At 39.6% G+C, this 57,671-nt stretch carries 52 protein-coding genes, 1 pseudogene and 1 other annotated feature (1 of these 54 only partly in view); of the genes and pseudogenes, 35 read left to right on the plus strand and 18 right to left on the minus strand.

All coding sequences use genetic code 11. The annotated features are described in order from the left end of the window. Together ACTO1Y_RS00620 and dtd are read left to right on the plus strand one after the other, a co-directional pair. Positions 1-1,360, plus strand: partial view of a RelA/SpoT family protein gene (locus tag ACTO1Y_RS00620; protein WP_254726909.1) — the 3' portion only. The gene continues 857 nt to the left of window position 1, outside the view; 1,360 of the gene's 2,217 nt are visible here — the last part of the coding sequence; its start codon lies off the left edge, out of view; it ends in the stop codon at positions 1,358-1,360. 29 nt (positions 1,361-1,389) lie between these two features. Next, positions 1,390-1,833 (plus strand): D-aminoacyl-tRNA deacylase, encoded by a 444-nt coding sequence (gene dtd, locus ACTO1Y_RS00625; RefSeq protein WP_441347982.1) that lies wholly within the window; start codon positions 1,390-1,392, stop codon positions 1,831-1,833. 45 nt (positions 1,834-1,878) lie between these two features. Here dtd and ACTO1Y_RS00630 read toward each other — a convergent pair whose 3' ends face one another. From ACTO1Y_RS00630 to ACTO1Y_RS00650, 5 genes are all read right to left on the minus strand, one after another. Further along, complete coding sequence (locus ACTO1Y_RS00630) at positions 1,879-2,529, minus strand: metal-dependent transcriptional regulator (RefSeq protein WP_441347983.1); 651 nt, start codon at positions 2,527-2,529, stop codon at positions 1,879-1,881. Between the two features lie 76 nt (positions 2,530-2,605). Further along, positions 2,606-3,100 carry a thiol peroxidase gene (tpx, locus tag ACTO1Y_RS00635; protein WP_006149874.1) on the minus strand — a complete coding sequence of 165 codons (495 nt, stop codon included), beginning with the start codon at positions 3,098-3,100 and terminating at the stop codon, positions 2,606-2,608. A gap of 120 nt (positions 3,101-3,220) precedes the next feature. Next, positions 3,221-4,150 (minus strand): metal ABC transporter substrate-binding protein, encoded by a 930-nt coding sequence (locus ACTO1Y_RS00640; protein WP_006149938.1) that lies wholly within the window; start codon positions 4,148-4,150, stop codon positions 3,221-3,223. Positions 4,151-4,177: 27 nt separating this feature from the next. Then, positions 4,178-5,026 carry a metal ABC transporter permease gene (locus tag ACTO1Y_RS00645; protein WP_006149796.1) on the minus strand — a complete coding sequence of 283 codons (849 nt, stop codon included), beginning with the start codon at positions 5,024-5,026 and terminating at the stop codon, positions 4,178-4,180. After that, complete coding sequence (locus ACTO1Y_RS00650; RefSeq protein ID WP_441347984.1) at positions 5,023-5,745, minus strand: metal ABC transporter ATP-binding protein; 723 nt, start codon at positions 5,743-5,745, stop codon at positions 5,023-5,025. The genes ACTO1Y_RS00645 and ACTO1Y_RS00650 overlap by 4 nt, the downstream gene beginning before the upstream one ends. Before the next feature lie 178 nt (positions 5,746-5,923). Between ACTO1Y_RS00650 and ACTO1Y_RS00655 the strand changes: the two genes are divergently transcribed. After that, positions 5,924-7,816, plus strand: coding sequence for a M13 family metallopeptidase (locus tag ACTO1Y_RS00655; protein WP_441347985.1), 1,893 nt, complete (start codon positions 5,924-5,926; stop codon positions 7,814-7,816). 37 nt (positions 7,817-7,853) lie between these two features. Here ACTO1Y_RS00655 and ACTO1Y_RS00660 read toward each other — a convergent pair whose 3' ends face one another. Then, complete coding sequence (locus ACTO1Y_RS00660; RefSeq protein WP_441347986.1) at positions 7,854-8,483, minus strand: MBL fold metallo-hydrolase; 630 nt, start codon at positions 8,481-8,483, stop codon at positions 7,854-7,856. 110 nt (positions 8,484-8,593) lie between these two features. Continuing rightward, on the minus strand, positions 8,594-9,670 hold the full coding sequence (locus tag ACTO1Y_RS00665) for a DUF2974 domain-containing protein (RefSeq protein WP_441348055.1): 1,077 nt from the start codon (positions 9,668-9,670) through the stop codon (positions 8,594-8,596). 95 nt (positions 9,671-9,765) lie between these two features. On the opposite strand from ACTO1Y_RS00665, the gene ACTO1Y_RS00670 reads away from it, so the two are divergent. From ACTO1Y_RS00670 to ACTO1Y_RS00680, 3 genes are all read left to right on the plus strand, one after another. After that, positions 9,766-10,443: a response regulator transcription factor gene (locus ACTO1Y_RS00670; RefSeq protein ID WP_441347987.1), complete on the plus strand. Its 678-nt coding sequence runs from the start codon at positions 9,766-9,768 to the stop codon at positions 10,441-10,443. Beyond that, positions 10,436-11,410 carry a sensor histidine kinase gene (locus ACTO1Y_RS00675; RefSeq protein ID WP_441347988.1) on the plus strand — a complete coding sequence of 325 codons (975 nt, stop codon included), beginning with the start codon at positions 10,436-10,438 and terminating at the stop codon, positions 11,408-11,410. The genes ACTO1Y_RS00670 and ACTO1Y_RS00675 overlap by 8 nt, the downstream gene beginning before the upstream one ends. A gap of 310 nt (positions 11,411-11,720) precedes the next feature. Continuing rightward, positions 11,721-12,770, plus strand: a complete 1,050-nt coding sequence (locus ACTO1Y_RS00680; protein WP_441347989.1) for a DUF389 domain-containing protein — start codon at positions 11,721-11,723, stop codon at positions 12,768-12,770. Between the two features lie 211 nt (positions 12,771-12,981). Here ACTO1Y_RS00680 and thrS read toward each other — a convergent pair whose 3' ends face one another. The 4 genes and pseudogenes from thrS to ACTO1Y_RS00700 form a co-directional block, all read right to left on the minus strand. Beyond that, positions 12,982-14,925, minus strand: a complete 1,944-nt coding sequence (thrS, locus tag ACTO1Y_RS00685) for a threonine--tRNA ligase (protein WP_441347990.1) — start codon at positions 14,923-14,925, stop codon at positions 12,982-12,984. Between the two features lie 87 nt (positions 14,926-15,012). Next, positions 15,013-15,405, minus strand: a complete 393-nt coding sequence (locus ACTO1Y_RS00690) for a hypothetical protein (RefSeq protein WP_441347991.1) — start codon at positions 15,403-15,405, stop codon at positions 15,013-15,015. Between the two features lie 32 nt (positions 15,406-15,437). Continuing rightward, positions 15,438-15,568, minus strand: a pseudogene (locus ACTO1Y_RS00695) (AAA family ATPase); the annotation flags it as partial. A 121-nt stretch (positions 15,569-15,689) separates the two neighbouring features. Further along, the gene (locus tag ACTO1Y_RS00700; RefSeq protein ID WP_441347992.1) at positions 15,690-16,061 is read right to left on the minus strand and encodes a hypothetical protein; all 372 of its coding nucleotides are present in this window, start codon (positions 16,059-16,061) and stop codon (positions 15,690-15,692) included. A gap of 205 nt (positions 16,062-16,266) precedes the next feature. On the opposite strand from ACTO1Y_RS00700, the gene rpsO reads away from it, so the two are divergent. The 6 genes from rpsO (at position 16,267) to ACTO1Y_RS00730 (ending at position 21,968) form a co-directional block, all read left to right on the plus strand. Further along, entirely contained in the window at positions 16,267-16,536 is a 270-nt protein-coding gene (rpsO, locus tag ACTO1Y_RS00705; protein ID WP_001018251.1) for a 30S ribosomal protein S15, read from the plus strand. A gap of 429 nt (positions 16,537-16,965) precedes the next feature. Continuing rightward, the gene (locus tag ACTO1Y_RS00710) at positions 16,966-18,012 is read left to right on the plus strand and encodes a FecCD family ABC transporter permease (RefSeq protein ID WP_441347993.1); all 1,047 of its coding nucleotides are present in this window, start codon (positions 16,966-16,968) and stop codon (positions 18,010-18,012) included. A 1-nt stretch (position 18,013) separates the two neighbouring features. Continuing rightward, complete coding sequence (locus ACTO1Y_RS00715; RefSeq protein WP_441347994.1) at positions 18,014-18,769, plus strand: ABC transporter ATP-binding protein; 756 nt, start codon at positions 18,014-18,016, stop codon at positions 18,767-18,769. A gap of 18 nt (positions 18,770-18,787) precedes the next feature. Beyond that, positions 18,788-19,798 (plus strand): ABC transporter substrate-binding protein, encoded by a 1,011-nt coding sequence (locus ACTO1Y_RS00720; protein WP_441347995.1) that lies wholly within the window; start codon positions 18,788-18,790, stop codon positions 19,796-19,798. Next, positions 19,779-20,474 (plus strand): alpha/beta hydrolase-fold protein, encoded by a 696-nt coding sequence (locus ACTO1Y_RS00725; protein WP_441347996.1) that lies wholly within the window; start codon positions 19,779-19,781, stop codon positions 20,472-20,474. The genes ACTO1Y_RS00720 and ACTO1Y_RS00725 overlap by 20 nt, the downstream gene beginning before the upstream one ends. Before the next feature lie 150 nt (positions 20,475-20,624). Continuing rightward, positions 20,625-21,968: a DEAD/DEAH box helicase gene (locus ACTO1Y_RS00730; RefSeq protein ID WP_441347997.1), complete on the plus strand. Its 1,344-nt coding sequence runs from the start codon at positions 20,625-20,627 to the stop codon at positions 21,966-21,968. A 136-nt stretch (positions 21,969-22,104) separates the two neighbouring features. On the opposite strand, the gene guaA is transcribed toward ACTO1Y_RS00730, so the two are convergent. Next, entirely contained in the window at positions 22,105-23,667 is a 1,563-nt protein-coding gene (gene guaA, locus ACTO1Y_RS00735) for a glutamine-hydrolyzing GMP synthase (RefSeq protein ID WP_254726948.1), read from the minus strand. A gap of 140 nt (positions 23,668-23,807) precedes the next feature. Here guaA and ACTO1Y_RS00740 point away from each other — a divergent pair, with 140 nt between their 5' ends. Both ACTO1Y_RS00740 and metK read left to right on the plus strand, forming a co-directional pair. Further along, positions 23,808-24,506 (plus strand): GntR family transcriptional regulator, encoded by a 699-nt coding sequence (locus tag ACTO1Y_RS00740; protein ID WP_303943734.1) that lies wholly within the window; start codon positions 23,808-23,810, stop codon positions 24,504-24,506. 238 nt (positions 24,507-24,744) lie between these two features. After that, the gene (gene metK, locus ACTO1Y_RS00745; RefSeq protein ID WP_006149959.1) at positions 24,745-25,935 is read left to right on the plus strand and encodes a methionine adenosyltransferase; all 1,191 of its coding nucleotides are present in this window, start codon (positions 24,745-24,747) and stop codon (positions 25,933-25,935) included. A 45-nt stretch (positions 25,936-25,980) separates the two neighbouring features. On the opposite strand, the gene ACTO1Y_RS00750 is transcribed toward metK, so the two are convergent. From ACTO1Y_RS00750 to ACTO1Y_RS00770, 5 genes are all read right to left on the minus strand, one after another. After that, a complete protein-coding gene (locus tag ACTO1Y_RS00750; RefSeq protein ID WP_441347998.1) occupies positions 25,981-26,613 on the minus strand; it encodes a GNAT family N-acetyltransferase in 633 nt (210 codons plus the stop codon). Positions 26,614-26,801: 188 nt separating this feature from the next. After that, entirely contained in the window at positions 26,802-27,101 is a 300-nt protein-coding gene (locus ACTO1Y_RS00755; RefSeq protein WP_254726961.1) for a DUF1827 family protein, read from the minus strand. Between the two features lie 63 nt (positions 27,102-27,164). Beyond that, complete coding sequence (locus ACTO1Y_RS00760) at positions 27,165-27,614, minus strand: NUDIX hydrolase (RefSeq protein ID WP_254726964.1); 450 nt, start codon at positions 27,612-27,614, stop codon at positions 27,165-27,167. 89 nt (positions 27,615-27,703) lie between these two features. Then, positions 27,704-29,956 (minus strand): AAA family ATPase, encoded by a 2,253-nt coding sequence (locus tag ACTO1Y_RS00765; RefSeq protein ID WP_441347999.1) that lies wholly within the window; start codon positions 29,954-29,956, stop codon positions 27,704-27,706. 239 nt (positions 29,957-30,195) lie between these two features. Continuing rightward, complete coding sequence (locus ACTO1Y_RS00770) at positions 30,196-30,426, minus strand: DUF1797 family protein (protein WP_004253825.1); 231 nt, start codon at positions 30,424-30,426, stop codon at positions 30,196-30,198. 197 nt (positions 30,427-30,623) lie between these two features. On the opposite strand from ACTO1Y_RS00770, the gene ACTO1Y_RS00775 reads away from it, so the two are divergent. The 4 genes from ACTO1Y_RS00775 (at position 30,624) to ACTO1Y_RS00790 (ending at position 34,001) form a co-directional block, all read left to right on the plus strand. Continuing rightward, the gene (locus tag ACTO1Y_RS00775) at positions 30,624-31,307 is read left to right on the plus strand and encodes an amino acid ABC transporter permease (RefSeq protein ID WP_254726967.1); all 684 of its coding nucleotides are present in this window, start codon (positions 30,624-30,626) and stop codon (positions 31,305-31,307) included. Next, a complete protein-coding gene (locus tag ACTO1Y_RS00780; protein ID WP_441348000.1) occupies positions 31,307-32,041 on the plus strand; it encodes an amino acid ABC transporter ATP-binding protein in 735 nt (244 codons plus the stop codon). The genes ACTO1Y_RS00775 and ACTO1Y_RS00780 overlap by 1 nt, the downstream gene beginning before the upstream one ends. A gap of 137 nt (positions 32,042-32,178) precedes the next feature. Continuing rightward, positions 32,179-33,036 carry a bifunctional methylenetetrahydrofolate dehydrogenase/methenyltetrahydrofolate cyclohydrolase gene (locus ACTO1Y_RS00785; protein WP_441348001.1) on the plus strand — a complete coding sequence of 286 codons (858 nt, stop codon included), beginning with the start codon at positions 32,179-32,181 and terminating at the stop codon, positions 33,034-33,036. A gap of 116 nt (positions 33,037-33,152) precedes the next feature. Continuing rightward, on the plus strand, positions 33,153-34,001 hold the full coding sequence (locus tag ACTO1Y_RS00790) for an NAD(P)H-hydrate dehydratase (RefSeq protein ID WP_006149957.1): 849 nt from the start codon (positions 33,153-33,155) through the stop codon (positions 33,999-34,001). Positions 34,002-34,024: 23 nt separating this feature from the next. On the opposite strand, the gene ACTO1Y_RS00795 is transcribed toward ACTO1Y_RS00790, so the two are convergent. Further along, the gene (locus ACTO1Y_RS00795) at positions 34,025-34,210 is read right to left on the minus strand and encodes a hypothetical protein (protein ID WP_006145882.1); all 186 of its coding nucleotides are present in this window, start codon (positions 34,208-34,210) and stop codon (positions 34,025-34,027) included. 121 nt (positions 34,211-34,331) lie between these two features. Between ACTO1Y_RS00795 and ACTO1Y_RS00800 the strand changes: the two genes are divergently transcribed. From ACTO1Y_RS00800 to pyk, 17 genes are all read left to right on the plus strand, one after another. Continuing rightward, positions 34,332-36,782, plus strand: coding sequence for a bifunctional DnaQ family exonuclease/ATP-dependent helicase (locus ACTO1Y_RS00800; RefSeq protein WP_441348002.1), 2,451 nt, complete (start codon positions 34,332-34,334; stop codon positions 36,780-36,782). Positions 36,783-36,814: 32 nt separating this feature from the next. Beyond that, positions 36,815-38,038, plus strand: a complete 1,224-nt coding sequence (locus tag ACTO1Y_RS00805) for an FtsW/RodA/SpoVE family cell cycle protein (protein ID WP_006149934.1) — start codon at positions 36,815-36,817, stop codon at positions 38,036-38,038. 10 nt (positions 38,039-38,048) lie between these two features. After that, a complete protein-coding gene (locus tag ACTO1Y_RS00810) occupies positions 38,049-38,597 on the plus strand; it encodes a DJ-1 family glyoxalase III (RefSeq protein WP_006152534.1) in 549 nt (182 codons plus the stop codon). A gap of 109 nt (positions 38,598-38,706) precedes the next feature. Continuing rightward, positions 38,707-39,270 (plus strand): HAD family hydrolase, encoded by a 564-nt coding sequence (locus tag ACTO1Y_RS00815; RefSeq protein WP_441348003.1) that lies wholly within the window; start codon positions 38,707-38,709, stop codon positions 39,268-39,270. 14 nt (positions 39,271-39,284) lie between these two features. Continuing rightward, complete coding sequence (gene gyrB, locus ACTO1Y_RS00820) at positions 39,285-41,231, plus strand: DNA topoisomerase (ATP-hydrolyzing) subunit B (RefSeq protein WP_441348004.1); 1,947 nt, start codon at positions 39,285-39,287, stop codon at positions 41,229-41,231. 80 nt (positions 41,232-41,311) lie between these two features. Then, positions 41,312-43,039, plus strand: coding sequence for a septation ring formation regulator EzrA (ezrA, locus tag ACTO1Y_RS00825; protein WP_441348005.1), 1,728 nt, complete (start codon positions 41,312-41,314; stop codon positions 43,037-43,039). Positions 43,040-43,154: 115 nt separating this feature from the next. Then, complete coding sequence (pgdA, locus tag ACTO1Y_RS00830) at positions 43,155-44,549, plus strand: peptidoglycan-N-acetylglucosamine deacetylase PgdA (protein ID WP_441348006.1); 1,395 nt, start codon at positions 43,155-43,157, stop codon at positions 44,547-44,549. A gap of 107 nt (positions 44,550-44,656) precedes the next feature. Beyond that, positions 44,657-44,787: a sequence feature (ribosomal protein L20 leader region), on the plus strand. 15 nt (positions 44,788-44,802) lie between these two features. Then, positions 44,803-45,333 (plus strand): translation initiation factor IF-3, encoded by a 531-nt coding sequence (infC, locus tag ACTO1Y_RS00835; RefSeq protein WP_006149857.1) that lies wholly within the window; start codon positions 44,803-44,805, stop codon positions 45,331-45,333. A 33-nt stretch (positions 45,334-45,366) separates the two neighbouring features. Next, positions 45,367-45,567, plus strand: a complete 201-nt coding sequence (gene rpmI, locus ACTO1Y_RS00840; RefSeq protein WP_001125942.1) for a 50S ribosomal protein L35 — start codon at positions 45,367-45,369, stop codon at positions 45,565-45,567. Positions 45,568-45,616: 49 nt separating this feature from the next. After that, positions 45,617-45,976, plus strand: a complete 360-nt coding sequence (rplT, locus tag ACTO1Y_RS00845; RefSeq protein ID WP_000124834.1) for a 50S ribosomal protein L20 — start codon at positions 45,617-45,619, stop codon at positions 45,974-45,976. A gap of 157 nt (positions 45,977-46,133) precedes the next feature. Further along, a complete protein-coding gene (locus ACTO1Y_RS00850) occupies positions 46,134-47,798 on the plus strand; it encodes an Hsp70 family protein (RefSeq protein WP_441348007.1) in 1,665 nt (554 codons plus the stop codon). Between the two features lie 11 nt (positions 47,799-47,809). Then, entirely contained in the window at positions 47,810-50,341 is a 2,532-nt protein-coding gene (locus ACTO1Y_RS00855) for a J domain-containing protein (protein WP_441348008.1), read from the plus strand. A 97-nt stretch (positions 50,342-50,438) separates the two neighbouring features. After that, entirely contained in the window at positions 50,439-50,819 is a 381-nt protein-coding gene (gloA, locus tag ACTO1Y_RS00860) for a lactoylglutathione lyase (RefSeq protein WP_441348009.1), read from the plus strand. A 210-nt stretch (positions 50,820-51,029) separates the two neighbouring features. Continuing rightward, positions 51,030-51,464 carry a hypothetical protein gene (locus ACTO1Y_RS00865; RefSeq protein ID WP_441348010.1) on the plus strand — a complete coding sequence of 145 codons (435 nt, stop codon included), beginning with the start codon at positions 51,030-51,032 and terminating at the stop codon, positions 51,462-51,464. Between the two features lie 157 nt (positions 51,465-51,621). Next, complete coding sequence (locus tag ACTO1Y_RS00870) at positions 51,622-54,723, plus strand: DNA polymerase III subunit alpha (protein ID WP_441348011.1); 3,102 nt, start codon at positions 51,622-51,624, stop codon at positions 54,721-54,723. An 81-nt stretch (positions 54,724-54,804) separates the two neighbouring features. Then, the gene (pfkA, locus tag ACTO1Y_RS00875) at positions 54,805-55,812 is read left to right on the plus strand and encodes a 6-phosphofructokinase (protein ID WP_303943771.1); all 1,008 of its coding nucleotides are present in this window, start codon (positions 54,805-54,807) and stop codon (positions 55,810-55,812) included. A gap of 66 nt (positions 55,813-55,878) precedes the next feature. Beyond that, complete coding sequence (pyk, locus tag ACTO1Y_RS00880; RefSeq protein WP_006149824.1) at positions 55,879-57,384, plus strand: pyruvate kinase; 1,506 nt, start codon at positions 55,879-55,881, stop codon at positions 57,382-57,384. Positions 57,385-57,671: the final 287 nt, after the last annotated feature.

A 57,671-nucleotide genomic window follows, 5' to 3' on the forward strand; every position in this document is an offset into this window, starting at 1 on the left:
TGAGCTTTGGAAACCAATGCCAGGCCGTTTCAAAGACTATATTGCCAATCGTAAGGCCAATGGTTACCAATCAATCCATACGACTGTTTATGGACCAAAAGGGCCGATTGAGTTCCAGATTCGTACTAAGGAGATGCACGAGGTTGCTGAGTACGGGGTTGCGGCTCACTGGGCATACAAAAAAGGAATCAAGGGTCAAGTTAATAGCAAGGAATCTGCTATCGGGATGAACTGGATCAAGGAGATGATGGAACTCCAAGACCAGGCGGATGATGCCAAGGAATTTGTAGATACTGTCAAAGAAAACTATCTGGCTGAGGAGATTTATGTCTTTACTCCAGATGGAGCGGTTCGTTCTCTTCCAAAGGATTCTGGCCCGATTGACTTTGCCTATGAGATTCATACCAAGATTGGGGAAAAAGCAACAGGTGCCAAGGTTAATGGCCGCATGGTTCCGTTGACGACCAAGTTAAAAACGGGTGACCAGGTTGAAATCATCACCAATCCAAATTCATTTGGACCAAGCCGTGACTGGCTCAACATGGTTAAAACCAGCAAGGCCCGTAATAAAATTCGTCAGTTCTTTAAAAACCAAGATAAAGAATTGTCTATCAATAAAGGTCGTGAACTGCTGATTAGTCAGCTACAAGAAAACGGCTATGTGGCCAATAAATTTATGGACAAGCGCCACATGGATGAAGTCCTTCAAAAAACCAGCTACAAGACTGAAGAAGCTCTCTTTGCTGCGATTGGTTTTGGAGAAATTGGTGCTATCACTGTCTTTAACCGTTTGACGGAGAAAGAACGTCGTGAAGAAGAACGTGCCAAAGCCAAGGCAGAAGCAGAAGAACTGGTCAAGGGTGGCGAAGTCAAGGTTGAAAACAAGGAAACTCTGAAGGTTAAGCATGAAGGTGGCGTTGTCATCGAGGGTGCCTCTGGTCTCTTGGTACGGATTGCCAAATGTTGTAATCCTGTTCCAGGTGATGATATCGTTGGTTATATTACCAAAGGTCGTGGTGTTGCCATCCATCGTGTGGACTGTATGAACCTTCGTTCACAGGAAAACTACGAGCAACGTCTTCTTGATGTTGAGTGGGAGGACCAATTCTCAAGCAAGGAATATATGGCTCATATCGACATCTATGGACTCAACCGTTCTGGTCTTTTGAATGATATCTTGCAAGTCCTATCCAATACAACTAAGAATATCTCAACGGTTAACGCCCAGCCAACCAAGGATATGAAATTTGCTAATATCCATGTATCCTTTGGAATTTCAAATCTTTCAACGTTAACTACTGTAGTTGATAAGATTAAGAGTGTACCAGAAGTCTATTCAGTTAAACGAACAAATGGCTAAATTGGTTGAGATAGTCAGAAAGGATTTCTATGAGAATTATCGTTCAGCGTGTCAAGGAAGCTCAGGTCTCAATTGAAGGGCAGGTTCATGGTCAAATCAAGCAGGGGCTCTTGCTCTTAGTGGGTGTTGGACCTGAGGATCAGCAAGAAGATTTGGATTATGCAGTGAGAAAACTTGTCAATATGCGAATCTTTTCAGATGCTGAAGGCAAGATGAACCTATCTGTCAAGGATATCCAAGGCGAAATCCTCTCCATCTCACAGTTTACTCTATTTGCAGATACCAAAAAAGGAAATCGTCCAGCCTTTACAGGTGCAGCCAAACCGGATATGGCTCAGGCTCTTTATCAAGAATTTAACCAAAAGCTAGCCAAGGAAGTTCCTGTTAAGACAGGAGTTTTTGGAGCTGATATGCAGGTGGGACTGGTCAATGATGGCCCAGTCACCATTATCCTTGATACAAAAAATAGATAAGAAAAACCAAGCTCGTGTGCTTGGTTTTTTTGCTGATAAAGGATTTTAGTTTAGTTTTTCAACATAGAGTTGTTTGGCGATTTCTACACTGACTTGGAGTTCTTCATTTTTATGAATCAAAGTAAAGGTGTTAGAGAAGTCATCAAACTGTTGAACTTGAAGCTTGTCTCCGATATTGATGTCATGTTTTTCCAGATATTTGAGGAGGTCAAAGCTATCATGAACCCGAGTCAGAAGATAAGTTCCAGCTTCTTTAGTTTCCGCCAGAGGAAGGTTATTGATTTCCACTAAAAGCTCTCCCTTAGCTGGTATGGTTCCACCATGTGGACAGGTTTTTGGAAATCCTAGCATACTTTCTAATCTTTCCACAAAAAAGTCTGAAACGGTATGTTCTAATACTTCAGCTTCCTCATGAATCTGATCACTGGTATAGTCTAAATGATGTACCAGGAAAACCTCAATCAAGCGATGTTTACGATACAGCTCAGAGACCAGTTTTAAACCAATATCAGTGACTAAATAGCCTTTTTTCTTGTCTTTAAGAATGAGATTTTCAGCTTGCATGCGCTTGATCATCTCGGTTACAGCTGGAGGAGATACCTGCATTCGAGCAGCAATTTCCTTATTGGTAACCTTCGGAAATTCCATGCCAATCTCATAAATACATTTCAAATAGTCTTCTTTATTTGGTGTCATTCGCATTTCCTTGTCTATTATCTGTATCTAGTATACCAAAAAAAGCTAGATTTCTCTAGCTTATTGCCTTGTTACTTTAGTTAAGAGACTTAGCTGCTTCGATGGCTGCTTCAAAGTTTGGTTCGCTGTTGATATTATCCACGTACTCTACATAGCGTATGATATTGTCAGTATCGAGAACAAAAACCGCGCGTGCGAGCAGATGCCATTCATTGATTAAGAGGGCGTAATCTCGTCCAAAGGAGTGGTCGAAGTAGTCTGAAAGCATGATGGCATTCTCAATTCCCTCTGCCCCACACCAACGTTTTTGAGCGAATGGAAGATCCATAGAAACAGTGAGGACAACAGTGTTTTCTAAGCTGGCCAATTCTTGGTTAAATCGACGAGTCTGAAGTGAGCAGATGCCGGTGTCAATAGAAGGAATGACACTCAAAATCTTTTTCTTACCATCAAAGTCAGCCAGTGATTTTTTAGAAAGGTCAGTTGTTGTTAGAGAGAAGTCAAGAGCCTTGTCTCCTACTTGTAGTTGTTTTCCTGTAAAAGTTACAGGATTTCCAAGGAATGTAGTCATAAGCTACTCCAATCTTTTTTCTTTCATTTTACATTAAATGTTCAGACTCTTCCAATAATTTGACCGAAATTTAAATAGATAAAAAACGCCAATTCATGGTGACTGACGTTTTTAAAATAATTATTTAGACAAACCTTCAGCAATCTTGTCAAGGTTATATTTCATCATGTTGTAGTAGCTATCGCCTTCTTTACCTTCTTCAGCGATTGAGTCCGTAAAGATTTGAGCATAGATTGGGATGTTTGTGTCTTTAGAAACAGTCTTCATTGGACGATCATCGACACTGGATTCAACAAATAGTGATGGAACCTTCATTTGGCGAAGTTTTTCAACCAAGGTCTTGATTTGGTCAGGTGTTCCTTCTTCTTCAGTATTGATTTCCCAGATGTAAGCACTTGGGACACCGTAAGCTTTAGAGAAGTATTTGAAGCATCCTTCGCTGGTTACGATGAGTTTCTTGTCAGCATCAATAGCGTTAAATTTTTCTTTGGCTTCCTTGTCAAGCTTGTCTAGTTTTTCAGTGTATTCTTTAAGATTCTTTTCGTAGAATTCCTTGTTGTTAGGGTCTTTAGCGATGAGTTGCTTAGCAATATTTTGCGCATAGATGATCCCATTTTCAAGGTTGAGCCAAGCATGTGGGTCTTCTTTCCCTTTTTCATTTTGGCCTTCTAGGTAGATGACATCAACGCCTTCACTGACAGCAAAGTAGTCCTTGTTTTCAGTCTTCTTAGCATTCTCAACTAATTTTGTAAACCAGGCATTCCCACCTGTTTCAAGGTTGATGCCGTTGTAGAATATTAAGTCGGCTTGAGACGTTTTCTTGACGTCTTCAGGAAGAGGTTCGTACTCGTGTGGATCTTGTCCAACAGGCACGATACTATGAAGATCAATCTTATCTCCAGCGATATTTTTAGTGATATCAGCGATAATTGAGTTTGTAGCAACGACTTTTAATTTTTGTCCAGAAGCTGCATCTTTCTTTCCAGTAGAACATGCTACAAGAGCAATGACAGAAAGGCAAAGAACCAGCAATGCACCTAATTTTTTCATTAGATTCCTCCAGAGGGGATTCCCTCGTTATTGTTTGATTTTTTTATTTTTCAGCTTCAGATAGCGTTGTTTTGGTGCGATAAAGAAACTGATAAGAAAGAAACTGGCAGATGTCAGCACGATACTTGAACCTGCAGCCAAGTTAAAGCTATAACCGATAAAAAGTCCCAAGACAGAAGCTAGAGCTCCCAAGCCTGATGAAAGAAAAATCATGCTCTTAAGACTATTAGCGTAAAGATAAGCTGTCGAAGCTGGGGTAATCAGCATGGCTACGATAAGGATGGTTCCGACACTTTGCATAGCAGTCACTGACACCAGAGTCAAGAGTACCATGAGTAGATAGTGGTAGAAATTAACTGGCATGCCCATAGCCTTGGCTAGGAGTTCATCAAAGGATGTAATCAAGAGTTGTTTGAAGAAAATTCCGATAATCAATAGAATGAGAGCTCCCACACCGATGGTAATATACATGTCTAAGTCTTGCACAGCTAAGATATTCCCAAAGAGGATATGGAAGAGGTCAGTCGAGCTTTTAGCCACACTAATCAGGATGATACCCAGAGCCAAGAAGGAAGAAAATGTAATCCCTATGGCAGTGTCGCTCTTGATGATAGAATTCCCCTTGATGTAGGTGATGATGACAGAAGCAAGTAGTCCAAAGATAATAGCCCCGATAAAGAAGTCAATTCCTAAAATAAAAGAAAGAGCTACACCAGGTAAAACAGCGTGCGAGATGGCATCGCCCATGAGAGACATCCCACGTAGAATGATAAAGCAGCCAACAGCTCCGGCTACAACACCGATGACAACTGCTGTAATCAAGGCATTTTGTAGAAAGTGGAAATTCTGCAATCCATCTATAAATTCTCCAATCATAGGTCACCTCCATTGAAAAAGAGTCGGTCACCATAAGCTTGTTTGAGATTGGCTTTGGTAAATGTTTCCTTGGTAGGACCTAGGGCTATTAGCTCCTTGTTGAGAAGGAGTACCTGGTCAAAATAATGGGGAACCTTACCGAGATCGTGGTGGACGATAAGAACCGTCTTACCAGCCTTTTTAAGATCTCTCAGCGTGTTCATGATAATTTCTTCACTGACTGAGTCAATCCCAACAAAGGGCTCGTCTAAGAGAATATAGTCAGCCTCTTGAACTAGACAGCGGGCAATTAAAACACGCTGGAATTGTCCTCCAGATAGTTGACTAATCTGACGATCTGCATAGTCAGAAAGACCTACGATTTCGAGTGCTTCAGCTACCTTTTTCCAGTGGTTTGCTTTTAAAGTGTGAAAGAGTGGGATGGATGGGTAGAGTCCCAGAGAGACACATTCTTTTACCTTGATAGGAAAGTTGTAGTCGATATGAATTTTTTGCTCGACATAGGCAACTTTCTTAAGAGATTTGTTCATTTCTTTATCGTCGATAAAAGCATGTCCTTCATGTGGGATAATGCCCAGCATACTTTTTAATAAGGTTGATTTTCCAGCGCCGTTTGGACCAATAATCCCGGTAATCGTTGGTCCTTGGAGCACTAGTGAAATATCCTTTAGTGCCAAAGTTTCTTTGTAGGAGACACTGAGGTTTTCGATACGTATCATACAGTTGTATTCCTCCTTATTTTAATATACCTTAATTTTATTTTTAAGTCAAGTTAATTTTGGTAAAAATTAAAATATTAATAATGAAATCAAATAGGAGGAGAAGGCATTTTTAATTGCATTCCCCAGGGAATTTTGCTAAGCTAGGAATAAGTGAAATTAGGAAAGTGAGAACAAAATGACACGTTATCAAGATGATTTTTATGATGCTATAAATGGTGAATGGGAAAAGACTGCAGTCATTCCAGCTGACAAATCACGAACAGGTGGTTTTATCGACCTTGACGAAGAAATCGAAGACCTCATGCTAACGACAACTGACAAATGGTTGGTTGGAGAAGATGTTCCAGAAGATACCATCTTAGCAAACTTTGTCAAATACCATCGTATGGTCAGAGATTTCGATAAGCGAGAAGCTGATGGCATCAAGCCAGTCCTTCCTATGCTTAAGGAATACCAAGATTTGGAGAGCTTCGCAGACTTTACAAGCAAGCTAGCAGAGTTTGAGCTAGCAGGGAAACCAAACTTCCTTCCATTTGGAGTATCACCAGACTTTATGGATGCTAGAACCAATGTTCTCTGGGCTAGTGCTCCAGGAACAATCTTGCCTGACACAACCTACTATGCGGAAGACCATCCACAGCGCGAGGAATTATTGAACCTTTGGAAAGAAAGTACTGCGAATCTCCTCAAAGCCTATGACTTCTCAGATGAAGAAATCGAAGATCTTTTAGAGAAACGATTGGAGTTGGATCGCCGTATCGCAGCAGTCGTACTTTCAAACGAAGAGAGTTCAGAATATGCCAAACTCTACCATCCATACTCTTATGAAGATTTCAAGAAGTTTGCACCTGCTCTACCTCTCGATGACTTCTTCCAAACTGTGATTGGTCAAACTCCAGATAAGGTTATCGTAGATGAGGAACGTTTCTGGCAAGCAGCAGAGCAATTCTATAGTGAAGAAGCTTGGCCTTTGCTCAAGGCAAGCTTGATCTTGAGTGTGGTCAATCTTTCAACTAGCTATCTGACAGATGAGATTCGCATTTTGTCAGGTGCCTATGGCCGTGCTCTTTCAGGTGTTCCAGAAGCCCAAGATAAGCGCAAGGCTGCTTACCACTTGGCCCAAGGACCATTCAAACAAGCGCTCGGTCTTTGGTATGCACATGAAAAATTCTCTCCGGAAGCTAAGGCAGACGTTGAGAAAAAAGTGGCAACTATGATTGATGTTTATAAGGAACGCTTGGCTAAGAATGACTGGTTAACTCCTGAAACGCGAGAAAAAGCTATCGTCAAACTCAATGTTATCAAGCCTTATATTGGTTACCCAGAAGAGCTGCCAGCTCGCTACAAGGACAAGGTAGTGGATGAATCTGCTAGTCTCTTTGAGAATGCTCTTGCCTTTGCGCGTGTAGAAATCAAGCACAGCTGGAGCAAATGGAACCAGCCAGTTGACTACAAGGAGTGGGGAATGCCTGCTCATATGGTTAATGCCTACTACAATCCACAAAAGAATTTGATTGTCTTCCCGGCTGCTATCTTACAGGCACCTTTCTATGACTTGCATCAGTCATCTTCTGCCAACTATGGTGGTATCGGTGCGGTTATTGCCCATGAAATTTCTCACGCCTTTGATACTAATGGTGCTTCCTTTGATGAAAATGGTAGCCTCAAGGACTGGTGGACAGAAAGCGACTATGCAGCCTTTAAAGAAAAAACACAGAAGGTTATCGACCAGTTTGATGGTCAAGAATCTTACGGTGCAAAAATCAATGGGAAATTAACCGTGTCAGAAAACGTTGCCGACCTTGGAGGAATCGCTGCAGCGCTAGAAGCTGCTAAGAGAGAACCGGACTTTTCAGCGGAAGAATTCTTCAACAACTTTGCTCGTATCTGGCGTATGAAAGGTCGTCCAGAGTTGATGAAACTCATGGCTAGTGTTGATGTGCACGCGCCAGCTAAACTCCGTGTCAATGTCCAAGTGCCAAACTTTGATGACTTCTTTACAACCTATGATGTCAAAGAAGGCGACGGTATGTGGCGCTCACCAGAAGACCGCGTGATTATTTGGTAATCAAAAAACCAAGGATGGAGTCCTTGGTTTTTATGTTTTAGAAAAATGGGTTAAAGGTTTTTTCGTGCGCGATAGTCGTAGCCGGACCATGTCCTGGATAGACATCGTAGTTTGGAAGGGTGAAGAGCTGGGTTTGGATACTATGAAGGAGTTGTTCCATACTACCAGTTGGCAAGTCTGTTCGTCCAATAGTTTCACGGAAAAGAGCATCACCCGTTAAGACCAAGTGTCCATCTGGGAAAACCAATGAAACTCCACCGATAGAGTGACCTGGAGTTGGTAAGACTGTGAAGCGGAATTCTTCAATCTGGTATTCTTCATGAAAGACAAAGGTATGTTCAGCTGGTCTACATACGACATCTGCCATATCGTCATGACGAGGAAGGCCTGAGAGGTTGTCGACAGGTGTATAGAGCCAAGAAGCTTCACTCTCTGCCACATAGACTGGAGGATTTCCAAAAGTATCTCTGACCAAGTCCAGACTCATAATATGGTCGTAGTGGGTGTGGGTTAGAAGAATGGCACAGACTGGTTTGTTGATGGTCTCGATAGTCTTGCGAATAGCATCCCAGTTGCTACCAGGATCAACCACGATTAGGTGATTGTCTCCTTCGAGATAATAAGTGTTTTCATAGGCAACAGGGTTCACGGTTTTATGGATTTTCATAGGATTTCCTCTTTCAAAGAATTTACAATTTCTAGTATAACACAGAAGGACAAAATAAGGAATCGATCAACAAGAAAGTCCCTTCATAAAAGAAGGGACTTTTTAGTACATTAAAAATGATTTTTCCAGGCTTGGAAGCGGGCATCCAGTAGGAGTTGTGTCAGATTTTTTAAGATTTCAACTTGCTCAGGTTCTAGAGTTTGTGCCTGGGAAACTAGTTGTCGAACATGTTCGATCGCGTTTTTTGAAGATAGTTCATTAATGGAGCTAATTCCAGACTCTAGGATAGTTCCAAAGAAGAGATCAAAATAAAGTTCTAATTCCTCATCGGGAACACTATCCACCCATTCTTTAAGAGTGTCTTTGATTTGTAGACTTTCGCTATTGATTGCCTCTAGTTGGACAAAGTGGTGTCCTTCAGTTAACCAGCTAAAGGTACTGTGTTGAGCGATGCCACCGAGAGCCGTAGATTTAACAACTGTAGGAGTATCAGGAACTTCCAGCATCATGCCAATGACAGAACCTTGTGGGACGAAACGATGAATTTTTGGAATCACTTCCTGATAGCCTGTGGTTTCAGTCAGTTCAGCTTGGAGGCCAGGGGCATCATAGGTATAAACTGCGGATATTTTTTTTTGCAATTCAGGTTGGATTTGACTAGCAGCGTAGACGGCTAGATTCCCGCCTTTAGAATGTCCAGCAACCATCACTTTCTGTTTTGGATGTTGGGTAAAGAAATCTTCCAAATACTCAAGAGCATGCTTTTGGGCAGGGATTTCCTTCATGTAGGTCATGTGGAAATCTTCCTTCCAACCAATAATACTATCATCCGTTCCTCGAAAGACAATCAGATAAGTATCTAAGTTAAGACGATAGGTCATAGCAGCAAACTGTTTCTGTTGCTCGGTATCAATCTCGTTGACAAAGTTTGATAGCTTGCAATTTCTAAAACGTTTGTGTTGGGCAAGTTGGTCTAAAAGTTGCAGACGTTCTTTATTGGTCAGCATGGTACTTTCTCGCGGGACACGTGTTGCGACATCGCTTAAACGATTGACAGGTTGGTCCAAAAGGTTATCAAAAGGAAGATAAGTCAGCTCTGTTAAAGCTAATACATCTAGTTCATTTAAGGGGAGATCATAAAAAGAATCGTATTGAACATCAGTTAGGTAGTCAAAAATATTGGCCATGGGAATTCCTTTCTTAACTTTTATCATATCAGATTTGCATCAATTTCGCTAGTAGTCAGGAGAATTTTGCTATAATATAGAAAAAGGAGGAGCAGATGCATAAGATTTTACTAGTAGAAGATGATCCAGTAATCCGTCAACAAGTTGGGAAAATGCTCTCCGAATGGGGTTTTGAAGTAGTCATGGTAGAAGACTTTATGGAAGTTCTAACGCTATTTGTTCAATCTCAACCTCATCTGGTTCTTATGGATATTGGTCTTCCCTTGTTTAATGGCTATCATTGGTGCCAGGAAATCCGCAAGATTTCCAAAGCTCCTATTATGTTTCTGTCCTCCAGAGACCAGGCTATGGACATTGTGATGGCTATTAATATGGGAGCAGATGATTTTGTGACCAAGCCATTTGATCAGCAGGTCCTCTTAGCCAAGGTACAGGGATTATTGCGACGCTCTTATGAGTTTGGGCGGGATGAGAGTCTATTAGAATATGCAGGAGTAATCCTCAATACCAAGTCTATGGATTTGCATGTTGAGGGGCAGGCAATCACGCTGACAAAGAATGAATTTCAAATCCTGCGTGTCTTATTTGAACATGCAGGTAATATCGTGGCGCGTGATGACCTGATGCGAGAACTCTGGAATAGTGACTTTTTCATCGATGATAACACTCTTTCTGTTAATGTTGCGCGTTTGCGTAAGAAACTGGAAGAGCAAGGTTTGGTAGGATTTATTGAAACTAAGAAAGGAATAGGATACGGGTTAAAACATGCTTAATTGGAGACAATTTTTTCTAGCCTATCTTCGCTCACGGATTCGCCTTCTAGTCTTCATTTTTTTGATTAGCTGCCTTGCCCTCGCCTTTCACATTTTATTTACAAATCTAGGTTCTTACTTTCTTTACTTCTTTCTGCTTTGTAGTTTTCTAACCCTTTTATTTTTCATCTGGGATATCCTAGTAGAAGCAGAAGTTTATCGTAAGGAATTGCTTTATTCTGAAAGAGAACCAAAATCTCCTTTGGAATGTGCTCTAGCAGAAAAATTGGACGAACGCGAAGCTGAGCTTTATCAAAAGAAATCAGATGCGGAAAATCGCTATAATGATTTGGTGGACTACTATACTCTCTGGGTTCATCAGATAAAAACCCCAATTGCAGCTAGTAAACTTCTCGTGAGTGAGGTGACGGATCGCCAACTGAAACAACAGCTAGAACAGGAAATTTTTAAGATTGATTCCTATACCAATCTCGTGCTCCAATATCTACGCTTAGAAAGTTTCCATGATGATTTGGTTTTGAAAAAAGAAAATATAGAAAATCTGGTCAAGGAAGTCATTCGCAAATATGCTATTTTCTTTATCCAGAAAAGCCTGAGTATTAATATGCATGACTTGGATAGAAGCATTGTGACGGATAAAAAATGGTTGTTTGTGGTCATTGAACAAATTCTCTCAAATAGCCTCAAGTATACGAATGAAGGTGGAATTGAAATCTATATGGACGGTCAGGACCTTTGTATCAAGGATACAGGAATCGGCATTAAAAATAGTGATGTTCTTCGAGTCTTTGAACGCGGATTTTCAGGTTACAATGGTCGTATGACCCAGCAGTCATCTGGACTTGGTCTCTATTTAACCCAGAAAATTAGCCAAGAATTAGGTCATCAAATCCGTATCGAATCTGAACTTGGTCGAGGAACAACCGTGCGAATTAAGTTTGCGGAAGTGAACCTACTTATTGAGTAAAAAGAAATGCTAAGAGCTTGGAAGAAATCTTTCAAGCTCTTCTTTAGATTTCTATGTAGTGAGAAAATAGGATAGAACAAAGAAAAAGGTAACTGGAATTTTTTCCGTTCACTATCTTTTAAATTAATTGATTTCTTCAGAGAAAGACCGTAAAATTTTTGGTATAATGTCAAGGATGGACTGATGGATATTTAAAGGATTATTTTCAAAAGAATGACAGGTGAGAATAAAAAATATGTAAGATTGGACAGAGGTCTCTCTACCATCGTCTATGCAGAAACAAGATTATATGAAATAAAAGGAGTAACCAATGACCGGAAACTATTCAACACGTGAATACCGTGAAAAATTATATGATGATCTTCATGTTCGATTAAGAGATACTGCAATTTTAATGTGTGCGATTTTTATTGCCTCTATAGGTCTAAATATGAATTCAACAGCTGTCATTATTGGAGCCATGCTGATTTCCCCTCTTATGACACCGATTGTTGGACTGGGATTTGGTTTAGCTATTTTTGATACGCGTTTAATCAAGCAATCTCTAGAGGTTTTATTTACTCAAGTATTGGTCAGTTTGCTTATCTCAACTCTGTATTTCTGGATTTCTCCCTTATCTTATGCAAGTAGCGAGTTGATTGCACGAACATCTCCAACCATTTGGGATGTTCTCATTGCTATTGCGGGTGGGATAGCAGGTGTAATTGGTTCAAGGAAAAAAGAAGCAAACAATATCGTGCCAGGAGTAGCCATTGCAACAGCTTTGATGCCACCTATCTGTACTGCAGGCTATGGTTTAGCTAATGGAAATGTGCGATTTTTATTCGGGGCTCTCTATCTTTTCTTGATTAACTGTGTCTTTATCATGCTAACCAATATTGTTGGAACAAGAATTTTAATGAGAAAATCTCCTTTAAGTTCATTTAAAGAGCTAAACATTAAAATGAGAATTGGGCTGATATCCTTGATTGTATTATTGGTTCTTCCAGCCAGCTATTCAGCAGTCACTCTGACGATGGATCAAGCACGAAAAGAAGGGATTAAACAGTTTGTAGGCAAAGAGTTCTCTAATCATACGATCATTAATCAAGTCTACAAGTCAAGTAGCAATGAATTGGTCTTGACAGTTGTTGGAGATCCGATTTCAGAAGAAGAATTAGAAACAATTCGCCAAAAACAAGCCTCTTACGGTATTCAATCTGTTCAATTGAAAGTCAATCAAGTCCATAATTCTACAAAATTAGATAGTGAGATGACCAAGGAATTTTATGAAACCATTAACAAGTATATCGATCAAAAACTCTCTGAAAAAGATTCACAAAAAGATTTCGTAAAAGAAAATGAAGCAGACAAGGATTGAGGATATTGATCTTATCTAACTCGAGGAAGTAAATCTTGGGAGGATATCCTATATCCAAAAGTTAGTGGATAGAAAGGATCGTTGACGAGGCTGCCATTTGTGGTGGTTTGACCAATCACTACTAGCTCAGCTTAATCAAAATATAAAAAAGCAACAACTGAAATAGTTGTTGCTTTTTTAGTAGCTGAGATTTTGTTCCCGGTTAAATGGTTTATTTCTCAACACGAGACTTGTTAGCAATATCTGCGAGAATCAATTCTACAAATGCGTCTACCGGTATAGTTTCAGTTTCTTTTTGACCATAACGGCGAACGTTTACGGCTTGCTCTTCCATTTCCTTGTCACCAACGATTAATTGGTAAGGAATTTTTTGAGTTTGTGAAGCACGGATCTTGAACTGCATTTTTTCATTGCGCTCATCCACATCAGCACGGACGCCACGGTCACGGAGTTTCTTAGCTACTTCCCAAGCGTAGTCCACATGTTTCTCGTTCGAAACTGGGATAAGAGTCACTTGGTGAGGTGCAAGCCATGTTGGGAAGGCACCCTTGTAGTTTTCAATCAAGATAGCTGTGAAGCGTTCCATAGTTGAGATAACACCACGGTGAATCATAACTGGGCGATGTTCTTCACCATCAGCTCCGATGTATTTAAGGTCGAAGCGTTCTGGAAGCAAGAAGTCAAGCTGGATAGTAGAAAGTGTTTCTTCTTTTCCAAGAGCTGTCTTGACCTGGATGTCCAATTTTGGTCCGTAGAAGGCTGCTTCACCTTCAGCTTCAAAGTAGTCAAGTCCCATGTCATCCATAGCTGATTTCAACATACGTTGAGCATTTTCCCACATTTCATCATTGTCAAAATATTTGTGAGTATCTTGAGGATCACGATATGATAAACGGAAACGATAATCAGTCAAGTTGAAATCTTCGTAAACGTCGATAATCAATTGAAGCGTACGTTGGAACTCATCTTTGATTTGTTCAGGTGTTACGAAAGTGTGACCGTCATTAAGGGACATTTCACGTACACGTTGAAGCCCTGTGAGAGCACCAGATTTTTCATAACGGTGCATCATACCGATTTCAGCAATACGGATTGGCAATTCACGGTAAGAGTGCACGTGGTGTTTAAAGACTTCGATATGGTGAGGACAGTTCATTGGACGAAGAACGAATTCTTCACCATCACCCATATCCATAGTTGGGAACATATCTTCACGGTAGTGATCCCAGTGACCAGAAGTCTTGTAAAGTTCAACTGAGGCAATTGGTGGAGTGTAGACGTGTTGGTAGCCAGCAGCGATTTCCTTGTCGACGATGTAGCGTTCCAATTCACGACGGATAGTCGCTCCATTCGGCAACCAGAATGGAAGACCTTGACCAACCTCTTGAGAAATCATGAAGAGGTCAAGCTCTTTCCCAAGTTTACGGTGGTCACGTTCTTTGGCTTCTTCACGCATTTGAAGGTAGTTCTTCAAATCTTTCTTGTCAAACCAAGCAGTACCGTAGATACGTTGCATCATAGCATTATCGCTATTTCCACGCCAGTAAGCACCTGCTACATTGAGAAGGTGGAAGATTTGGATGCGACCAGTTGATGGGACGTGTGGGCCACGGCAAAGGTCTACGTACTCACCTTGACGGTAGATAGTTAAACCACCTTCGTCTTCTGAGTGTTCTTCAATCAATTCCAATTTGTATGGATCGTTTTTGAAGATTTCACGCGCTTCATCTTTGGTCACTTCTTCACGAATAGATGGGAAGTTTTCCTTAACGATTTTCTTCATTTCTTCTTCGATACGAGGAAGGTCTTCGTTAGAGATTTGACCAGCTTGGTTATCTGTATCGTAGTAGAAACCATCTTCGATAGCTGGGCCGACACCCAAATGAATGTCTGGGAATAGGCGACGAGCTGCTTGAGCAAACAAGTGAGCTGCTGAGTGACGCAAGATTGGAAGAGCATCTTCGTGATCAGGTGTCACGATTTCGATGCTTCCGTCTTCAGTAATAGCACGAGTAGTGTCGATCAATTTGCCGTTGAATTTACCAGCAAGAGCCTTTTTAGCTAGGGAATTGCTGATAGATTGGGCAATTTCAAAAGTAGTAACGCCAGATTCGAATTCACGAACAGCGCCATCAGGGAAAGTAATCTTAATCATGGTTTTCTCCTTAAAAATTTATCGTATTTTAAAATTGAGGCTTGAAGAAATAGCAAAGGGTTAGTTATAAAGAACAATAATATTTGCTTATCTAACTGAATGATGTTCTAACATTTTCATTCTATAAACAAAACAAACTGTAGAAATAAGTAAATAACTTACCAAGGAAAGGATTAAAGACATATATTGTTCATCAGTCATTTGACCACTCATGTTTATCCTGAGCGGATAGTTTCTTATAGCATTAACCAAATAAAAACTAGCAGTAAGACTAAAAAGATATCCTGCTATCACGAGTTCCTTTTTCTTAAAAAACATTAAGATACCGAGAAAAGGAGCAAGAAATGGTATAAGAGGGATAAATGCAAGAAATGCAAAGAAAACAATGGACGCTGAACCCCATAGACTAAGAGTTTTCATTAGCCATACATAGACGATAAGGTAGATACAGGCAATCACCCAGAACAATGTTTTCTTCATATCAATCTCCATCTTCACTTTTTTGCGATTAACTATTCTCCAAACAAAAAAGCGACCTCCTCGAAAGGACGTCGCAACGTGGTTCCACCTTCATTTATGTTCCTCAAAAAAGAGGGACACCTCTGATTGGCTCTAACGTGGCCACCGTTTTATGTTTGCATAAAAGTTAGTAGAGTAGTATCAGTTTAGACTTCCTATGCGTTCTCAGCAACCACGCACTCTCTAGAAGAAAGATTCTAAGTGACTTGTCTCTATGCATTATTATAGCATGATTGCGAGATTTTTCAAGGATTTTGTGAAAGTTTTTTGTTTTTCAGTTTTTGCACTAAATACTTGATAATGATACCGATAACCATACCTAGCAAAATAAGAATTTCATAGGCTAGGAAATAAACAATGATAAATTCTCTGAAAGGAATGATAGTAAATCCATAGAGTAAGCAACTACCTAAAAGCCAATGCAGTGAAAAACCAAATCGGTAGCTATAAAGAAGAGAGACTATAAAAACTACGATGGGCGTAAGGATAAATATATTTAAAAGATAGAGCTCCGTTAGTTTTGGATTCTGTAATAGTAGAATAAAAAATCCATAAAGTGGACAATAAAAGAAAAATACAACCAGATAGTAGGGGAGATATTTGAAGAATTTACGCATGGTAATCACCTCACTTTTCAAGCTATCACCTTAGATATCCTTCCTATAACTATTATAGCACTTTTGAGATAAGGATAGTAAATCTGTTGACAAAGAGGGTAGTTCTTGGTAGAATAAGAACTGTCGTAAAGACAAATAACTTCTTCTTGGTTACAGGCATGCCAACCTGTCACTCGGATGAAGCCAAATAAAAAGGAGAAATATCATGGCAATCTCAAAAGAGAAAAAAAATGAAATCATCGCACAATATGCCCGTCACGAAGGTGATACAGGTTCAGTAGAGGTTCAAGTTGCTGTCCTTACTTGGGAAATCAACCACCTTAACGAACACATCAAACAACACAAAAAAGACCACGCTACTTACCGTGGATTGATGAAGAAAATCGGTCGCCGTCGTAACTTGCTTGCATACTTGCGTAAAAACGACGTTAACCGTTACCGTGAGTTGATCAACTCTCTTGGACTTCGTCGCTAATCTGCTTTATTTTCCACTTACATTGCGTTGTCACCTTACCTCGATATACTCAAGTATTATCTTCGGTTACGGTTCCTAGCACTGTAAGGTAAAATAAACCAGATCATCTCCCTTTGGGGAGATTTTTTGTTTCACTAAAATTCTTGTTCGATCTTCGGCTTGCCGCCTAGTCTATAAACGTTTTATCCAGCAAGAATCATGATGCTAAGGGCGCCAAAAATCCGTATGAAAATAGGGAAACGACACAGTGTTCGATGAACACAAGGAGTTTCATCTTTTTCACTAGGATTTTAGCCCGAGCTCAAATCAGCTCTCTGACTTCAGAGGGCTTTTTTCTATATTTTTCTAGTCTTGTCCCTGCTTTAGAAATGTGGTATACTAATTATGAAAATTGTCTAAATTTTTAATCTTTGATAAAGGGAGGGTTTCATGCTTTCCAAATTTTCTGGAAGCCATCAAAACCTGCGATATTTTTTTCTGCTAGCTTTTTTGCTTGTAGCATTGGGAGTCTCTCTATTTCTAGCTGTTTCGATGGGGTCTGTTCAAATTAGTTTGAGCGATACCTATCGGATTATATTAAGTAAGATGGGAGCTCCGTTTGATATAGGAGACCTTTCGAAGTCGACACTTGCGATTGTCTGGAATATGAGATTGCCACGGGTCTTTCTAGGTTTGATAGTTGGCGCGGGTCTTTCTATGTGTGGAAGCGTGATGCAGTCAACAGTCAATAACCCCATTGCTGAACCTTATGTGTTAGGAATTTCTGCCGGAGCAACTTTTGGCGCGACTTTGAGTATCATTCTTGGTTTTAAAGTCATGATTGGTCTTGGTTCATTCCTTGGAGCACTTTTGGCAACAGTTGCAGTCCTTCTGATTGCTTCCATGCAAGGCAGGATGACAACTTCAAGCCTGATCTTATCAGGGACGGTGGTCAATGCACTCTTTTTGGCTTTTTCAAACTTTATTATCTCAATCGGTGCCAATGCTGATAGTGTCATGACTATCAAGTTCTGGACCATGGGTTCTCTAGCAGGAAGCTCCTGGGCTCACTTAACCCTGCCAACAGTAGTTGTGGGAGTAGCCTTTTTGTTTTTCTCGACCCAATATCGTGTTTTTAATGCCATGATGATGGGTGATGAGGCAGCCTTGACCTTGGGAATTCCCCTACGTTTTTACTGGTATCTCTATGTGGCTATTGTAGCTGTGATGACGGCAGTATTAGTATCGACCTGTGGGATTATTGGTTTTGTCGGCCTGATTACACCTCATTTGGCAAGAAGCTTGGTTGGTACAAACTACAGAAGACTTTTTCCGATTGCTACTTTGCTTGGTGCTCTCTTTGTTGTCTGGGCAGATGTTCTTGCCCGTGTTTTAATCCAAAATGCTGAGCTGCCGATTGGAATCTTCACAGCCTTAGTAGGTGCACCTTTCTTTATTTATATGGTTGGAAGTAGACGAAGGGAGGTGAAGGTCTGATATGGATTTAATGTGCCAAGATATCTACTTTGGAATCGGAGAAAAAAAGATTCTCAAAGGAGTGTCGCTCAAACTGGAGGGCAACCAATTTCATACGATTTTGGGACCCAATGGAAGTGGGAAGACTAGTTTGTTGAAACTCCTCTATCGACAGGAAAAGCCTGATCAGGGCCTGATTTCCCTTGATGGGAAACCCTTGGAACAAATGAGCGTTAAGGAAACGGCAAAACAGATGGCAGTCATCACCCAGTTCAATCAACTCCAATTTGATTGTACGGTTGAAGAAATCGTTATGCTGGGCAGAACACCCCATCTCTCTTTCTTACAAAAGGAAAAAGAAAAAGACTTTGCCTTGGTTGAGGATGCTCTAGCCAAGGTAGATATGTTCGAAAAGAGAAATCGCCTTTACTCTTCTCTATCAGGAGGAGAGAGACAGCGAGTTTTGTTAGCACGCGCCTTAGCTCAAGAACCTTCACTCTTGCTCTTAGACGAACCAACCAATCATCTAGATATCAAATACCAGCTGGACTTGTTGACCATTGTCAAAAATCTCCAGATCAATGTGTTAGCCGTCTTGCATGATATTCAGCTGGCTTGTCGCTATTCAGACTATCTCTATCTGATGAAAGAGGGAGAGATAGTTTACCAAGGTACTCCAAAAGAGACCATCACTCCTGAGTCTTTGCAGTTTGTCTATGGTGTCCAAAGTAAGGTTACTTGGACGGAAGACCAGCAAGCCATGATTCACTATTTATAAGATTTAAAGGAAATTGACATGAAAAAATCACTCAGTATTTTGCTCGTAACAGTAGCTACCTTATCTTTGGCGGCTTGTAGCAACACATCTAAAGAAACAGCAACTGCACCAGCTACAACAGAAGCTAGTCAAAAATCTGCTACAGAAACAAGCTATCCTGTAACTATAAAAACATACGATGCCAAAGGAAACGAAGTCGAGCAAGTCTTTGAAAAGGCCCCTGAGAAGGTCATCACCAACAACCTTTCAACAACTGAAATTCTACTTGAACTTGGTTTGAAAGATAAAATTGCCGGCATGCTCAATCCTGATAATGCTGTAACTGGTAAATACAAGGATGCCATTGAAGCCATCCCTCATATTGGGGATAAGAAATCAGTCTCACAAGAAACGGTTCTTTCTTATGAACCTGATGCCTTGATGGGGCGCAACATGATGTTCTCTGAAAAGTCAATGGGAACGATTAGTGCTTGGAATGGAAATAAAATCCCTGTTTATACGCAAAAAGCTTCACTTTCAAATGTTCAACAGGATTTGGGAAATATCGTAGAAGACGTGAAAAATCTTGGTACTATTTTCAATGTTCAAGACAAGGTCAACCAATACGCAGAGCAATTGCAAGCTAAAATCGATGCGGTTAAAAAAGTCAACCCAGAAACACAGGGTGAAAAGAAAAAAGCTTTAATTATGGTTGCCTACAATGACGAAACCTTTGGTGCCTACAAGTCAGCCCTTCAAGAAAGCTTGCTTAACCAACTTGGTTATACCAATGTTGCAACAGGAACATCTGGTTTGACCTTGGAAAATCTAGTATCAATGGATCCAGAGTTGATTATCTATGTAACTAGCGATCGTAATCAAAAGTTGGATGAAAAAGCAGTGGATTTGATGAAGGCAAACACTGTTTTGGAAAATGTCCCAGCAATCAAGAATCAAAAAATCATGACCATCTCTTACGATGAATTGATGGACTACGGTCCTGCAGTGATTGATTCACTTGAAAAAATCAATGACTTTATCAAGAAATAAGGAGTTTAACTGGGAAGGAATTCAGGTTAGGGTCAGCCTTCCTTCAAACTATGACTCTAAACAAGCCTACCCAATTGTACTTCTAAACGATGGGGAACTGGACTATTTGTCAGACCTGTCCCAATCTGTGATTTTGGCGGGTTTGATTCCTGAAAGCCGTCTGAATGACTTTACACCTTGGAAAGCTAGTGCTTTAAAAGAAGGGGCTCCGGATTTTGGTGGGAAGGTAGAAGCCTATCATGAGAAGCTCTTTCAAGGAATTCTAACAACTCTAAAAAAAGACTACTTGATAGATGAAAGTCGAATTGCTTATGGTGGCTATTCACTGGGTGGTCTTGCTGCTGTTTATGGACTCTATAGTAGCCATCTTCCTGCGACCTGTATCTTTTCTGTCTGTGGTTCTTTCTGGTATCCAGACTTTACAGAATTTTGTCGGGAACATGACCTGATACAGAGTCAAAGTCTTATTTATCTGCAAAATGGTCAGATAGAAGGTGCCAATCATTCCAATCGCCTGTCTAAGGCTCCGATGTTTGCAAGGGAACTACATAACCTGATTTCAGAAGCAGTTCCCTCAACATATTCTACATTTGATGCTTATGGGCATCATGAAGCTCTTAACGAACGCTATCATCAGTTTTGTGATTGGCTAAGAGAGCAGTGGGAACTCAAGTAATCTAATAACACTCCTTGTTCATCGCAACTAGGAGTGTTTCTCTTGTATGCTTGTCCTTGGAATTTTCAAGCGATTACCCTTGACGGAAATCCCTCCCTGTAATAAACTAAATTATGGTATAATGAGAAGATAGATAGAATCGAGGAAATTATGTCATTTACACAATTTAAATTTAAGAAATATATAGAAAAAGCTTTGGAAGAGTTGAAGTTTACGGCGCCTACCGAAGTGCAAGAAAAGTTGATTCCTATTGTCTTGGCAGGTCGTGACTTGGTCGGTGAATCAAAAACAGGTTCAGGAAAGACCCATACCTTCTTGTTGCCGATTTTCCAACAGCTAGATGAAGAAAGTGATAGTGTACAAGCCGTTATCACAGCTCCTAGTCGTGAGTTGGCGACTCAGATTTACCAGGCAGCTCGCCAGATTGCGGAACATTCTGAAGTAGAAATTCGTGTTGCCAACTATGTTGGTGGAACAGACAAGACCCGTCAGATTGAAAAACTTGCCAGCAATCAGCCCCATATCGTTATCGGAACTCCAGGTCGTATCTATGACTTGGTAAAATCAGGTGATTTGGCTATCCACAAGGCTAAGATTTTTGTTGTCGATGAAGCAGATATGACCTTGGATATGGGATTTTTGGAGACAGTTGATAAGATTGCAGGAAGTCTTCCTAAGGACTTGCAGTTTATGGTCTTTTCAGCGACTATCCCACAAAAACTGCAACCATTCTTGAAGAAATATTTGTCAAATCCTGTCATGGAGAAAATCAAGACCAAAACCGTTATCTCTGATACCATTGATAACTGGTTGATTTCGACCAAGGGGCGTGACAAGAATGCTCAGATTTATGAATTGACTCAATTGATGCAACCTTATCTTGCTATGATTTTTGTCAATACAAAAACACGTGCAGATGAATTATATTCTTACTTAACTGCGCAAGGTCTAAAGGTAGCGAAGATTCATGGAGATATTGCGCCTCGTGAACGTAAACGGATCATGAATCAGGTAAAGAACCTTGATTTTGAGTACATCGTTGCGACTGACCTGGCTGCGCGTGGGATTGACATCGAAGGTGTCAGCCATGTTATCAATGATGCTATCCCACAGGACTTGTCTTTCTTTGTCCACCGTGTTGGACGAACTGGACGTAATGGTTTGCCAGGTACAGCCATTACCCTCTACCAGCCTAGTGATGACTCAGATATTCGCGAATTGGAGAAATTGGGGATCAAGTTTACTCCGAAAGTCGTCAAAGATGGAGAATTCCAAGATACCTATGATCGAGATCGCCGTGCTAATCGTGAGAAGAAACAGGAAAAACTGGACATCGAAATGATTGGCTTGGTTAAAAAGAAAAAGAAAAAAGTTAAACCAGGCTATAAGAAAAAAATTAAATGGGCAGTAGATGAAAAACGTCGCAAAGCTAAGCGAGCAGAAAGTCGTGCTCGCGGGCGTGCAGAACGTAAGGCCAAGCGTCAAACCTTTTAAAATTAGAACAGTAGAACCAGTTGGTTTTACTGTTTTTTTGATAAAGTATTTAAGACTTTTGTAGTTAAATTGTTGTCTAAATAAAATAAAAAGTCCTAGAAATCAATATTTCTAGGCTTTTTTAAGTTCATTAATTCTATTCCCACTCTACAGTTGCAGGTGGTTTACTTGTGATATCATAGACGATGCGGTTGACGTGATCAACTTCATTTACGATACGAACTGAGATTTTTTGGAGTACTTCCCATGGAATCTTCGCAAAGTCAGCTGTCATTCCATCGATAGAAGTGATAGCGCGGATAGCGATAGTGTAGTCATAAGTACGACCATCTCCCATAACACCTACTGAACGAACGCCAGTGTTAACAGTGAAGTATTGCCAGATGTCGCGGTCAAGACCTGCTTTAGCGATTTCTTCACGAAGGATAGCATCTGATTCACGAACTGTTTCAAGTTTTTCTTCAGTGATTTCACCCATGACACGGATGGCAAGACCTGGACCTGGGAATGGTTGGCGCCATACGATATTATCTGGCATACCAAGCTCAGTACCGAGGGCACGAACTTCATCTTTGTAAAGAGTGTTAAGTGGCTCGATGAGTTCAAACTGCATGTCTTCTGGAAGTCCACCAACGTTGTGGTGAGACTTGATGGTTTGAGCAGTATCAGTACCTGACTCGATAACGTCTGTATAAAGAGTTCCTTGGGCAAGGAATTTCACATCTTTCAGTTTGCTTGCTTCATCATCAAAGACATAGACAAACTCGTTACCGATAATCTTACGTTTTTGTTCAGGATCAGAAACACCTGCCAATTTATCCAAGAAACGTTTGGCAGCGTCTGCTTTGACAATGTTCAAACCAAACTTACCACCAAGCATATCCATAACTTGGTCAGCTTCCCCTTTACGGAGAAGACCGTGGTCTACAAAGATACAGATCAATTGATCGCCGATGGCTTTTTGGAGAAGAACCCCAACAACAGAAGAGTCAACACCACCTGAAAGACCAAGGAGAACACGTTTGTCTCCAACCTTTTCACGGATTTGTTTGATTTGCATCTCGATAAAGTTATCCATAGTCCAGTCACCTTTGGCACCACAGATATTTAAGGCAAAGTTACGAAGGATATCATAGCCGTGAACTGAATGACGAACCTCTGGATGGAATTGGATACCATAGATTTTCTTGTCTGGATTTTCGATTGATGCATAAGGACAGTCAGCTGATGTACCAGTACGAATGAAATCAGCAGGAATTTCTGTAACAGCATCTCCGTGGCTCATCAAGACAAGTTGTTCTTCTGGAGTTCCAGCAAAAAGAGCAGATTCTGTGTGAGTCAATGTTGATTGACCGTATTCACGGTTACCAGCATCGCCTGCAGGAACAACCTTACCACCAAGCTTGTGAGTCAAAAGCTGCATACCATAGCAGATTCCTAAAATTGGAATTCCCAGTTCGAAAATTTCTGGATCAATATCAAACGATCCTTCTTCGTAAACAGAGTTTGGACCACCTGAAAGTACAATCCCGATAGGATTGATAGCACGGACTTCGTCAGCCGAAATCTTGTGACTTTTTAGTTCTGAAAAGACACCAATCTCGCGAATTCGACGGGAGATAAGTTGGTTATACTGGCTTCCGTAGTCCAGTACGATGATCTTTTCGACATCTTGCAAATCAGTTGAAATGTTGGTCATCTTTTCCCTTTCTTAAAAGAAATATCTTCTTGAATATTCTATCATAAATGAATCGTAATTACCAACTAAACAAGTGATGTTTGACTTTTACATATGAGATACGGTACAATGGAAAAAATAAAGAAAAGAAGTGAGCAAGCATGTTACCAGCTTATATGAAAATCCATGACCAAATCAAAAAAGACATCGATGATGGACATTGGAAGATTGGAGAGAGGCTTCCTAGCGAGCGAGATCTAGCTGAGGAATTTGAGGTTAGTCGCATGACCTTACGTCAGGCTATTTCTCTCCTAGTCGAAGAGGGGGTTTTGGAGCGTCGCGTCGGTAGCGGGACCTTTGTGTCTAGTACTCGAGTTCAGGAAAAAATGCGTGGAACAACTAGTTTTACAGAAATCGTCAAGGCCCAGGGTAAAACGCCATCTAGTCACCTGATTTCTTACCGCAGAACAATCCCAACAGAGGAAGAAGTGGAAAAACTAGGCGTGGAGCCAACTGAGAATATTATTCGTATGGAACGTGTTCGTTATGCAGATCAACTACCAGTTGTTTATGAAGTAGCTTCCATTCCTGAGAAATTTATCAAAAATTTCAAAAAAGAAGAAGTAACCAAACACTTTTTCCAAACCTTACAGAAACATGGTTATCGAATTGGGAAATCGCATCAGACCATTTATGCTCGCTTAGCCAAGGAAAAAATTGCTCATTATCTGGAAGTAGAAAAAGGGCATGCCATTTTAGGTCTGACTCAAGTTTCCTACTTTGATGACGGGACAGCTTTTGAGTATGTGAAAAGCCAATATGTTGGGGAACGTTTTGAATTTTATCTAGAAAATAATTAATTCTAATATCTCTCTTGAAGTAGGAAATCACAACTACTTTAAAAGTTTTTTATTTGCTTCAGATTAGAAAACATTTTCCTATGAAGAAAAATAGTAATCATACGAGTATTTTTACAAGATTCGTGTTATAATAGATAGGTTATATGGTCCCGATAAGGTGGTGGGATTGATTGTAAATACTCTTCCTACCAGTTCTTTGTAACTCTATAACGAATATTTTTTAAGGGGGGACATTTTTATGTCAGAACGTAAATTATTCACGTCTGAATCTGTATCTGAGGGGCATCCGGATAAGATTGCAGACCAAATTTCAGATGCTATCTTGGATGCTATTTTAGAGCAAGATCCAGAGGCGCACGTTGCTGCTGAAACAGCTGTTTATACTGGTTCAGTACATGTTTTCGGTGAAATTTCAACAAATGCTTATGTCGATATTAACCGAGTGGTTCGTGATACCATTGCAGAGATTGGCTATACCAACACTGAATACGGTTTTTCTGCGGAGACGGTGGGAGTTCACCCATCTTTGGTAGAACAATCTCCTGATATTGCTCAAGGGGTTAATGAAGCCTTGGAAGTTCGTGGAAATGCAGACCAAGATCCACTAGACTTGATTGGAGCTGGAGACCAAGGTTTAATGTTTGGTTTTGCGGTGGATGAAACTGAAGAACTCATGCCACTTCCAATCTCACTCAGTCACAAGTTGGTTCGTCGTTTAGCAGAGCTTCGTAAGTCTGGGGAAATCAGCTATCTTCGTCCAGATGCCAAATCTCAAGTTACAGTTGAGTACGATGAAAATGACCAACCAGTGCGAGTGGATACAGTGGTTATTTCAACTCAACATGATCCAGAAGTTAGCAATGAACAAATCCATGAAGATGTGATTAACAAGGTTATCAAAGAAGTGATTCCAGCATCTTATCTTGATGATGAGACAAAATTCTTCATCAATCCAACCGGTCGTTTTGTTATCGGTGGACCTCAAGGTGACTCTGGTTTGACTGGTCGTAAGATTATCGTAGATACCTATGGTGGTTACTCACGTCACGGTGGTGGTGCCTTCTCTGGTAAGGATGCGACTAAGGTTGACCGTTCCGCTTCTTATGCAGCTCGCTATATTGCAAAAAACATCGTGGCAGCAGGGCTTGCTAAGAAAGCAGAAGTGCAATTGGCTTACGCGATTGGGGTGGCTCATCCAGTATCTGTTCGTATCGATACTTTCGGTACAGGAACAGTTGCTGAAAGCAAATTAGAAGCAGCAGCGCGTCAAATCTTTGACCTTCGCCCAGCAGGAATCATCCAAATGCTTGACCTCAAACGTCCAATCTACCGTCAAACAGCGGCTTATGGACATATGGGACGTACAGATATCGATCTTCCATGGGAACGTTTAGACAAGGTAGAAGCCTTGAAAGAAGCAGTTAAATAAAATCAAAAAAGATTGGTATAATGACCAATCTTTTTTAGTTTACAATTACTTATCCAGTATTTTTACAAAAGCCCAGTTTCCAATTGATTTTGCTCCATATTCCAACATCATCGAATCCAGTAATTCATACTTGTTTTTTTCATAGAAGCACACATTTTTCTCAGTGCTGGTGATCAAGCCCAAGCGTTTGCAACCCTTAGCTTTAAGATAGGGCTCGACACCTTCTTGTAGAAAAGCACTACCGATACCTTGATGTTGACTAGAAGCATTGACTCCTAGCATCATCAAATACCAATCAAAATTGCCTGATCTTTTTAAATGCTGTTCAGAACGTTCGACCAAATCTAGATATTTCAAGAGGTTCCGTGGTGTAATAAAACGGAAAAGCTTGATAATCCCATTTAATAAATAAGATAGAATAGAAAAATCCTTCTGTTGTAAAAGGGCGACTGCCAGGATTTCTCCGTTTCGTTCAGCGACTAGACAAGTCTCTCCCTTGATGTAGAGTCTGGTCAAAAGGCTATCCAACAATTCTAGAAAGGCTGGGTAGTATTCTGGTTTCTTTAAATCATCTTTGATAAGAGTCATAAAAGGATAGTCCATAAAGGCTCCAGCCAATACTTTTCCAATTTTTTGGTATTCATCTAGCTTGGCTTCTCTATATACTATTTCTTTCATTTCACACTCCTTCATAAAATCTCTCCAACTATTATAACTAATTTTCTTCTTTTTTTCGATTTTAATGTGAAATATTCACAAAAAGTATAAAGAAATGAAGTTTTTCTAAAATTTCTATTAGAAAAGTAGGTATGAAAAGACCCCACACAGTTTAACCTTGCGGGGTAGATTTAAAGTCTAGCTAGAATCTATTTTTTTGGAATTGAAATTTCAATCAATTTATCAGAATAGAGGGTTTTGATATTTGCTTCATCAATAGCTTGTTTATCAATTTTACGATTTAAGAAGAATTCTTGGATTTTCTCGATTTCTTTTTCACGGATTGCACGGTGTTTATTGGAAATGAGGATTTCGTAATGAAGCGGTGCCTGAGTAAAAATAACATCTGTATTACCTGCAGAATAAACTTCTACAAGCGTTGCGTCAGTACTTTCTAACTGATTTTTAACAAGAAGCGAGTGTGAGTTTGTAGTATTGATGAGCTTCATAAGGTTTCCTCCTGTATTTCTATGTCTATTATAGCACTTTTTGGGAAATTTGGTAAAGATAGTTTAAATTTGATGTTGTTTTTTCCAAGCTTCGATCGCCCATTTGTGACTTCCACGCTTTAAGTTAGCAATAGCTTCATCGACTGGGAACCAAGCTAGATGATTGAAGTCTTCGAGAGGTTTTTGGATTTCTTGGTAAGAAGTGGCTTCGTAGAGATAGGCTGGATTGTAGTAGTAGGTATCACGATGGCTGGAATAGAAATATTCATCAGCTTGCCCGTAGTAGGTGCCGATTTCAGCTGTAAATCCTAATTCTTCAATCAATTCTCGTTTGAGAGCTTCAAGGTGATTTTCACCTTCTTCAATTTCACCTCCTGGTAAGAACCATGCACCATTTGGAGCTTGTACGAGTATAATCTTTTCGTGGTTTGCATCAGGTATGACTGCATAAACGCCATATCTATTTTTGTAGGTTACTCCCTCTTTTTTTTCTCCAAATGTTGGATTTGCCATAAATTTCTCCTTCGTGAGTGCGCTTTCTTTCTATAATAGTAAAGAATGTTCTCACTGTCAAGCAAGAACATTCTTTTGTATGTGAGGAACTAGTCGTTTGACTCGACCGTTTCCGTTTTATTTTTGGACTTAATCACGATTTTACCTTTACTTGTCATGACTGCCTTGAGGTCTTTTTCACTAGGATTTTCAAGGTAGTAGTCTGTAATGGCATCTTCGATATAGTCTTGGATGGTACGACGGAGTGGACGAGCTCCCATTTTTGGATCGTAACCAAGGTCTACAAGTTTTTCTTTGACCTTTTCTGTGACATCGAGATGGATATTATTGCTGGAAAGTCGCTTATTCACATCATCTAGCATGAGGTCAACGATTTGAAGGAGATTTTCCTTGCTGAGAGCCTTGAATTCGATAATGCCATCAAAACGGTTCATGAATTCTGGGCTAAAGAAGTTGCCTAATTCTCCAAGAACAGAGTTGGTACGGCCTTCTCTAGCAGCACCAAATCCAACACTAGCTTCTGCCTTACCTGTACCTGCATTTGAGGTCATGATAATGATGGCATCTTTAAAGCTAACGGTACGACCTTGCCCATCCGTTAAACGACCATCGTCCAAGACTTGAAGGAACATATGCATAACATCTGGATGGGCTTTTTCAACTTCATCCAAGAGGATCAGTGAGTAGGGGTTACGACGAACTTTTTCAGTCAATTGACCTGCTTCATCATAGCCTACGTATCCTGGAGGGGCACCAACGAGTTTAGCCACGCTGTGTTTTTCCATGTATTCACTCATATCAAAGCGAATCATGCTATCAGCAGAACCAAAGAGTTCGATGGCCAGCTGTTTAGAAAGTTCTGTTTTACCGACACCAGTAGGACCAACAAAGAGGAAGCTACCGATTGGACGGTTTGGAGTACCAAGCCCAACACGGTTACGACGGATAGCCTTAGCAATCTTATCGACAGCATCATCTTGACCAATAACATGAGCCTTGAGGTCATCTGCTAGGTTGATAAGTTGAGACTGTTCTTTTTCTTTAAGGTCGCCAACTGGAATGTTGGTCTTTTGTTCGATGATGTGCTCAATCGTCTTTTCACTGATGATTGGGGTATCTTGATCCGTTACCTTAGTCTTTTGCATTTCCTTATATTTAGCAATCTGGTCACGGAAGTAGGCTGCTTTTTCAAAGTCTTCATCGCGGGTTGCTTGTGCCTTGAGATTTTCTGCTTCGATTAAACGTTGGTCTATGACCTTTGGATCCACAAAATTTAAGGTTAAGTTCATTTTAGAACCAGCTTCATCTAGAAGGTCAATGGCCTTATCCGGCAAGAAACGATCTTGAATGTAGCGGTTAGAGAGAGTAGCAGCTGCTTCGATAGCTCCCTCAGTATAGTGAACATGATGGTAATCTTCGTATTTCTTTTGAATCCCTTTCAGGATAATAATGGTTTCTTCAACAGTTGGTTCATCAACCTTGACAGGTTGCATACGGCGCTCAAGGGCTGCATCCTTTTCGATGATGCGGTATTCATTGAGGGTAGTAGCACCCACTAACTGGAGTTCGCCACGAGCAAGAGCTGGTTTCAGGATATTTCCTGCATCCATATTTCCTTCTCCAGCAGAACCAGCACCGACAATCTCATGAATTTCATCGATAAAGAGGATAATATCCTCACGTTTCCGGATTTCCTCCATGAGTTTTTGCATGCGCTCTTCGAATTGTCCACGAATTCCTGTACCTTGGACAAGGCTAACAACGTCTAGGCGAATGACTTCTTTCCCTTGAAGTTTTTGTGGAACATCACCGTCAACAATCTTCTGAGCCAATCCTTCGACAACGGCTGTCTTACCAACACCAGGCTCACCAATAAGGACAGGATTATTTTTGGTTCTACGGTTGAGAATTTCAATAACGCGGATGATTTCTTCGTCACGACCAATTACAGGGTCGATATTCCCACGACGGGCAATCTCAGTAACATTGATACCATATTCATCCAAGAGTCCTTTTTCTTGGCTAGGAGGAGGTGTTTGAGCTGGTCCACGATTTTGGGAACCATAGCCACCATTACCGCCGTATCCACCACCTGACTGAGTAGGGGGAGTGTTGTTATTATTAGAAGATGGTCTAAAGTTATTCAGATCGTTAAAGAAGTCTCCAAATGGATCAAAATCACGATTGTTTAGATCTGTAATGCCCTTAAATAAGCTATTGTTAGGATCTGTTTTGATAATTTTGTAGCAATTTTGGCAAAGATCAATTTGCTTTTGTTGCCCATTCAGATTAGTGTAAAGATGGATTGTTGAGTCATTGATTTTACAATTTTGACAGAGCATACCTCTACCTCGTTTCTTTCTTGGCCTTGACTAAAACCGAAAGGTCAAAAATAGTCAAAGTTCTTTAGTCTCATTATATCATGATTGAAGGGGAAAGCAAGTAAAAAGATTGAGTATTAAAGTTGATGTTGCGAGTCTATTATAGTCAAACCTTTAAGGGTAAAAAGAAAAATCCTATTTGTCGTACAAAAAGGATTTTCTTGGTCAAAGCAGAAGTATTCTCTGCCTTTATTTAACGATTAGTATAAAAGTTCGTAAATTTCCATCGCAATAAGGTCGATGCTATCAAATGTATAAGTCTCACGAGCTTCAACGTCACGGAGTGTGAAAAGTGGTCCGTTTTCTTCGTCGTGGTTAAAAGCAACCTCTGCGACAACAACTCCTTCGCGTTCAAAGTTACGTTTCAAGTTACCACCATCTTTTGTCATTGCTTCTAAGCGATTGATGATTCTAACCAAATGTGATTCCATTTTGATTCTCCTCCATTTCTTATCTTTACTATTTTACCATAAACAGACTCTACTTGACTAGAAAAAACTAAGATTTCTCGCTATTTCTCTTACCTTTGAAAATTTATTGAAAATCTTAGATGAAAATGTTGCATTTTTATGCAGAATATGTTATCCTTATACAAATTTTAAGTTTAAATATAGAAAGTAGAGTGTCCATGAATTTTTCTTTTTTACCGAAATACTTGCCATATTTTAACTATGGTGCTGTTGTTACGATTATTATCTCGATCTTAGTTGTCTTTTTGGGAACCATTTTAGGGGTAGTGTTGGCCTTTGCGCAACGTTCAAAGATTAAGCCACTTGCTTGGTTTGCTAATCTTTATATCTGGATTTTCCGAGGAACTCCGATGATGGTACAGATTATGATTGCCTATGCATTGATGCATATTAGTGCTCCAACGATTCAAATTGGAATTTTGGATGTCGATCTCACTCGTTTGATTCCAGGGATTATCATTATCTCTATGAATAGTGGTGCCTATGTATCAGAAACTGTTCGTGCTGGAATTAATGCAGTGCCAAAAGGACAACTAGAAGCAGCTTATTCACTAGGTATTCGTCCTAAAAATGCTATGCGCTATGTTATTTTGCCACAGGCTATCAAGAATATTTTACCAGCCTTGGGGAATGAGTTTATTACCATTATCAAGGATAGCTCGCTCTTGTCAGCTATCGGGGTTATGGAATTGTGGAATGGAGCAACTACAGTGTCAACAACCACATATCTACCATTGACTCCACTTCTATTTGCAGCTTTTTACTACTTAATTATGACATCTATCTTGACAGTAGCCTTGAAAGCTTTTGAAAATCGTATGGGACAAGGAGATAAGAAATAATGACTGAAACGCTAATTAAAATTGAAAACCTTCATAAAAGCTTTGGAAAGAATGAAGTTTTAAAAGGGATTGATCTTGAAATCAAAAAAGGGGAAGTAGTGGTCATTATCGGCCCTTCTGGAAGCGGTAAGTCAACACTCCTTCGTTCCATGAATCTCCTCGAAGAGGCTACAAAAGGAAAGGTTATCTTTGAAGGTGTAGACATTACGGATAAGAAAAATGACCTCTTTGCTATGCGTGAAAAGATGGGAATGGTTTTCCAACAATTCAATCTCTTCCCAAATATGACAGTTATGGGAAACATTACACTTTCTCCAATTAAGACTAAGGGAGAAAATAAAGAAGTGGCTGAAAAGAGAGCGCATGAGCTCTTGGAGAAGGTTGGTTTGCCAGATAAGGCTGATGCCTATCCACAAAGTTTGTCTGGAGGTCAGCAACAGCGTATTGCTATCGCGCGTGGTCTTGCCATGGAACCAGATGTCCTACTTTTTGATGAACCGACTTCTGCCCTAGATCCAGAAATGGTAGGGGAAGTACTAGCAGTTATGCAAGAACTTGCCAAGTCAGGTATGACCATGGTCATCGTAACACATGAGATGGGTTTTGCGCGTGAAGTGGCAGACCGTGTTATTTTTATGGCTGAAGGTGTAGTTGTCGAGGATGGAACACCTGAGCAAGTTTTTGACCAAACACAAGAACAAAGAACCAAGGATTTCTTGAGTAAGGTTTTGTAAAATATTGTTTATTAGAAAAGCTCCAAGGGGGCTTTTTCTTATAGTTTCAGACTATAGGGAATCTTAGGTAAGAAGTGTTAGAAGGTCGAGCGATTTTTTGTTATAATAGAGGATATTTGTTAGAAAAGAGAAAATACATGACACAGATTATTGATGGGAAGGCTTTAGCAGCTAAGCTACAAGGACAACTGGCTGAAAAAACAGCCAAACTAAAGGAAGAGACAGGCTTGGTTCCTGGTTTGGTGGTTATTTTGGTCGGGGACAATCCTGCTAGCCAGGTTTACGTTCGTAACAAGGAACGTTCAGCAATCGCAGCGGGTTTCCAGAGTGAAGTTGTACGTGTTCCGGAGACCATTACTCAAGAGGAGTTGTTGGAGTTGATTGCCAAATACAACCAAGATCTAGCATGGCATGGGATTCTGGTACAGTTGCCATTGCCAAAACATATCGATGAGGAAGCTGTTCTACTAGCCATTGACCCAGAAAAGGATGTGGACGGTTTTCATCCGCTCAACATGGGTCGTCTTTGGTCTGGTCACCCAGTGATGATTCCTTCAACTCCAGCAGGGATTATGGAGATGTTTCATGAGTATGGGATTGACTTAGAAGGTAAAAATGCAGTCGTTATTGGTCGTTCAAATATCGTCGGTAAACCAATGGCCCAGTTGCTGCTGGCTAAAAATGCAACTGTAACCTTGACACACTCTCGCACCCACAATCTAGCCCAAGTAGCTTCTAAAGCCGACATTCTTGTAGTAGCAATCGGTCGTGCTAAGTTCGTGACTGCTGATTTTGTCAAAGCTGGTGCAGTTGTCATTGATGTGGGAATGAACCGAGATGAAAATGGCAAGCTCTGTGGAGATGTTGACTACGATGCTGTTGCACCAGTCGCTAGCCATATCACACCTGTACCTGGTGGAGTTGGGCCTATGACGATTACCATGCTGATGGAGCAAACTTATCAGGCTGCTTTAAGAACACTGGATAAAGACTAAGTTTACTATGAAAAATAGTTGAGATAGTAATATCTCGACTTTTTATTTTCTGTAATGATACTTCTATCTATTATTTTGTAGTATAATGAGAGACAAGAAGTAGTAAGGAAGTAATAATGAAGGATATTAAGAAAGCTTTACTAAAAAAAGTGATCATCGAGCGTCCTCGTTCTAGTCATAAGGGAGACTACAGTCGTCTTCTCTTGATTGGTGGAACGTATCCTTATGGTGGAGCGATTATTATGGCTGCCTTAGGGGCTGTTAGAAGTGGTGCAGGCTTAGTGACAGTAGCTACGGATAAAGAGAATATTCCAGCGCTACATAGCCATCTTCCAGAGGCTATGGCTTTTGCTCTTGACGATAAGCAATTACTTGAGCAACAGTTGCAGAAGGCTAACATTGTCTTGGTTGGACCTGGACTAGTGGATGATGGGCGTGGAGAAGAGCTTCTCCAAACAGTTTTTGATCATTTAGACCAAGACCAGACTCTCATACTGGATGGTGGTGCCCTATCTATTTTTGCTAAGTCGGGGTTGAAATTTCCTAAAGCCCACCTTGTTTTAACTCCACATCAAAGGGAATGGCAAGTCTTATCAGGCTTAGATTTGACTTCTCAAGGAGCTGAGGAAACAGGAGAGGCTTTGAAGAGTTTTCCTTCAGGGACGATTCTAGTTCAAAAAGGTCCTGCGACTCGAATCTGGCAAGCTGGTCAAGATGATTTTTATCAGTTAGAGGTTGGGGGTCCTTATCAGGCGACTGGGGGTATGGGGGATACTCTGGCTGGGATGATCGCTGGCTTTGTAGGTCAATTTCACCAAGTTAGTCTCTATGAAAGAGTGACAGTAGCGACATATCTGCATTCAGCAATTGCCCAAGAACTAGCTGAGGACAATTATGTAGTTCTGCCAACCACGATTAGTCAACATATTCCTGCATTCATGAAGAAAATACAAAAAGACACCTGAATTTTTCAGGTGTCTTTTGACTATTAGAAGAGGCCTTTGACCTTATCTACAAGACCGTCAAGCCCTTCTGAGCCTGAAACCAATGCTTGCGCTTGGCTAAGGTAGTCCCCTAGTTGATCCTTGTTTTCTTCAACAAATGTTTTTGCTGCAGAAAAATTTTTTTTCTCGACGAGTTCTTTTACTTGATTAAACAAATCCAATGGGTTCATGAATTTCCTCCTTTTCTACCATTTTATTCAATCATTTTTGTTTAAATCTTGCAAGAAACTTGACTCTTCAAATAAAGTTCATGGGTGTCAAATGGTGTAAATTTTGATATAATTTTTAGTGATGAATTTTAGAAATGATCGGTATGTGGTTGTAGATTTAGAAGCAACAAGTACCGGAAGCAAGGCAAAAATCATCCAAGTGGGAATTGTAGTCATTGAAGGTGGTGAGATTGTTGAGCAATATGCCACTGATGTCAATCCGCATGAACACTTGGATTCTCATATCAAAGAATTAACGGGTTTGACTGATAAGCGTTTAGCAAAGGCTCCAGAGTTTTCCCAGGTAGCTGGAAAGATTTTTGAACTGGTCAAAGACGGTATTTTTGTTGCGCACAATGTTCAGTTCGATGCCAATTTGTTGGCAGAATTCCTATTTTTTGAAGGTTATGAATTACGCACCCCTCGTATCGATACGGTTGAGTTGGCTCAAGTCTTTTATCCTCAGCTTGAAAAGTATAATCTTGGAATTCTCTGCCAAGAGTTGGGAATTCCCTTGGAGCAAGCTCACACAGCCTTATCAGATGCCCAAGCAACGGCAGAACTCTTTCTTTGTATGAGACAAAAGATGTTTCAACTTCCAAAAGGTTTGTTGGAGCGCTTATTAAGTCTGGCTGATAGCTTATTGTACGAATCATACATGGTCATCGAGGAAGTTTATCAGAAACAGTCTCTCTTAGTAGAACATGACTTGGTCGAGGTGCAAGGTCTATTTTTGAGAAAAGAAAAATCAGCCCTTTCTCCACGAAAACTATCTAAAGATTTCCAAACCAATATTGCCTTGTTGGGGTTGGAGGAGAGAAACTTGCAAGAACGCTTCGCACAAAAGGTTCAAGAGTGCTTGCAAGGGGAAGACATTTCTTTTATTCAGGCTCAAACTGGGATTGGAAAAACCTATGGCTATCTCCTGCCAGCCTTGTCTCTTGAGAATGAAGGGGGGATCCTACTTAGTGTTCCAACTAAAATCCTTCAAAATCAGGTAATGCATGAGGAGGCTAAAAAACTCGAAGAGATTTTCCATATCTCTATTCATAGTCTCAAAGGACCACAGAATTACTTGAAGTTAGATGCCTTTCATGCAGTGCTAGAGGAAGAAGAATCCAATCGTTTGTATACGCGTTTCAAGATGCAACTCCTAGTTTGGCTGACTGAGACAGATACTGGAGACTTAGACGAAATTGGTCAGCTTTATCGCTACCAGCAATTTTTACCAAACTTGGTGCATGATGGAAATCTTCACAAAGATTCTCTCTTTTGGTTAGAGGATTTTTGGAGACGTGGTCAGGAAAAAGCGCGTTCTTGTAAGTTGCTAGTGACCAATCATGCTTACCTCGTTACTCGACTTGAAGATGATCCGAGTCTTTTAGAGGGACGTTTCTTGATTTTGGATGAAGCCCAGAAAATCTTGTTGACCTTGGAAAATCTTTCTCGAAAATCTTATTTGCTTACAGATTTGCTAGAACAATTAGATCAAGCTCTATCTAAAGAAGAAGGCATGCTTGAAAGACGCTTGCTAGAGAGTATTCGTTTTGAGCTTTCTTATCTGCTGGAGCAGTTTCTATCTGGCAAACGTAAGATGTGCCCAGCTAGTAGCATTGATAAGCTCCAACAGGATTTTTCAGAGTTGAATCTTCCAGAATTTAAAGACTATCAGAGATTTTTCTCGTCTGAAGGAGAATTTTGGTTATCAGTTTCAGAACTCTCTAGTAAAAAAATCGAGATTACTTCTAGTCGCGATCAGCGTTTGTTATTTTCTCAGATATTTCCAGAATCCTGCCAGCTTCTCGGAATCTCTGCAACCCTAGAAATTAGTAGCAGAGTTTCTTTGCCAGAATTGTTAGGATTCCCGCAAGCAAATATTTATTACCTAGATGAACAGTTTCAGGAAAATCAGGAAATTTTCTTGGTGAATGATTTTCCATTGGTGACTGAAGTTTCGCTTGAGGAATATGCACAAGCAGTTGTGGAAGTTCTAGAAGATTTGTCCTACCTTGAAGAACCGATTTTAGTCTTATTTACTGCAAAAGATTTATTGCTGCAGGTATCTGATACTTTAAGAATTCCCCATTTAGCTCAATATAAGCATGGGGAACCAGCTCAATTGAAAAAACGCTTTGAAAAAGGAGAGCGTGAGCTCTTACTTGGTGCGGGGAGTTTCTGGGAAGGAGTCGATTTTTCCAGACATCCTCGGGTGATTGAAGTGGTGACACGTTTGCCTTTCCAAAATCCAGAGGATCCATTTACCAAAAAGATGAATCAAGAACTCCGTCTTGAAGGGAAGAACCCTTTTTATGATTACCAACTTCCTATGGCGATTATTCGTCTCAAGCAAGCGATAGGTAGGACCATGCGCCGAGTTGGTCAACGCTCCGCAGTTTTGATTTTAGACAGCCGCATGTCAAGCAAACGATATGGCAAGCAAATCAGCAAGGCCTTGTCTCGCACTAGTCGAGTAAGGAATATTAGCCGAGAGCAAGTGTTTGTCAACGTTCAAGAATTTTTAAATAAACAATGAAATGAATATCAGAAAGAATGAAGGAGGCCGTTATGAAACGTTCATTCGACTCTAGGGTCGATTATAGTTTAATATTACCAGTGTTTTGTCTATTGGTGATTGGAGTTGTAGCGATTTATATAGCAGTTAGTCATGACTACCCAAACAATGTTTGGCCTATACTTGGACAACAACTGGCATGGATAGCCCTAGGGATTATCTTCAGTTTTGTAGTCATGTTTTTTAACACCAAGTTTTTATGGCAGTCCACCCCCTATCTATATGGTCTTGGTCTAGCCTTGATGGTCTTACCCTTGGTCTTCTATAATCCAAGTTTAGTTGCTGCAACAGGTGCAAAAAACTGGGTATCAATCGGTGGTTATACACTTTTTCAACCTTCCGAATTCATGAAGATATCTTATATCTTGATGTTGGCCTATGTGATTGTAACTTTCACTAAAAAATACAAGGACCAAGCACGGACCATCGGTTTAGATTTCCTTTTGATTCTTTGGATGATCGTTTTCACGATTCCAGTTCTAGTGTTACTAGCCTTACAAAGTGACCTTGGAACGGCAATGGTTTTTGTTGCGATCTTTGCAGGTCTTGTCTTGTTGTCAGGTGTTTCTTGGAAGATTATCATCCCAGTCTTTGTAACAGTTGTATCAGCCATTACAGGATTTTTAGCCATCTTCATTACAAAGGATGGGCGTGCCTTTATGCACCAACTTGGTATGCCGACTTATCAGATTAATCGTATCTTGGCTTGGCTCAATCCCTTTGATTATGCTCAAACAACTACCTATCAACAGGCTCAAGGTCAAATTGCCATCGGTAGTGGGGGAGTATTTGGCCAAGGCTTTAACGTGTCCAATCTCCTCATCCCAGTCCGTGAGAGTGACATGATCTTCACAGTTATCGCTGAAGATTTTGGTTTTATTGGTTCAGTAGTAGTGATTGCACTCTATCTACTCCTCATCTATCGTATGTTAAAGATTACTCTGAAATCTAACAATCAATTTTATACTTATATCTCCACTGGATTTATCATGATGCTCTTGTTCCACATCTTTGAGAACATTGGTGCCGTCACAGGACTCCTTCCTCTTACGGGGATTCCTTTGCCCTTTATTTCCCAAGGGGGATCAGCCATTATCAGTAATCTTATCGGTGTGGGTCTTCTTTTATCGATGAGCTACCAAACACATCTCGCCGATGAAAAGAGTGGTCGAACAAGATTTAAACGTAAAAAAGTTGTACTGAAGAAAGTGAAATAAGGAGGTCGCTATGCCTAAAGTTGCAGTTATCCTAGCAAATGGCTTTGAAGAAATTGAAGCCTTGACTGTCGTAGACGTCTTGCGTCGCGCAAATATCACCTGCCATATGGTCGGATTTGGTGAAAAAGTGACAGGTTCACATGCCATTCAAGTTCAAGCCGATCGAGTGTTTGATGGAAATTTATCAGAGTATGATATGATTGTCCTTCCAGGAGGTATGCCTGGTTCTGCCCACTTGAGGGACAATGAACAATTGATCACTGAACTTCAAAAATTTGAGAAAATCGGTAAAAAGGTAGCAGCCATCTGTGCGGCTCCAATTGCATTGAATCAGGCAGGTCTACTAGAAGGTAGAAACTTCACCTGCTATGATGGAGTCCAGGAACAAATTGCTAACGGTCACTACCATAAAGAAACAGTAGTAGTGGATGGGAATGTTATCACTAGCCGTGGGCCAGCAACAGCTTTAGCCTTTGCTTACCACTTGGTTGAAACACTGGGCGGAGATGCTGAATCTCTAAGAAATGGTATGCTCTACACAGACCTATTTGAAAAATAATGAACAAATTGAGGAGAATCTTTCTTGATGGAGAAGATTCTTCTCTTTTTTAAGGTCAAAACCAAGGTAAACATCGCTTTTTTTATAAAAAAATGGTATAATGAAGGGTATGAAATATCACGATTACATCTGGGATTTAGGTGGAACCCTGCTTGATAATTATGAAACTTCTACAGCAGCTTTTGTAGAAACATTAGCAGAGTTTGGGATTGAGCAGGAGCACGACAGTGTCTACGAAGCTTTGAAGGTTTCGACTGCCTTTGCCATCGAAAAGTATGCTCCAGATATTGAAAACTTTCTTGAGAAATATAAAGAAAATGAAGCCCGTGATCTTGAACACCCAGTATTGTTTGATGGGATTCCTGCGCTCTTAGAAGAAATATCAGACCAAGGTGGCCGTAATTTCTTGATTTCTCATCGAAATGATCAGGTATTGGAGATTCTTTCAAAAACAAAGATAGCACCATACTTTACAGAAGTAGTGACAGCTAGTTCAGGATTTAAACGTAAACCAAATCCTGAATCGATGATTTATTTACGTGATAAGTATCAAATTACATCTGGTCTGGTCATTGGTGACCGTGCTATTGATGTAGAGGCAGGACTTGCTGCAGGCTTAGATGCCTATCTCTTTGAGAACGTTGTAGCGTTAAAACAAGCAATAGACATGTAAGAAAAAGGGGAAACATGACAGAAGATATTAAAAACCAACAGGCACAAGATTATGATGCCAGTCAAATTCAAGTTTTGGAAGGTCTGGAAGCTGTTCGTATGCGTCCAGGTATGTACATCGGTTCAACTTCGAAGGAAGGTCTTCACCACCTAGTCTGGGAAATCGTAGATAACTCTATCGACGAAGCCTTGGCTGGATTCGCTAGTCATATCGAAGTTTTTATTGATCCAGATGATTCAATTACAGTTATTGACGATGGTCGTGGGATTCCAGTTGATATCCAGGAAAAAACAGGTCGTCCTGCCGTTGAAACAGTCTTTACTGTTCTTCACGCCGGAGGTAAATTCGGCGGTGGCGGATACAAGGTATCTGGTGGTCTCCACGGTGTAGGTTCATCCGTTGTAAATGCTCTTTCAACTCAGTTGGATGTTCGCGTTCACAAAAACGGAAAAATTCATTACCAAGAATACCGTCGTGGACATGTTGTGGCTGACCTAGAGGTAATTGGGGATACAGATAAAACAGGAACAATCGTTCACTTTACTCCAGACCCAGAAATTTTCACAGAGACAACAACATTTGACTTTGATAAATTAAACAAACGTATTCAAGAGTTAGCCTTCTTGAATCGTGGGCTTCAAATCTCTATCACTGACAAACGTGAAGGACTAGAGCAGACTAAGCATTATCACTATGAAGGTGGGATTGCGAGCTACGTTGAGTACATCAATGAAAACAAGGATGTTATTTTTGAAAACCCAATCTACACAGATGGTGAAATGGATGACATTACAGTAGAAGTTGCTATGCAGTATACAACGGGTTACCATGAAAATGTCATGAGTTTCGCTAACAATATTCATACCCATGAAGGTGGGACACACGAACAAGGTTTCCGTACAGCCTTAACTCGTGTTATCAATGACTATGCTCGTAAAAACAAACTTCTAAAAGATAACGAAGATAACCTAACAGGTGAGGATGTCCGTGAAGGATTGACAGCCGTTATCTCTGTGAAGCATCCAAACCCTCAGTTTGAAGGGCAAACGAAAACTAAACTTGGAAATAGTGAAGTTGTCAAGATTACCAACCGCTTGTTCAGTGATGCATTTTCTGATTTCCTTTTGGAAAATCCACAGATTGCTAAGCGCATCGTAGAAAAAGGTATCCTAGCAGCTAAGGCTCGTGTGGCAGCAAAACGTGCACGAGAAGTGACTCGTAAGAAATCAGGTTTAGAAATTTCAAATCTACCAGGGAAACTAGCTGACTGTTCATCAAATAATCCAGCTGAAACGGAACTCTTTATCGTCGAAGGAGACTCAGCGGGAGGTTCTGCAAAATCAGGACGTGACCGTGAATTTCAAGCTATCTTGCCTATTCGTGGGAAAATCCTTAACGTTGAAAAGGCAAGTATGGATAAAATCCTTGCTAATGAAGAAATTCGTAGTCTCTTCACAGCAATGGGAACAGGATTTGGTGCAGAATTTGATGTCAGCAAGGCTCGATACCAAAAACTGGTTATTATGACGGATGCCGATGTCGATGGAGCTCACATCCGTACCCTCTTGTTAACTCTGATTTATCGCTATATGAAACCTGTTTTAGAGGCGGGTTATGTTTATATCGCTCAACCACCTATTTACGGTGTTAAAGTTGGTAGTGAGATTAAAGAATATATTCAACCAGGAGCAGACCAAGAAACTCGCTTACAAGAAGCTTTGGCTCGCTACAGTGAAGGTCGTTCAAAACCAACCATTCAACGTTATAAAGGTCTTGGAGAAATGGATGACCACCAACTTTGGGAAACTACTATGAATCCTGAACATCGCCTTATGGCCCGTGTATCAGTGGATGACGCTGCTGAAGCAGATAAAATTTTTGATATGCTTATGGGTGATCGAGTAGAACCACGTCGAGAATTTATCGAAGAAAACGCTGTGTACAGTACTCTTGACGTTTAAAAAAATTAGGAAATAGTTCCCAAGGCTTTAAAAATATGATATAATCATTACAATTGTGTCAAGTATAAAAGGAGTTAGATATGACAGATAATCAGTTGATTATTACCTTGATTGGAATCGCAGTTCTGCTTCTTATTGCCTTTGCAGTAGCAATTTTGCTTCGTAAACGTAATGAGAGTAGACTTGCAGCTTTAGAAGAAAGAAAAGAAGAACTATATAATCTCCCCGTTAATGATGAGGTAGAGGTTGTTAAAAACATGCATCTGATTGGTCAAAGTCAGGTTGCTTTTAGAGAATGGAACCAAAAATGGGTTGATTTATCTCTTAACTCATTTGCGGATATTGAGAATAACCTCTTTGAAGCTGAAGGTTACAATAGCTCATTCCGTTTCTTGAAGGCTAAACACCAAATTGATCAAATTGAGAGTCAAATCGAACTCGTAGAAGAGGACATCGCAGCCATCCGTAATGCTTTGTCAGATTTGGAAAAACAAGAATCAAAAAATAGCGGACGCGTATTGCATGCCTTAGACTTGTTTGAAAAACTACAAAATACTGTAGCCGAAGATTCTGAAAAATATGGTCAAGCTCTTCCAGAAATTGAAAAACAATTGGAGAATATCCAATCTGAGTTTTCTCAATTTGTAACCTTGAACTCTTCAGGTGACCCAGTTGAAGCAGCAGGTATTTTGGATAACGCAGAAAATCATATTCTTGCGTTGACACATATCGTTGAAAGAATTCCAGCGATTGTGGCTAAACTTACTACTGAGTTGCCAGATCAACTTGAAGATTTAGAAGCAGGATATCGTAAACTCTTAGATGAGAACTACCATTTTGTAGAAACTGATATCGAATCACGACTTCAACTTCTATATGAAGCCTTGAAAAACAATCACGAGAATATTCGTAAGTTAGAATTGGATAACGCAGAGTATGAAAATACTCAAATCCAAGAAGAAATCAATGCGCTTTATGATATTTTCACTCGTGAAATTAACGCTCATAAAGCTTTCGAGAAATTGGTAACAACCCTACCTACATATCTTCAACACTTGAAAGAAAACAATCAAGTCTTGGTTAAAGATATCGAACGTCTTGGTAAAACTTACTTGATTTCAGAAAGCGATGTGAATCGAGTTCGTCGCCTTCAAGCAGATATTTCTGCCTTGAATACTACAATTGAAGAATTGACAAACGACCAATCAGAAGTTTCAGAAGCATACTCTGTCTTGCAAGAACGTTTAGAAAGTCTCCAATCTACATTAAAAGATATTGAAGATGACCAAATCGGTGTCAGCGAACGCCTTGTTCAGATTGAAAAAGATGACATCAATGCTCGTCAAAAAGCAAATGTATACGTCAACCGTCTACATACTATTAAACGCTATATGGAGAAGAGAAATCTTCCAGGGATTCCACAAAAATTCTTGAAGCTCTTCTTTGATGCAAGTCACAGTACAGAAGACTTAATGGCTGAGTTGGAACAAGCACAAGTGAATATCGAATCTGTCAATCGTATTCTTGAGATTGCGACAAATGATATGAATATGTTGGAAGAAGAAACATACAGTATTGTTCAAAATGCAACATTGACAGAACAATTGCTTCAATATTCTAACCGTTACAGATCATTTGATGATCGTATTCAACAAGCTTTCCAAGAAGCTTTGAATATCTTTGAAACGACCTTTGATTACCAAGCATCTTTCGAAAAAATCTCTCAAGCATTAGAAGTTGCTGAGCCAGGAGTAACCAACCGTTTTGTTACTTCTTATGAGAAAACAAGAGAAAGTATTCGCTTCTAATTTTAAAAAGAACCCTAGAATATGCCAGGGTTCTTTTACTTTTCCTTTCCTATTAAAAATGACTTTCTTCTGTGTTTTCATTGAAATTATAGCTCTGATTTGATATGATAAAACTATGACAAAAAAGAGATTACCCCAGAATAAAGTAAAGAAGAAAAATAATAAAAAGCTTGGCACTCTTGTCTTGCTTTTATTTATAACAATGTTAGCACTTGGCAGTGTAATTACCTATAAAGTGATGAGTAAACATGCTTTCGAACAAAAGATTGAAAGTCTCAAGAAGGAAAAAGATGAAGTCTACTCACAAGGCACTCAAAAGGAACATTTTCGCAAGGAAAAATCAGAGATTATCACCTATTATCCAATGGTTGGAGATAGTGTTATCTCCTCTGTTAAGAATGAGATTGTAAAGGATATCACTGACAAAGTAGAAGGAAAAGAACAGTTGATTTTTTATTACCCAGAAAAAGGGGACTCATCTTTAACTGGGGTTGAAAATCGATTGATTAAAAAGCAAGCTTTTAATTTGGTAAATTCGAATGTTGTCGAATTAGAAAATACCACACTCAGTCAGCTTTATCTAAAAGAAGATGGTTCTGTCTTTACACTAGACCAACTTTTCACAGATACAAGCAAAGCTAAGGAAAAATTACTCGAAGATCTTAAGTCTACTCTTCAGGATAAACAAGTTGAGCAATCAGTGGTTGATCAAGTTTCAGCTGATTTATCAGCAGCAGAATTATCAACTTGGAAGTTTGCCTATAAAGATAGCCAATTGGTTCTTTATCCAGTCAAAGCAACGACTAATGTTGAAGAAATAGTGATGCCTATTTCAGACTTCTTTGATTTTATTCAGACATCCTATCTAACAGAAAAAGATGCTGAACTCTATAAAAAAGTTCAAGCGGAAAAACATAAAAAAGTTGTAGCCTTAACCTTTGATGATGGTCCCGATGGCAATACAACACCACAAGCCTTGGATATTTTAGCTAAGTACAAAATAAAAGCAACCTTCTTTGTACAAGGAAAGAATATTGCAGGCAATGAGTCAATCCTTAAACGTATGCAGTCTGAAGGCCATGAAGTTGGAAACCATAGTTGGAATCATCCAGTTCTAACCAAACTATCATTGGAAGATGCTAAGAAGCAAATTACGGATACAGAATCAGCAATTACTAGTGTACTTGGAACAAGTTCAAAATTGATGCGACCTCCATATGGTGCTGTTTCAGATGATATCCGCAACAGCCTGGATTTGAGCTTTATTATGTGGGATGTTGATAGTTTGGACTGGAAGAGCAAGAATGAGGCTGCTATTTTAACTGAGATTCAACGTCAAGCGACAAATGGATCTATCATCCTCATGCATGATATCCATCAAACATCCGTTAACTCATTGCCAAAAGTTATTGAGTATCTGCAAGGACAAGGATATAGCTTTGTTACAGTATCTGAATTGCTAGGTAACCATGTGAAACCACATGAGATTTACTATTCACGGAATCAGTAGAGTCAATACCTAAGGATCTGACTTGAATCAAAAATCCATTGAGAAAAAATAAAAAAGATAAATTTTTATCTTGACAAGTAGGGGAAAACTTGATATTATATAAAAGATGAGAAAAGCAGAAGTGAGAACTTCTCGCCTTGCGACTAACGTTGTCTGGCCCCTACAGATCAAGTTTCAGGAATGAAATATAATCATGTAGTGCGGATTTGCGTTAGCAAGTCCGCTCTTGTTTTTCTCTAAACTAAAAAAAGAGGTGAAAACCATAGCAAAGCAAGACTTATTCATCAATGATGAAATTCGTGTACGCGAAGTTCGCTTAATCGGTCTTGAAGGTGAGCAATTGGGTATCAAACCACTAAGCGAAGCGCAAGCACTTGCGGATGAAGCTAACGTGGACTTGGTTCTCATTCAGCCTCAAGCTAAACCTCCTGTTGCGAAAATTATGGACTACGGTAAGTTCAAATTTGAGTACCAGAAGAAACAAAAAGAGCAACGCAAAAAACAAAGCGTTGTGACCGTGAAAGAAGTTCGTTTGAGCCCAGTTATCGACAAGGGTGACTTCGAAACTAAACTTCGCAATGCTCGTAAGTTCCTTGAAAAAGGAAACAAAGTAAAGGTATCTATTCGCTTTAAGGGACGTATGATTACCCATAAAGAAATTGGTGCAAAAGTTTTAGCAGACTTCGCTGAAGCAACTCAAGATATTGCTATCATCGAACAACGTGCTAAAATGGATGGTCGTCAAATGTTTATGCAGTTGGCACCAGCAACTGACAAGAAATAATCTGTCAGAAAGTTAAAAAAAGGAGAAAATATCATGCCAAAACAAAAAACACACCGCGCATCAGCTAAACGTTTCAAACGTACAGGTTCTGGTGGACTTAAACGTTTCCGTGCTTACACTTCTCACCGTTTCCACGGAAAAACTAAGAAACAACGTCGTCATCTTCGTAAAGCATCTATGGTGCATTCAGGAGATTTCAAACGTATCAAAGCAATGCTTACTCGCTTGAAATAATCGCGTATTTGTAAGTAAAGAATTCTAGGAAATATTGGAGGAAATATAAATGGCACGTGTTAAAGGTGGCGTTGTATCACGCAAACGTCGTAAACGTATTCTTAAATTAGCTAAAGGTTACTATGGAGCTAAACACATCTTGTTCCGTACTGCAAAAGAACAAGTAATGAACTCTTACTACTATGCATACCGTGACCGTCGTCAAAAGAAACGTGACTTCCGCAAATTGTGGATCACACGTATCAATGCGGCAGCTCGTATGAACGGACTTTCATACTCACAATTGATGCATGGTTTGAAATTGGCTGAGATCGAAGTTAACCGTAAAATGCTTGCTGACTTGGCTGTTAACGACGCAGCAGCTTTCACAGCTCTTGCAGATGCAGCTAAAGCAAAACTTGGTAAATAATTTTAAAAGTTTCATTTCTACACTCGTAGTTTAAGCTGCTGGTGAGAATGAAGCTTTTTTTATTTTCATGGAATGATTCGTGAACTGCATTTTTAGTTTAAGAAAATAGGGCTTTTCCTGTATAATAGAAGTATGTCTAAAAAAATGGAGTTTAAAAATGATAGTAGGTATTGATTTAGGGACGACTAATTCATTGGTAGGTGTTTATCAAGAGGGTCAAGTAAAACTGATTCCAAATGCTTTTGGAGAATTTTTAACGCCATCTGTTGTTGCTTTGGACGATAACGATGAAATCATTGTAGGGAAAATTGCTAAGGAACGTTTGGTAACACATCCTGACAAAACTCTTTCCCAATTCAAACGTTTTATGGGAAGTAAACATGAATTGGTTCTAGGGGGTAGAACTTATAAAGCAGAGGAACTAAGTTCTTTTATTATTCGAAAACTAGTGGATGATGCAGAGACTTTTCTTGGTGAAAAGGTAGATGAGGTGATCGTCAGCGTACCAGCTTATTTTAATGATGCCCAACGATATGCTACAAAATTAGCAGGACAATTTGCAGGAGTTAAGATAGAGCGTATCATCAATGAACCTTCCGCAGCTGCTCTGGCAAAAAAATCTATGGGCAATCAAGAAGACCAGTCATTTGTGGTCGTCGATTTTGGTGGTGGAACGCTGGATATCTCAGTCGTAGAGTTGTTTGATAACGTTGTTGAGATTGTGTCTATCGCGGGTGATAATCGCTTGGGAGGAGAGGATTTTACTGCAGCTATTGCTGAGGAATTTTTAGCATCTAATCAATTGTCTAAGAAATCTATTTCTCGTGAGTTTTACAGTAAGATTTTGGTTCAATCTGAGAAGGCAAAATTGAATCTGAATACCAATGAAGAAGTGCAGATGTTAGTGATGGATCAGGACAAAGAATATTCCTTGAATCTGACTTATCAACGATTTTATGAGCTGTGCCAGCCATTGCTGGCTCGACTTAAGTTAGTACTAGATAGAGCCTTGATGGATGCGCGCTATAGTTATGTATCCTCCGAAAATTTTGTTCTTGTTGGTGGTACTTCTAAGCTGCGTTTAGTCCAAGATTTTCTATCTTACTGTATCGACCAAGCAGTACAGGTAGCTGATGATCCTGATAAAATGATTGCAAAAGGCTGTGTTCTTCTCGCAGGAATAAAGGAACGTCAAGGAGAGGTTCGTGATTTACTGTTGTCGGATATTTGTCCTTTCACACTTGGAACTGCAGTTGTTGGTGATCGTTTTTCTCCAATTATAGAGCGTAATTCTCCTTTACCTGCTTCACGAACAGAACAGTATTACACCGCAGAATTAGGGCAAAGCCAAGTGAAGGTAGAGGTCTACCAAGGAGAAATGATGAAGGCTTCCCAAAACTTATTTCTTGGAGAGTTGGAAGTTCCAGTCCCTGTTAATAAAAAGGCTCATGAAGGCTTTACTATTCGATTTACCTATGACCTAAATGGGATTTTGGATGTAGAAGTAACCATCGATTCAACAAAGAAAGTATTTAATCATGTTATTCTTCAAGAGAGTATTACCTTAACTGAAGATGAAATCAAGGAAAAACAAGTAGAGCTAACACGTTATAAGATTAATGCTCAAGAAACTGAAGTTTACCGTTTCTTGATTGAAAAGGCCAATCGTGTATACAGCATGCTCTTAGGTAGAAGAAGAGATGAGTTGATGGCAGAGACTAGACGTTTTGAAGAAGAAGTTAGACAGGCATCTATGTATCATTTACCAAAAATTTATCAATCATTTTCTAACTATCTAGAGTTTCTAGAGCGAGGCCTATGAGAGGGGATTGTATGGACAAATGGGAAATCTTAGGGATTGAGCCAACTCATGATGTTAAGGCTATTCGAAAACGATATTCTGAGTTAGTGAAACTTTACCATCCTGAGGACCAACCAGAAATCTATCAACAAATTGTAGAAGCCTACCAGTCTGCTTTGAGAGAAGCACGGTCTAATAGTACGAGACAAGAAACTGTTGGAAGTGGAGCTAGTTCCTATCAGCATTTCAGTAATCAAGAAGAAAAAATAGTTGCTTCTCCTCTTAATTTTGAAACTTTAAGTGAAGAGTTAACTGCTTACGAGTCGAATGCTTCTAGTCATGTCTTAGATTTTAGTGATTATCTAAAATCAGAGTATATGATTCGCAATGCGATTGAAAGTATTGTAGGGAACCCTGACTATACCGTAGAAGAACAAGAACATCTGTGGCAACAGTTTTTTAGTCAATATCGATATGATATGAGCACTGTTCAGTCTGTTTTAGAGGAAATGGATGTTTATATTTTTAACAAACCTGAGCAATTCTCTATCATCATTCCCTTGCTGGAAGACTATATTCCTGACTATAAGTACTGGGGATACTACTATAAACTAAAGCATTGGAAGGTTAAAAGAGCTACTGCCTACAAAAATGGAGAGTCTCCTGAAGAGGCAAAAAAAGAAATTTCGAAATTGTATGCTTCTTATTGTTTATGCCAAGCTATCCTTAAGGATTTTCAAAAAGCCAATCAAATTCGAGTTTGGATCAGGTTTTTCAAACAATCTTTTTCTCCTAGTACGGTTCTTTTTCTATTGAATAGCAGTAAACAAATGATTACTAGCATTCCAGTTTTGGCTTATATCTTGGAGAAGATTAAACCAGAAGTGGGTGAAGAGGACCAGAAAGCCTATGACGAGCTTGTGGCTTACTTGGAGGAATTAAAAGTAGAAACAACTGAACCAGTTGATATTCATCGTTACAATTTGCTAAATCCTTCAGATGTTGAGGAGGCATTATATCTCTTGGTCTACAGTCCATATCAAGACGATGATAGACTGGTAGACGCTTGGAATTACCTCCTTGAAACAACTCAGGATAAATCTCTCTTGCTTCAATTATTAGAGGAAATCGATGTTTATCCATTTACAAATCAAAAGGTCCTAGATCTTGTTTTTGAATTTGTGAAGAATCGTATCAATGATGAAGAAAATCCTTATCTGAAGAAATTGACTTTCTGGAAAGATGTGCATTCCTATCCTTGGGCTATCAAGAAATATGAGTTTAATAAAAAAGAGAAATTTGATTACTGGTATTACGAAGGTTATCTCTATATCGACAGCTTGTTAAAAGATGATAAACACATGAATGATTTGATGCTTTGGAAACAAGTCTATAAAGAGAAACCTCGTATTTATCCTATCTTTTTTGAACAAATTTATAAGGAGTATCACCGTTTTACAGACGGAGAAGTGTTGAAGTTTATCTTGAGTCAATTTCATACCTCTAATAACGCTCCACATTTGATGACAGAGGAGACAGACCAGAAATTAGAAGAAATGACCAGCTATGCTTATCAACTCTGTCATCCAAGTTCTAAAGTATCCTATCTTAGCTGGATAAAAAGAGAGGTGTTTAAGAATAGGCTCTTAGCTTTTATCTTTGCGACTTTAACCATTATAAGTTTGCTTCTAAGCATCTATGATGAACCTGGTTTAAATAGATGGCTTTATATAGGAATGGTTTCTCTTTACAATTACTACATGTATAGGAGACTAGACCAACCAATCAAAGAAGGACTCAATGCCCGAGGGGAAAAAATAAAATTTTATTACAATAGAAATCTTTGGGTTTTAGCAGTAATACTGCTTTCTTTTGTTCCAGTTGTTCCGCTTGGACTCATCTCTTGTCTATTATTTATAAGCATTTTTTCTTTTATTGATGGTTTCCATGTACGTCACGGTTTGAGAGTGACTGTTTCTTTAAACAAGTTAGTTCCACTTGGACTGTTTCTATCAGCTGGCTTTCTAGTTGCTTTGGCAAACCGAAGTGAAAAGATTTCAGATGTTGTGATATCTTACATTTTTATTGTGATGTTAGTTATTGGTATTCTATACTTTACAAGATTTAAAATAGGATTTCCCCCCTCGCTGAAGGAAATTATCTTTCCGACAATAATGGGTATTTTATTCTTTCAATTATTACCATTTACTCACAGTCGTATAAACCTCTTTAATCCAGTTATTCTAAGGAATGAAACTCTGAGCTTAACGTTCTTCCTCTTATTAAATGGAATCGCCTTGTCTTATTTTACAAAGGATCAGCGTTTAGTAGCTAGTGTTAAGAATATATTTATGATTTATGGATTGCAGATATTTATTTTCCTAAGACGTTTATTTAGAATCTTATTCACACCTATACCAGATTTTAGCAAAGTCTTTTTTGAAAAGGACCTTCTAATTATGAACAATGAGTTTGCTTTCTACTTCCTAGAAGTGCTCTTTGTCCTTATGTTACTATTACTTATACGAAATATTCGTAAGGAAAATCGTGAAGAACTTGGATAGCATTGAAGCAAAGAGCAAAGAATTATCCGTTCAAGTTCCTAGTAACTTTTCCTAATTAAAGGTATAATAGTACTAATAAAACGAAAGAGGTAATGATATGGCTTCAAAAATGTTACACACTTGCTTGCGAGTAGAAAATCTCGAAAAATCAATTGCTTTTTATCAAGATGCTTTTGGATTTAAGGAATTGCGTCGTAAGGATTTTCCAGACTATGCTTTTACTATTGTTTATCTAGGTCTTGATGGTGACGACTATGAATTGGAGTTGACTTACAACTATGATCATGGACCTTATGTTGTGGGTGACGGCTTTGCTCACATCGCCTTAAGCACACCTGACCTTGAGGGTCTTCATAAAGAACATAGTGAAAAAGGTTATGAAGTAACAGAACCTAAAGGACTTCCAGGAACTCAACCAAATTATTACTTCATCAAAGATCCAGATGGATACAAGATAGAAGTGATTCGTGAAAAATAATAAAAACTCCTCATTTGTCAAATTGAGTTAGACAATTTCATCTGACTCAGAAAAACTTGATACGGAGTAGTGTAGGTCATTTATGTTAGTTTCTTTCAGACAAATGTGAGCGTTTATCTGAGACTAATATAGATGGCTTTTTTCTATCTAGCTTAATGTGACAAATTGGGATATAATAAAAATAACTTAACAAATTAGTGGGAGAAAAAGATGTCAGACCAAAAACCAAATGTAGAGCTAAACAAAGAAGAAGATAAACTAATTGTAGAAAATAATTCGGTGGAAGATATGCAAAATGGTCCAAAAGCAGTCAAGAAACCCTCGATTCTTCTATCTATCTCATTTTATTTGGCACTTACCTATATTTTTCTATTTATACATTTTGCTTTATCTGCTGGTAAATGGGGAATTGTATTCTTGCTTTTTCTAGGTCCTAATTTAATTCCTTACGCTATAGCAACTGTCTTAACACAGATAGGAATCAAGAAAGTAAATAGAAATTTTTTGTATGCGAGTGCAGTATTTTATTTGCTTTCAGGACTCTTTGCATTCGCCACGGATTGGCAGATTTTTGGGATTTTTCCTTTTCTCTCCCTAGTTCTAGTTTTAATCGGTATATTTTTAACGAAAGATACAAGTAATTAAATTAAAAAAGCTAGGCGCAACTCTTCTTCGAACTTATTTCATATCATAAAACCATAGCATTTAAGGCTGTGGTTTTTTAGTTTGATAAGAACAAAAGTATCTGTTTTTCTATTTTTTAAATGGTATAATAGAGAAAGAATAAGGGAGGTGAGAAAGAATGATTGCCCAACTGGATACCAAAACTGTCTATAGTTTCATGGAGAGCATGGTTTCGATTAAGAGATATGTCAGTCAAGGGAAGGAATATGGTTATTCATCACTTGGAATCATGGATGAAGACAATCTCTATGGAGCCTATTATTTTATCAAAGAATGCCAGAAACAGGAGATTCAGCCTTTATTAGGTCTTGAGATGACTGTTCATCATCAAGATGAATGGATCAATCTACGTTTTCTAGCCCTGTCAAATCGTGGCTATCGAAACCTGATGAAGCTGTCGTCTCTAAAGATGACAGGTAAAAAAGATTGGACTGACTTTTCTCCTTACCTGGAGGATATCTGTGTCATTGTTCCCTATTATCCTGAGATTGTTGGCTTAGATTTGGGATATGACTACTATATCGGGGTTTATCCAGATACACCTCAATCGAATTTTTCTCACCCCATCCTCCCGCTTTATCGTGTTAATTCTTTCGAACCTGAGGATTTGGAAGCCCTACAGATGCTTAAAGCGATTAAGGAAAACGTGACCTTGAGGGAGGTTGATGTTCAATCTCAACAGGGCTTGTTTTTGCCTACTGACCGTTTAGAACAGGTTTTTCAAGAGAAGTTTCCACAAGCACTCGAAAACTTAGCAAGATTGACCAAGGGGACTTCCTACGAGATTGATAGTAGTCTCAAGCTTCCTCGTTTTAATCCGGAGAGACCAGCTGTTGAGGAATTAAGGGAGAGAGCTGTTAAGGGCTTGGAGCAAAAAGGCTTGCTAGATTTTGTCTATCAGAATCGTTTAGAAGAAGAGCTATCTGTGATTCATGATATGGGATTCGATGACTATTTTTTAGTTGTCTGGGACCTATTGCGTTTTGGTCGGTCTCAGGGATATTACATGGGAATGGGACGTGGTTCTGCGGTAGGAAGTTTAGTAGCTTACGCTTTAGATATTACAGGGATTGATCCTGTAGCTAAGAATCTCATCTTTGAGCGTTTCTTGAATCGTGAACGTTACACCATGCCAGATATCGATATTGATATCCCTGATATCTATCGCCCTGAATTTATTCGTTATGTTCGTGACCGTTATGGTAGTATCCACGCTGCGCAGATTGTCACTTACTCGACCTTTGGTGCTAAGCAGGCCATCCGAGATATTTTTAAACGGTATGGTGTCCCTGAGTACGAATTGACGGCCATTACGAAAAAAATAGGATCTAAAGATACTCTTACTACAGCTTATGAAGGCAATCTAGGTTTTAGACAACTTATTCAGAGTAAGATGGAGTACCAAAAGGCTTTTGAAATTGCTAAGAAGATAGAAGGCTATCCTCGACAAACTTCTATCCATGCAGCTGGTGTCGTTATCAGTGATAAAAATCTAACAGATTATATTCCGCTCAAGTATGGAGAGGATATGCTGATTACCCAGTATGATGCCCATGGAGTTGAAGGAAATGGTTTGCTCAAGATGGACTTCTTGGGTCTTCGAAACCTAACCTTCGCTCAAAAAATGCAGGAGCTCTTATATGAAACTCAAGGAGTTCCACTAAGAATAGAGGACATAAACCTTGAGGATAAAGAAACTTTAGCCCTCTTTGCAGCTGGGAAGACCAAGGGGATCTTTCAGTTTGAACAACCTGGTGCCATTCGCTTATTGAAGCGCGTGAAACCAGAAAACTTTGAAGAAGTAGTGGCAACGACTTCCCTCAACAGGCCAGGTGCAAGTGACTATATCGATAACTTTGTGGCCAGAAAACATGGCAAAGAAAAAGTTACAGTACTTGATCCTATACTAGAAGATATTTTAGCTCCGACCTATGGCATCATGCTTTACCAAGAACAGGTGATGCAAGTAGCTCAACGCTATGCAGGTTTCAGTCTTGGAAAAGCCGATATCTTGCGTCGTGCTATGGGAAAAAAGAATGCTACCGAGATGCATCGAATGGAGGAGAGTTTTATCCAAGGTGCACTTGAAAATGGGCATAGCAAAGAACAGGCTCAAGAAGTTTTTGCTGTCATGGAAAAATTTGCTGGTTACGGTTTTAACCGTTCGCATGCTTATGCATATGCAGCTTTAGCTTTTCAGCTTGCCTACTTTAAAACACATTACCCTGCTATCTTTTATCAGGTCATGCTCAATTATGCGAGTGGAGATTATATTCTCGATGCGCTTGAACTGGGCTTTGAACTGGTTCCTCTTTCAATCAATACAATTCCATATCAGGATAAACTGACAGATAAGACGGTGTATTTGGGGCTTAAAAGCATTAAGGGAACGCCTCGTGACTTTGCTTATTGGATAATCGAGAATCGTCCTTTTAGCAGTGTCGAAGATTTTGTCACACGACTCCCCAAAAATTATCAGAAACTAAGCCTCCTAACTCCTTTAGTAGAAGTTGGCCTCTTTGATGGATTTGATAAAAATCGGCAAAAGATTTTAGCAAATCTACCAACTCTATTTATTTTTGTAGAAGAGTTAGGTAGCCTCTTTGCTGATTCTAGCTATAGCTGGACAGAGACAGAGGATTTCTCTAATATTGAAAAATTCAAAAAAGAACAAGAATGGTTAGGAGTTGGAGTTAGTCAACATCCATTGTTGGTCTTAGCAAAGAATCCCTTGTATCCAATTGTGAGTTTGGCTGAACTTTCTGAAGGACAGACAGCTACAGTGCTTGTTGAGGTTCAATCTATCCGAGTGATTCGAACTAAAAAAGGTGAAAATATGGCCTTTTTGAAAGTAAGTGATAGTAAGACAAATTTGGAAGTTACTGTTTTTTCTGATCAGTATCGCCAATTTAAAAATCTCTTACATGAAGGAAGATTTTACTACCTAAATGGAAAAGTACAGGCAAGAGATGGTCGTCTTCAATTAGTGTTAAATAATCTAAAAGAAGCAGTGAGTGAACGTTTTTGGATTCAAGTTGCTAATCATAACCATGATTCTGAAATTTATCATATTTTAAAGCAATACAAGGGACAAATTCCTGTCGTTATTCGCTATGAGGATGAACAAAAAAATGTCCTTTTACCAGGTTATTTTGTAGCAAAAGACGCAAGCTTACAAGAATCTTTAAGTCAAATGACAATGAAAACGATTTATCGTTAAAAATCAATGAAAATAAAAGAATTTTAACTTTAAATATGGTATAATCAGTTAGAATGTTAAAAGAAAAAGGAGCAAAACCAAATGAAACGTATTGCTGTATTGACTAGTGGTGGAGACGCCCCTGGTATGAATGCTGCCATCCGCGCTGTTGTTCGTCAAGCAATCTCAGAAGGAATGGAAGTTTTCGGTATCTATGATGGATACGCTGGTATGGTTGCTGGTGAGATTTATCCACTTGATGCTGCTTCAGTGGGAGACATCATTTCACGTGGTGGTACTTTCCTTCACTCTGCTCGTTACCCTGAGTTTGCACAACTTGAAGGTCAACTAAAAGGGATTGAGCAGTTGAAAAAACATGGTATCGAAGGTGTCGTAGTTATCGGTGGTGATGGTTCTTATCATGGAGCTATGCGCTTGACTGAGCATGGATTCCCTGCTATTGGACTTCCAGGTACAATCGATAACGATATCGTAGGTACTGACTTTACAATCGGATTTGATACTGCAGTTATGACTGCAATGGACGCGATCGATAAGATTCGTGATACATCATCAAGTCACCGTCGTACTTTCGTAGTTGAAGTAATGGGACGTAACGCTGGAGATATTGCTCTTTGGGCAGGTATCGCGACTGGTGCTGACGAAATCATCATCCCTGAAGAAGGTTTCAAATTTGAAGATATCGTAGCAAGTATCAAAGCTGGTTATGAGCACGGTAAAAAACACAACATTATCGTTTTGGCAGAAGGTGTTATGTCAGCGGCTGAATTTGGTCAAAAACTAAAAGAAGCTGGAGATACAAGTGACCTTCGTGTAACAGAACTTGGTCACATCCAACGTGGTGGTTCACCAACTGCTCGTGACCGTGTATTGGCGTCACGTATGGGTGCACACGCTGTTAAACTCCTTAAACAAGGAATCGGTGGTGTCGCTGTCGGTATTCGTAACGAGAAAATGGTTGAAAATCAAATTCTAGGAACAGCAGAAGAAGGAGCTTTGTTTAGCTTAACAGCTGATGGTAAGATCGTTGTCAATAACCCTCACAAAGCTGATATTGAACTTTCTGACTTGAACAAGAGCTTGTCATAATCAATTTTCATAAATCTGGTAAAATGACCATAAAAGGTCGAATTATATAAAGGAGTCACAAAAATCATGAACAAACGTGTAAAAATCGTTGCAACTTTGGGTCCTGCGGTAGAAATCCGTGGTGGTAAAAAATTCGGTGATGACGGATACTGGGGTGAAAAACTTGACGTTGAAGCTTCAGCTAAAAACATTGCTCAATTGATTGAAGCAGGAGCTAACACTTTCCGTTTCAACTTCTCACACGGTGACCACCAAGAACAAGGTGACCGTATGGCAACTGTTAAACTCGCAGAAAAACTTGCAGGTAAAAAAGTTGGTTTCCTTCTTGATACTAAAGGACCAGAAATCCGTACAGAATTGTTCGAAGGCGATGCAAAAGAGTATTCATACAAAACTGGTGAAAAAATCCGTGTTGCAACTAAACAAGGAATCAAATCAACTCGTGAAGTGATTGCTTTGAACGTTGCTGGAGCTCTTGACATCTATGATGACGTTGAAGTTGGTCGCCAAGTATTGGTTGACGATGGTAAACTTGGTCTTCGTGTTGTAGAAAAAGACGATGCAACTCGTGAATTTGTAGTTGAAGTTGAAAACGACGGTGTGATCGCTAAACAAAAAGGTGTAAACATCCCTAACACAAAAATTCCTTTCCCAGCTCTTGCTGAACGTGATAACGCTGATATCCGCTTCGGTCTTGAACAAGGTATCAACTTCATCGCGATTTCATTCGTACGTACTGCAAAAGACGTGAACGAAGTTCGTGCTATCTGTGAAGAAACTGGTAACGGTCACGTTCAATTGTTCGCTAAGATCGAAAACCAACAAGGTATCGATAACTTGGACGAAATCATTGAAGCTGCTGACGGTATCATGATCGCTCGTGGTGACATGGGTATCGAAGTACCATTTGAAATGGTTCCAGTTTACCAAAAAATGATCATCACTAAAGTGAACGCTGCTGGTAAAGTTGTTATCACTGCAACAAACATGCTTGAAACAATGACTGAAAAACCACGTGCGACTCGTTCAGAAGTATCAGACGTATTTAACGCTGTTATCGACGGAACTGACGCTACTATGCTTTCAGGTGAGTCTGCAAATGGTAAATACCCACTTGAGTCTGTTCGTACAATGGCTACAATCGACAAGAACGCTCAAACTCTTCTTAACGAATACGGACGTTTGAACTCAGATTCATTTGAACGTAACTCTAAGACAGAAGTTATGGCTTCAGCAGTTAAAGATGCTACAAACTCAATGGACATCAAATTGGTTGTAACTCTTACTAAGACTGGTCACACAGCACGTTTGATTTCTAAATACCGTCCAAATGCTGATATCTTGGCATTGACATTTGACGAATTGACAGAACGTGGATTGATGTTGAACTGGGGTGTTATCCCAATGTTGACAGAAACTCCATCATCAACTGATGACATGTTTGAAATTGCTGAACGTAAAGCAGTTGAAGCAGGTCTTGTACAATCTGGTGACGATATCGTTATCGTAGCAGGTGTGCCACTTGGTGAAGCAGTTCGTACAAACACTATGCGTATCCGTACTGTACGTTAATCAAAAAATAAAAACCTATCACATCAAGCGTTCGCGCTTGGGTGATAGGCTTTTTTTTCTATCTGAACTATAAAAGATTTAAAAAAAAGCTTTCTGGAAAACCAGAAAGCATGAGAGGCATCTCCATGTGAGAAACCGGTTCACACAATTTCTCAAGGTCCGCTCCTGCGTTAACGACCTCCTTTGCGCAATTGTAGCTCTCGCTACATATCGACTCATCGCAGATTTTATTTTACTATAGGGGCAATACTTTGTCAAGAAAAAACAGTTCCTAAAAAAGGAACTGA

Origin of the sequence: Streptococcus sp. V728 (assembly GCF_052077995.1) — a bacterium.
GTDB lineage: Bacteria > Bacillota > Bacilli > Lactobacillales > Streptococcaceae > Streptococcus > Streptococcus infantis_B.

Coding starts and splice junctions, on each gene's coding strand:
- dtd (WP_441347982.1), top strand. CDS start 1,390: ATGAGAATTATCGTTCAGCGTGTCAAGGAAGCTCAGGTCTCAATTGAA.
- ACTO1Y_RS00630 (WP_441347983.1), bottom strand. CDS start 2,529: ATGACACCAAATAAAGAAGACTATTTGAAATGTATTTATGAGATTGGC.
- tpx (WP_006149874.1), bottom strand. CDS start 3,100: ATGACTACATTCCTTGGAAATCCTGTAACTTTTACAGGAAAACAACTA.
- ACTO1Y_RS00640 (WP_006149938.1), bottom strand. CDS start 4,150: ATGAAAAAATTAGGTGCATTGCTGGTTCTTTGCCTTTCTGTCATTGCT.
- ACTO1Y_RS00645 (WP_006149796.1), bottom strand. CDS start 5,026: ATGATTGGAGAATTTATAGATGGATTGCAGAATTTCCACTTTCTACAA.
- ACTO1Y_RS00650 (WP_441347984.1), bottom strand. CDS start 5,745: ATGATACGTATCGAAAACCTCAGTGTCTCCTACAAAGAAACTTTGGCA.
- ACTO1Y_RS00655 (WP_441347985.1), top strand. CDS start 5,924: ATGACACGTTATCAAGATGATTTTTATGATGCTATAAATGGTGAATGG.
- ACTO1Y_RS00660 (WP_441347986.1), bottom strand. CDS start 8,483: ATGAAAATCCATAAAACCGTGAACCCTGTTGCCTATGAAAACACTTAT.
- ACTO1Y_RS00665 (WP_441348055.1), bottom strand. CDS start 9,670: ATGGCCAATATTTTTGACTACCTAACTGATGTTCAATACGATTCTTTT.
- ACTO1Y_RS00670 (WP_441347987.1), top strand. CDS start 9,766: ATGCATAAGATTTTACTAGTAGAAGATGATCCAGTAATCCGTCAACAA.
- ACTO1Y_RS00675 (WP_441347988.1), top strand. CDS start 10,436: ATGCTTAATTGGAGACAATTTTTTCTAGCCTATCTTCGCTCACGGATT.
- ACTO1Y_RS00680 (WP_441347989.1), top strand. CDS start 11,721: ATGACCGGAAACTATTCAACACGTGAATACCGTGAAAAATTATATGAT.
- thrS (WP_441347990.1), bottom strand. CDS start 14,925: ATGATTAAGATTACTTTCCCTGATGGCGCTGTTCGTGAATTCGAATCT.
- ACTO1Y_RS00690 (WP_441347991.1), bottom strand. CDS start 15,405: ATGAAGAAAACATTGTTCTGGGTGATTGCCTGTATCTACCTTATCGTC.
- ACTO1Y_RS00700 (WP_441347992.1), bottom strand. CDS start 16,061: ATGCGTAAATTCTTCAAATATCTCCCCTACTATCTGGTTGTATTTTTC.
- rpsO (WP_001018251.1), top strand. CDS start 16,267: ATGGCAATCTCAAAAGAGAAAAAAAATGAAATCATCGCACAATATGCC.
- ACTO1Y_RS00710 (WP_441347993.1), top strand. CDS start 16,966: ATGCTTTCCAAATTTTCTGGAAGCCATCAAAACCTGCGATATTTTTTT.
- ACTO1Y_RS00715 (WP_441347994.1), top strand. CDS start 18,014: ATGGATTTAATGTGCCAAGATATCTACTTTGGAATCGGAGAAAAAAAG.
- ACTO1Y_RS00720 (WP_441347995.1), top strand. CDS start 18,788: ATGAAAAAATCACTCAGTATTTTGCTCGTAACAGTAGCTACCTTATCT.
- ACTO1Y_RS00725 (WP_441347996.1), top strand. CDS start 19,779: ATGACTTTATCAAGAAATAAGGAGTTTAACTGGGAAGGAATTCAGGTT.
- ACTO1Y_RS00730 (WP_441347997.1), top strand. CDS start 20,625: ATGTCATTTACACAATTTAAATTTAAGAAATATATAGAAAAAGCTTTG.
- guaA (WP_254726948.1), bottom strand. CDS start 23,667: ATGACCAACATTTCAACTGATTTGCAAGATGTCGAAAAGATCATCGTA.
- ACTO1Y_RS00740 (WP_303943734.1), top strand. CDS start 23,808: ATGTTACCAGCTTATATGAAAATCCATGACCAAATCAAAAAAGACATC.
- metK (WP_006149959.1), top strand. CDS start 24,745: ATGTCAGAACGTAAATTATTCACGTCTGAATCTGTATCTGAGGGGCAT.
- ACTO1Y_RS00750 (WP_441347998.1), bottom strand. CDS start 26,613: ATGAAAGAAATAGTATATAGAGAAGCCAAGCTAGATGAATACCAAAAA.
- ACTO1Y_RS00755 (WP_254726961.1), bottom strand. CDS start 27,101: ATGAAGCTCATCAATACTACAAACTCACACTCGCTTCTTGTTAAAAAT.
- ACTO1Y_RS00760 (WP_254726964.1), bottom strand. CDS start 27,614: ATGGCAAATCCAACATTTGGAGAAAAAAAAGAGGGAGTAACCTACAAA.
- ACTO1Y_RS00765 (WP_441347999.1), bottom strand. CDS start 29,956: ATGCTCTGTCAAAATTGTAAAATCAATGACTCAACAATCCATCTTTAC.
- ACTO1Y_RS00770 (WP_004253825.1), bottom strand. CDS start 30,426: ATGGAATCACATTTGGTTAGAATCATCAATCGCTTAGAAGCAATGACA.
- ACTO1Y_RS00775 (WP_254726967.1), top strand. CDS start 30,624: ATGAATTTTTCTTTTTTACCGAAATACTTGCCATATTTTAACTATGGT.
- ACTO1Y_RS00780 (WP_441348000.1), top strand. CDS start 31,307: ATGACTGAAACGCTAATTAAAATTGAAAACCTTCATAAAAGCTTTGGA.
- ACTO1Y_RS00785 (WP_441348001.1), top strand. CDS start 32,179: ATGACACAGATTATTGATGGGAAGGCTTTAGCAGCTAAGCTACAAGGA.
- ACTO1Y_RS00790 (WP_006149957.1), top strand. CDS start 33,153: ATGAAGGATATTAAGAAAGCTTTACTAAAAAAAGTGATCATCGAGCGT.
- ACTO1Y_RS00795 (WP_006145882.1), bottom strand. CDS start 34,210: ATGAACCCATTGGATTTGTTTAATCAAGTAAAAGAACTCGTCGAGAAA.
- ACTO1Y_RS00800 (WP_441348002.1), top strand. CDS start 34,332: ATGAATTTTAGAAATGATCGGTATGTGGTTGTAGATTTAGAAGCAACA.
- ACTO1Y_RS00805 (WP_006149934.1), top strand. CDS start 36,815: ATGAAACGTTCATTCGACTCTAGGGTCGATTATAGTTTAATATTACCA.
- ACTO1Y_RS00810 (WP_006152534.1), top strand. CDS start 38,049: ATGCCTAAAGTTGCAGTTATCCTAGCAAATGGCTTTGAAGAAATTGAA.
- ACTO1Y_RS00815 (WP_441348003.1), top strand. CDS start 38,707: ATGAAATATCACGATTACATCTGGGATTTAGGTGGAACCCTGCTTGAT.
- gyrB (WP_441348004.1), top strand. CDS start 39,285: ATGACAGAAGATATTAAAAACCAACAGGCACAAGATTATGATGCCAGT.
- ezrA (WP_441348005.1), top strand. CDS start 41,312: ATGACAGATAATCAGTTGATTATTACCTTGATTGGAATCGCAGTTCTG.
- pgdA (WP_441348006.1), top strand. CDS start 43,155: ATGACAAAAAAGAGATTACCCCAGAATAAAGTAAAGAAGAAAAATAAT.
- rpmI (WP_001125942.1), top strand. CDS start 45,367: ATGCCAAAACAAAAAACACACCGCGCATCAGCTAAACGTTTCAAACGT.
- rplT (WP_000124834.1), top strand. CDS start 45,617: ATGGCACGTGTTAAAGGTGGCGTTGTATCACGCAAACGTCGTAAACGT.
- ACTO1Y_RS00850 (WP_441348007.1), top strand. CDS start 46,134: ATGATAGTAGGTATTGATTTAGGGACGACTAATTCATTGGTAGGTGTT.
- ACTO1Y_RS00855 (WP_441348008.1), top strand. CDS start 47,810: ATGGACAAATGGGAAATCTTAGGGATTGAGCCAACTCATGATGTTAAG.
- gloA (WP_441348009.1), top strand. CDS start 50,439: ATGGCTTCAAAAATGTTACACACTTGCTTGCGAGTAGAAAATCTCGAA.
- ACTO1Y_RS00865 (WP_441348010.1), top strand. CDS start 51,030: ATGTCAGACCAAAAACCAAATGTAGAGCTAAACAAAGAAGAAGATAAA.
- ACTO1Y_RS00870 (WP_441348011.1), top strand. CDS start 51,622: ATGATTGCCCAACTGGATACCAAAACTGTCTATAGTTTCATGGAGAGC.
- pfkA (WP_303943771.1), top strand. CDS start 54,805: ATGAAACGTATTGCTGTATTGACTAGTGGTGGAGACGCCCCTGGTATG.
- pyk (WP_006149824.1), top strand. CDS start 55,879: ATGAACAAACGTGTAAAAATCGTTGCAACTTTGGGTCCTGCGGTAGAA.